The sequence below is a fragment of the Kribbella sp. VKM Ac-2571 genome, from assembly GCF_004362255.1.
Taxonomy (GTDB): domain Bacteria; phylum Actinomycetota; class Actinomycetes; order Propionibacteriales; family Kribbellaceae; genus Kribbella; species Kribbella pratensis.
Genome location: NZ_SNWS01000021.1, coordinates 56901 through 114122 on the forward strand (window position 1 = coordinate 56901; position 57222 = coordinate 114122).

The following is a 57222-nucleotide window of genomic DNA, read 5'->3' on the forward strand; positions in this document are numbered from 1 at the left end:
GCTCGTGGCGACGAAGTGCTCGACCTGCGGCAGCCTGACCGTCTACTACAACGGGAAGTCGGTCGGCATCGTCGATCTGAGCAACCCGTCGCTCGCGTACCAGGCAGTCGTACCGCTGCCGGTCCCGTCGACCTTCCTGACCGGATCGGTGCTCCTGACCACCAGAACAGCCGGCAAGGTCTACCAGATCGACGGCCTGGCAGTCCGCCGCACCTGACCAACCCGGCTACGCCCGGCGCTCCGGCGCCGGGCTTAGCGCTTCGGCTGCCGGCTCTCGAGCTCGCGGGTCAGGTCGGCGGCCAACGCCTCCAGCCTGGCCGGGGCGGGAGCACCGAGCGACTCCGACTGGTCAAGATCCAGTTCGAGGACGAGGTTCTCGACGCGGACCTGCACGGTGAGACCGATGGTGTCCTCGGAGTCGATCGTGCCGTCGTACGGCCGGCGGAAGGATTCGGTGCCGAGGGAGAGGTCGGTGACGGTCTTGCCGAGGTCGGTGGCCGATTCACGGTCCCGTTGCATCTCTCGTACGGCGCCGCGCTCGGTGTCGTACCGGATGAGCTCGACCTCGAACTCGGCGGCGTCCTTACCCTCGCTCTCGTCCGATCGTTTCCAGTCACAGTCGATGAAGTCACCGGAACTGTTGTTCTCGGGGTCGGGCGAGCTTCCCATGACCTGATTGATGCGATCCCCCGACAGGACGTCGAACGAGCAGACGTCCGGCGCGCTCTTGAAGTCGTCGAGCCGCCCGACGTACCCGGCGACCGCCTGTCCGGCGACGAAGAGTGGGGCGAGGAGGCCGGCGGTCACGGTGGCGATCAGCGCACCGCGCTTCGGTGGTCCGGCCGGCTTCAACGCGGGTACAGCGATCAGCGCGGCGCCGATCACCACGAAGCCCGCAACGCTCAGCACGCCGACGATGTAGTTGCCGTCGACAAGATCGTTCTGCTCGTTCAGCCACAGGAAGCCGCCCGCGACGACGCCACCGATCAGCAGTGCGGCGACCGCGATCCTGCGATGGAACGCGGTCACGCTGCCGAGCAGTTCAGCCGGTACGACGCGCTCCCGCAGCGACCGGCTCACGCGATGCCAGCCCGCGAAGAACACCAGGGCAACACCGGCGGAGACCACCGAGACGACCGACGACGACAGGATGGTGCCGGCGCCCGCGGCAAGCATCGACCCACCGGTCAACAGCGCCGCACCGATGAGTGTCAGGGGCAGGCCGAGCGATCGTCCGATGCGCGGCACCAGCCAGGCCCCGAGCCCGCCGCCAAGCGCGAAGGCCACGACGAGCCCGACGAAGATACCCAGCGGCATTCCATCGGTCAGTCCGTAGACGATGAGGCCGAGCAGCGCACCGCCCGCGCCGTTCAACGCCACGAGCAGCAGGACCAAGGCGCGCAGTACCCGGTTCTGCGGTACCGGGCCAGGCTCCTGCTCGAGGAGCTTCGTGGATCCGCCGAGCTGAACCGTCGGCTGGTTCGCGGGCACGACGACGGTCGGGGTCTCGAAGGTCGGGTATCCCCCGGCGATCGCGGCCATCCGCTGCCGCGCCGTCGCGGCGTCCAGGCGCCGAGCGGGATCGCGGTCCATCAGGCCGGCGATGACCGGGCCGAGCGGCCCGGCGTGCTTCGGCAGCTCGGGGTCGCGGGTCAGCACGGACGCCAGCATCGCGGGCAGGTCTTCGTGGTCGTGCGCGGGCCGCCCCCCGACGGCGAAATACAGCGTCGCGCCCAGCGACCACAGGTCCTGCAGCGGACCCGGCTCGGCGCCCGACAGGCGTTCGGGTGCGATGTAGCCGAGCGTACCGGTCACCATCCCGGTGCCGGTGAGCGTCCGTGTCTCACCGGCGACCGAGGCGATGCCGAAGTCGGTCAGCATCCAGTTGCCGTCGCTGCCCAGCATCACGTTCTGCGGTTTGACGTCGCGGTGCAAAACGCCTTTGGCATGCGCGGCGGTCAGTGCGTCGAGCAGCCGCACGCCGAGCTCGGCCGCACGGCGCGGACTCAACGGCCCGTCGGTCCCGACAGCCTGGTCGAGCGATCGGCCGGGCAGCAGCCGCATCACGATCCACGGGCGACCGCCCTCGTCCACGACATCGTGGATGGTGACGATGCCGGGGTGGTCGAGGCCGGCCGCGGCCCGGGCCTCCCGCAGTCCCCTGGCCCGCACCTTGTCGCGGTCGGCAAGGCTCAGGCCCTCGATGATGCGCAGTTCCTTCACCGCGACCTCGCGGTGCAGGACGGTGTCGAACGCCTTCCAGACCGTGCCCATGCCGCCGACGCCGATCGGCGGCTCGCTGAGGACGTATCGGCCACCGGCAAGGCTGCGTTCAGTCACGCGGAGACGATAGCGGCGCTCGGTTCCACCACGAGCCCGTTGCAGACACCGTCCGTACGCCGACAGCTACCGGCCACGTCCGCGGTCAGTGATGTGCGACACGGGACGTCACATTCTCGCCGGTTGCGGGGTCGTATGAGTGACCGAGGGAGGTCGAGCATGCAGCTTCCTACGAGCAATCTGCGAGCGAGAGTATTTCCCAACCACTGGTCGTTGTTGTTCGGGCAGGTGGCCTTCTACAGCTTCGTCGTGATCCTGCTCAGCGGCGTGGTCCTGATGCTGGACTACAAGCCGTCGGCAGAACACGTCGTGTACGACGGGCCGTACGGTCCGCTGCGCGGAACGGAGATGTCGCGGGCGCTGGACTCGACGCTGGCGATCACCTTCGAGACCCGCGGCGGGTTGCTGATCCGCCAGCTCCATCACTGGGCCACGCTGATCATGGTGGCGGCGATCCTGCTGCACCTGCTGCAGTTGTTCTTCACCGCCGGCTTCCGGCGGCCACGACGCCTGAACTGGCTGGTGGTTTTCGGCCTCCTCGTCATCACATTGGGCGCAGCCCTCACCGGCACCTCGCTTCCGGACGACATGGCGTCCGGGACGAGTCTCGCCGTACTCGACGGTGTCCTGCAGGCCACGCCGTTCGTCGGCTCCTCCCTGTCGTCGCTGCTGTTCGGCGGCGAGTTCCCCGGCGATGTGATCTCGCGGTTCTACCCGCTGCACATCGCCGTCCTGCCCGCCGTGATCGTCGTACTCTTCCTTGCCCTCAGGCGGAAGTCCGACCAGACCGTCGGAGGCCGCGCGGCGACCGTCGCCGTGATCAAGCGCGCCGGCTTGTTCTGCTTCGTCGTCGGGGTCTCACTGGTCATGGCCGCGACGGCGACCATCAACCCGGTGTGGCTGTACGGCCCGGCCGACCCGGCGGACACCTCGGCCGGTGTCGGACCGGCCTGGTACCTCGCCTTCCTGGACGGCTCGCTCCGGCTCGCACCGGGCTGGGAAGTCGTCTGGTGGGGAAGGACGATCAGCTTCGCCGTCCTGTTGCCGGTTGCGATCTGCACGCTGTTCCTCGCGCTCGTCGCGGTCTACCCGTTCATCGAGGAACGGCTGACGGGCGACCGGGAGGAACACCACGTGCTCGAGCGGCCGCGTGCCAACCCGATCCGGACCGGCATCGGCGTCGCGGGCATCGTCTTCTACGGCGTCCTGTGGGCGGCCGCCGGCGCCGACACGATCGCCGTACAGTTCCATCTCTCGTTCAACACGTTGCTGCGGGTGTTCCAGATCCTCCTGATCCTCGGCCCGCCTGCGGCGCTACACATCACCCGTCGCATCTGCCTGGGCCTGCAGCAACAAGACACCGAGATCGCGACGCACGGCATCGAGACCGGCCGGATCGTCCGGCGTCCCGACGGCGGGTACGTCGAGGACCACCGCCCGTCGACCCGTCAGCTCATGCCGAGGTGACGAGCTCGTTGGTGCCGCCGTGGATCCGCCCGGTGGTCGTCGACAGCGGGCGGGCACTCGCCGCGTTACGGGTCGCGATGATCTCGGCCGCGATCGAGATCGCCGTCTCCTCGGGCGTCCGGGCGCCGAGATCCAGCCCGGTCGGCGAGGTCAGCCGGGCCAGTCCGTCCTCGGTAAGGCCCGCGGATCGCAAGCGGGCCAGGCGATCGTCGTGGGTACGCCGCGAGCCCATCGCGCCGATGTAGCCGGCGTCCGTCCGCAGAGCCAGTTCAAGCAGCGGTACGTCGAACTTCGGATCGTGGGTCAGCACGCACAACGCCGTACGGCGATCGATCTGGTCGAGTGCACCGGCCAGGAAGCGATGCGGCCAGTCGACCACGACCTCGTCCGCCTCGGGGAACCGTGCCCGGGTGGCGAACACGGCGCGGGCGTCGCACACCGTCACGTGATAGCCGAGGAACTTGCCGACCCGCGCCACGGCCGCCGCGAAGTCGATCGCCCCGAACACGAACATCCGCGGCGGCGGGGTGAACGCCTGCACGAACACCGACACCTCGGTACGCCGGCATTCTCCGTGTGCGCCGTACTGCTTGATCGCGGTGGAACCGTTGCCGAGCATCGCCACCGCGTCCTCGACCACCGCCGCGTCCAGCCCCGGATCGCCCAGGCTGCCGGTGACCCGGTCGGGCTCGACGACCAGGCGCCGACCGAGACCCGCTGTGACCACGGTCGCGACCGCGATCGGCCGGCCGGACTCGATCGCGGCGGCCACCAGCTCGAACTCCGCGAACGATGCCCGATCGATTGGTTCCACCAACACCTCGATCACGCCACCGCACGTCAGGCCGATCGCGAACACGTCGTCGTCGGACACGCCGTACCGGCGGACCGTCGGTACGCCGGTCCGGATGACGTCCTGTGCCACGGCGTACACGTCGGCCTCGACGCACCCACCGGACACACTGCCGACCGCCACACCGTCGCCGGACACTGCCATCGATGCGCCGGGCTGGCGAGGGGCCGAGCGGAACGTGTCGATCACCGTGGCGAGTGCGAACCGCTCTCCGTACCAAGGGCGGACGTGCGCGAGGACGTCACGCACCCATGTCCTCCGCGCCCGCCTTGACCGCTTCGCGAATCCGCGTGTACGTGCCGCAGCGGCAGATGTTGCGCAGCTCGTCGAGGTCGGCGTCCGTGATGTCGCGGCCCTCCGCCCGGGCCTGTTTGACCTTGGCGACGGCCGCCATGATCTGGCCGGGCTGGCAGTACCCGCACTGCGCGACGTCGTACTTCAGCCAGGCTTCCTGCATCGGGTGCAGGTCCTTGCCGACCGTCGCCGGCAGCCCTTCGATAGTGGTGACCTCGTCGGCCGGGTCGATGTCCTTCACCTGCACCGAGCACGGGTTGAACGCCTTGCCGTTGATGTGCGAGGTGCACGACTTGCACACCTCCAGCGCGCACCCGTACTTCGGGCCGGTGACGCCGAGCAGGTCCCGGAGAACCCACAGGAGCCGGACGTTGTCCTCGGCCTCGACGCTGATCTGCTTGCCGTTGAGCTTGAAAGTGTGCGTAGGCATGGATTCCTCAGAACGTGTGGTCGAGGCCGTCGGTCGGCGACTGCGGGGTGGACGGCTGCACCGGCAACGGCTCGAAGCTCAGCTTGCCGTGGTTGATCGGGAAGTACGTCGGCATCGTGCCGGTCGCCCGCGCATAGGCACACGCGATCGCGGCGAACGCCGGCGCCACCGCCAGCTCACCGGCACCGCTCGGGCTCTCGCTCGTGTTCGGCATGATCACCACCTGCACGTCCAGCGGCGAGTTCCACTGCCGCGTGTAGAAGTAGTTGTCCCAGCTGCCTTCGAGCGGGATGCCGTTCTTGATGTGCAGGCTGGACGTCAGCGCCAGCGCGATCGCGTCCTGCAGACCGCCGAACATCTGGGCCTCCAGACCACGCGGGTTGATGCAGAACCCGGGGTCGACGACGATCACCGCCTTGGTCACCCGCGGACCGGTGACCCCTTCGCCCTCCACCGGGCGGTTCACCGTCTCCGGCCGGCAGTCGATCTCGACCAGCGTCGCGACGGCCGCCCGGTACTCCGAGTGCACACCGACGCCCTGCGCAGTACCCTTCGGCATCGCCTTGCCCCAGTCGCCGACCTCGGCCGCCTTGTTCAGGACCGCGAGCAACCGCTGGTCCTTGAGGAAGTTCCGGCGGAACCGGACCGGGTCCTGGCCCATCTTCGCGGCGAGCTGGTCGACCACCAACTCCTCCGCGCAGACCACGTTCGGCGAGTAGATGTTGCGCATGCTGCCGGTGTTGAACTTCAGCGGGATCTCGTTGAGCAGCTGCGTCGTGACGCCGAAGTTGTACGGCGACGACTGGGTGAGCGCGAAGATCGTCTCGGCGAACGACAGGTTGCCGCCGACCGGAATGTCCGCCGCGAACGCCGTGATCATCTCGCCGAGACCATGACCGAAGTCGGTTTCCACACTGGTATGGCGCTGCTCGTAGGTGAGTACGTTGCCGGCGAGGTAGTTCACCCGGACGCGGGACGTGCTCATCGGGTGCGTGCGACCCTGGCGGAAGTTGTCGGTGCGGGACCAGGACAGCTTGACCGGCTTGCCCATCTTCTGCGAGATCTCCGCCGCCTCGGCCGCCACGTCGTGGAACAGGTGCCGGCCGAACGAGCCGCCGCCCTGGATGACGTGCACCTTGACCGCGTCGATCGGCAGGCCCAGCTGCTTGGCGATGTCCTCCTGCGCCACGATCGGCACCTTCAGGCAGGACCAGATCTCGGCGCTGTCCGGGCGGACGTCCGCGATCGCGCAGTCCGGCTCGAGCGGGCTGTTGCTGGCGAACGCGAACACGAACTCGGCGTCGATCGTCTTCGTCAGCAGCGGCAGCGCCGGAGCGGCCATCGGCAACTGGGCCGCCCGCAGCTTCGCCAGCACGGTGGCGTCGGACTCGCCGTCCACCGTGCCCGGGCCCCAGGTCGCGTCGACCTTCTGGATCGCGTCGATGCACTGACCGAACGTCTCGCCCCTGATCGCGACACCGTGGGTGATTCCAACGACATCGGTGATCCCGGGCATCGCCCGCAGCGCCGCGAGGTTGTTGATCGACCGCAGCGTCCCGTTGATCGTCGGCGGCCGGGCCACCATCGTCGGCTTCGCACCGGGGACGTTCAGGTCCATCGCGAACTGCTTGCGCCCGGTGACGATGTCGTGGGCGTCGACGCGGTTCCGCGGCTTCCCGAGGACAGTGAACTCGGACGGTGACTTGAGCTCGGCGGACACCGTGATCGTCTTCGCGGTCGCCGCGAGCTCGGCCAGCGAGCCGTACGTCGCCGTGCGGCCGCTCGGACCGCTCAACACACCCTTGCGGGTCGTCACCTGGCCGGTCTCGACGCCCCAGTGCGCCGCGGCCGTCTCCACCAGGCGCTGCCGGGCGATCGCGGCGGCCGTCCGCACCGGGAGGTACATGCTGCGCATCGAGTTCGAGCCGCCGGTCAGCTGGTTCATCAGCAGCTCCGGCCGTGCGTCGGCGAGCGCGATCTCGACCTTGTTCATCGGGAGATCCAGCTCTTCGGCGACCATCATCGCGAACGCGGTGGTGATGCCTTGGCCGACCTCGGCCCGCGGTACGGCGAAGTACGCGGTGCCGTCGGACTTCAGCTGGACCGTGATCAGCCCGGACGTCGGCGCCGCCGCCAGGTTCTGCAGGTCGCCGAGGTCGAAGATGTCCGACGGCTGCGGCACCGAGGGAACCGCCGCATCGGCCGTGCGCGGGTCGGACTCGTTGGTCAGCCAACTCACGCCGACCGCGAGGGTCGGTGCGGCGATCAGGTACCCGAGGACCTTGCGCCGGCCCAGCAGACCGCGTCTGTCGGCCGGTTGATCGCTTGGTCGATCCAACGAACGACGATGTTCGGCCATCAAGGTTCCTCCGAGCTCTGAGCAATGCTGGGAACGCAGTCTGGCACCGTCATCGGCGCGGCGGCATGGCCACGATGCCCACGTTTTGCGCGGTCTTACTGTGCACAACGCACAGCCCGGCACTTCGGTCACGCAGAGGGTGTCGCAGGATCCTCAGACACCCTCCGGCGGCGGGAACAGCCTGAAAGCACGCAACGCAAGGCCAAGCTCCAGATGGAAGCCTTCGTCGCTGAGGTTACGGCCGGTGATCTGATGGACCCGGTGCAGGCGGTTGATGACCGTGTTGCGGTGACAGTGCGCGAGATCGGCGGTACGACGTACGGAACCCGCCGCGAGCACCCACTTGTCCAACGTGTCGAGCAACAGTTCGCGTTCGGCCACGGGTACCGTCATCAGCGGCAGCAGCCAGTGCTGCACGAGCTGCTCGGCCAACTCCGGTGCGCTGAGCAACAACGCCTCCGGCAGCCGTTCGGTCAGCGCCGCTACGTCGATCTGACCGGCCGGCAGCGTACGCCGGGCCAGCATCGCCTGCCGGTACGCGATATTCACCTCGGCCAGTCCGGAGACAACGCCGGACAGACCTGCCGGTGCGTGGACGACGTCACGCAGCGTGCGGAGCACCGTGACCTGGGATTCCGTGCCCACCGCAAGCAAACCGACCACGGTCTGCGGACGGACCTGCCAAGCGGAAGCGATCCGGAGGCCCGCAAAGCGCCGTACCAACAAGGATGTCGTGCACTCGTCGTCGATCAGGTTGTCGATGGCCACCACCGCGTAGCCGCCGTTCACGGGCACGTCGAGGACGGTGGCCGCCTCCTGAATGAAGGCCCGATCCTTCCGCGGGCCGTGCAGCAGGCCCTCCCAGAGCGTCGACCTGCGGCGCTCGTCGGCACGGACGAGTTGCCGTTCGGCGGCGTGATAGGCGGCCGCGACCTGCGAGGACGTTCGGTCGACGACCTCCCAGACCTTGCTCGCGACATCCAGCAACGCCTCGGAGTCGACCACGCCCTGCACACGGGCCTCGTCGATCAACGCCTCCCAGACCAGCCGCCCGCCGAGCCGGAACGACTTGAGTACGTCATCCAGCGGCATCCGCTGCTCTGCCCGGCGCCGCCCGGTCGCCTGCGCCGCGTCGAAGTGGTCGTCGTTGTCGGCAATCATCCGCACGACACGAGCAACGTTGTCATGACAGGACCGCCACAGATCCTGCTGCGGCACCGCACCCATCTCGCGGTATGCCGGGTTCTGCTCGTAGATCGTCTCGACCAACGCATCGGTCAACGCCGGCAGATGCAGCAACACACTCTCGGCCAACGCCTCAACCGTCAGCCCCACCACCGGCAACGCAACATCCCGCTCACCCATAGTCGGCACAGCATCGCACACAGTCGCTGCGCCGCCCAGACCTCGCGTCAAACGCTCGCTCACTCGCGCCGTGTGCAAGCTCGACAGGAGGTGTCGGGCGGTCGGCAGTGCACCTGAGCGTGGCAATGGTCGATGTGTACGGTGTCTCGGGGTGCTCTACCTGTCGAGAGTGCACATCCCGCACGCCAGAACACCGGCCAACCGTCCGGTTTCCCGACAGCTACCTCTGCAACTCCGCTCGGACCTTACGCAGAACGCCTTTCAGCTTCGTCTGGATCAGTTCATGGCGACGCTCGAGGTCGCGCTGATCCTTCGCCTGACTGAAGCGTGAACTGCTGTGTGCGCCGACTCGAAGTCGTCATCCAGACCGTCGCTGCCGCTCAGGTATCCCGCTTGGCCGATCGCCGATCGAGCCCTGGCCTCGCAGCGGTAAACCTCCTGCCGGAGCTCTTCCCGGATCGTCTCAGGCTGCCCTTGAATGCGAGCTCTCGCTCGACCGAAGTTCACCCGCGCATACTCGTACAACGCCTCGGTGCATTCGCCTAAGATCCGCACCTTGGCTTCGAGAATCTGCACGTCTCGAGCGCTCTTCCGCTGAAGTCGCTGGCTGAGCAAGATGCCGACGATCGACCCGACCAATGCGACCGCACCACCCACGAGTGTGCTGACCATCCGCCAACCTTACGGCCGGTGGACCTCTCACTCACGTCCCTAGACGGAGCGGGTGGCTACCAGGTCGCAGAGGGTGTCGAGGGCTTCTCGGCCGGGGCCTTCGGGGAGGGTGGTGAGGAGTTTGCGGGCGTCGGCCGCGCGGCGGCGTACGTCGTCTTCGGCTTGGCGGAAGGCGGCGTGCGAGCGGAGCAGGTCCAGGGTTTCCGCCAGGCGCTCGTCGTCGGAGAGGTCTGAGTCCAGGAGGTCCAGGAGGCGGGCGTCCGTGGGATCCGACGGGTCCGCCTGGGCGCGGAAGATCAGGACCGGGAGGGTCGGCACGCCCTCGCGGAGGTCGGTGCCGGGGGTCTTGCCGGACTGGCCGGACTCCGACGCGATGTCGAGCAGGTCGTCGGCGAGCTGGAAGGCCACACCGATCTCCTCGCCGAACGCCCGCAGCGACTCCTGGATCTCCTCGGACGCACCGGCGTACCGGGCGCCGAAGAGGGCGGACGTCGCGATCAGTGAGCCGGTCTTGTCGGCGACCACCGACAGGTAGTGCTTGAGCGGGTCCTGGCCTTCGCCGACGCCCATCGTCTCGCGGATCTGACCCTCGACCAGCCGGCCGAAGGTGCGTGCCTGGATCCGGACCGCTTCCGGCCCGAGATCCGCGACCAGGTCGGACGCCCGGGCGAACAGCCAGTCACCGGACAGGATCGCGACCGAGTTGTCCCACCGCGCGTTCGCGGTCGACGAGCCCCGCCGCAGCGCGGCCTCGTCCATCACGTCGTCGTGGTGCAGCGTCGCGACATGGGTGAGCTCGACGACGACCGCCGCCTTCACCACCTCATCGGACGCGACGTCGGCGCCGAACTCGGCCCCGAGCAGCACCAGCAACGGCCGGAACCGTTTGCCGCCGGCAACCATGACGTGCTGGGCGGCCGCGGTGACGAACGGCGCCTCCGACTGGGTCGCGTCGAGCAGGGCCTGCTCCACACGCTCCAGCCCAGCACGAACCCGGGACTCGAGGCCTGCGTCGGCGAACTCGAATCCCAGGCTCTCGGCCGGCAGCGGGGTCGGACTCAACGGATGAACTCACCAGCTCGGGCCGCCAGGTCGAGCACCGGTCCGGGAACCAGACCGAGAACCACCGTGGCGGCAAGACCCAGGGCGACCGCCGACGTGGTCTGCCAGCCCGGCAGCGCCACGTCCGGCGCGTCGGCCGGCAGGTCGGAGAAGAACATCAGCACGATCACGCGGACGTAGAAGAACGCGGCAACCAGGCTCGACAGGACAGCGACGACGACCAAAGGCCACGCGCCACCGGTCCACGCCGCGCTGAAGACCGCCCACTTGCCGGTGAAGCCCGCGGTCAGCGGGATCCCGGCGAAGGACAGCAGGAAGAACGCGAAGATCCCGGCCAGCAGCGGCGACTTCTTGCCCAGGCCCGCCCAGCGGGACAGGTGCGTCGCCTCACCGCCCGCGTCACGCACCAGCGTGACGACCGCGAACGCGCCGATGGTCGGGAAGCCGTACGAGACCAGGTAGAACAGCACCGCCTGCGTCGAGGTGATGCCGGTGTGGACACCGCTCCCGACCTGCGCGAGGCCGACGAACGCGGTCAGCAGGAAACCCGCGTGCGCGATCGACGAGTACGCCAGCATCCGCTTCACGTCGGTCTGGGTGATCGCGACGATCGAACCGACCACCATGGTGAGGATCGCGATGATCCACATCATCGGCGCCCAGTCCCAGCGCGAGCCGCCGAGCGCGACGTAGAAGACCCGCATCAGGCCGACGAACGCGGCGATCTTGGTGCAGGCCGCCATGAACCCGGTGACCGGCGTCGGCGCACCCTGGTACACGTCCGGCGTCCAGGAGTGGAACGGTACGCCGCCGACCTTGAACAGCAGGCCGACACCCAGCAGGCCGGTGCCGGCGAGCAGGATGGTGTCGCTGCCGAGGTCCGTGCTGAGCGCGTCCGCGATCCCGCCGAGCGACATCGTGCCCGCGTACCCGTAGAGCAGCGCGATCCCGAACAGCAGGAACGCCGACGAGAACGCACCGAGCAGGAAGTACTTCATCGCGGCTTCCTGCGAGATCAGCCGGCGACGGCGCGCCAGCCCGCACAGCAGGTACAGCGGCAGCGAGAACACCTCGAGCGCGACGAACAGCACCAGCAGGTCGTTCGACGCCGCGAACAGCATCATGCCGCCGACCGCGAACAGCGTCAGCGGGAAGATCTCGGTGTGCTCGATGCGCGCCGCCGTACCCTCGCGCTCGGCGTCGGAGCCCGGTACGGCAGCCGCCTGGCCGGCGAACGCGGACAGGCCGCCGTCGATCGAGCGCTCCGCGAACAGCAGCACGCTGATCAGGGACAGCGCCAGCAGGATCAGCCAGGTGAACAGCGCCGGGCCGTCGACCGAGATCGCACCCTGAGCGGCGAGCAGTTCCTTCTTGCCGTTCATCAGGATGCCGGTCAGCACACCGGAAACAACCACGGCGACCACCGTGATCGCCAGCTGCACCAGGTGCCGCAACGGCCGCGGCAGGAACGCCTCGACCAGGACGCCGACGCACGCCGCGCCGAACACGACGAGCAGCGGAGCCAGCTCGTTGTACTCGATCTTGGGCGCCGTGAAGTCCGCCAGCGGCAGCAACATCGCGCTCACTTCTGTCCCTCCGTCACGGGGATCTGCGGTGCCTTGTCGGTCACGCCGACCCGCTGCATGGTCTCGTCGACCGCGGGCTTGATGATGTCCACGATCGGCTTCGGGAAGATCCCGAGGCCGATGATCAGGACCACGAGCGGCGCGATCGCGAGGATCTCACGCCCGGTCAGGTCCTTCAGCTTCTCGATCCCGTCGCGGACCGGACCGGTCATCGTGCGCTGGTACATCAGCAGGATGTACAGCGCGGCCAGCACGATACCGACGACCGCGATCACCGCGATCACCTTGTGCCGGCTGAACGTCCCGGCCAGCACCATGAACTCGGAGATGAACGGCGACAGACCGGGCAGCGCCAGGCTGGACAGTCCGGCGAACAGGAACGTGCCGGCCAGCACCGGAGCGACCTTCTCCACTCCGCCGTAGTCGGCGATCCGCGCGGAGCCGCGCCGGGAGATCAGGTACCCGGCGACCAGGAACAGCGCCGCGGTGGACAGACCGTGGTTGAACATGTACAGCGTCGACCCGGTCAGGCCCTGCGACGTCAGCGCGAAGATACCCATCACGATGAAGCCGAAGTGCGAGATCGAGGTGTAGGCGATCAGGCGCTTGATGTCGGTCTGGCCGATCGCCAGGAGCGCGCCGTACAGCACCGAGATCAGCGCCAGCACCAGCACGACCGGGGTGGCCCACTCGGACGCGTTCGGGAACAGGCCCAGGCAGAACCGGATCATCCCGAAGGTGCCGATCTTGTCCAGGATGCCGACCAGCAGCACCGACGTACCCGGCGTCGCCTCACCGGCCGCGTCCGGCAGCCAGGTGTGGAACGGCACCATCGGCGCCTTCACCGCGAAGGCGAAGAAGAAGCCGAGGAACAGCCAGCGCTCGGTGTTCTGGCTGATGTCGAGCTTCATCATGTCCGACAGCAGGTACGACGGGGCGCCGTGCTTGGCCGAGACGACGTACAGGCCGACGACCGACGCCAGCATCAGCAGACCGCCGAGCAGCGAGTAGAGCAGGAACTTCACCGCGGCGTACGAACGCTGCGGGCCGCCGAAGCCGCCGATCAGGAAGTACATCGGGATCAGCGTGGCCTCGAACAGCACGTAGAAGAGGAACACGTCGGTCGCGGAGAACACGCCGATCGACAGCGCCTCGAGGCCGAGGATCCAGGCGAAGAAGGACTTCTCCGACCAGCGGCCGTGCTGCGCGTCGTTCCAGGACGCGATCATCACGATCGGCGTCAGCAGCGCCGTCAGCACCACCAGCACGATGCCGACACCGTCGAGGCCGAGCGCGTAGTGCGCGCCGAAGGCCTTGATCCAGGTGTGCGTCTCGGCGTAGTCCTCGCCGCCGTTGCGGTGGTAGCCGATCGCGACGATCGCGGTCAGCACCAGCGTCACGAGCGAGAACCCGAGCGCGACCTGCTTGGCCGGCAGCGCTTTCGCCTTCGGCACCAGCATCGTCGCGATGGCCCCGACGAACGGCAGGAGCAGTAACAGGGTCAGCCAACCGATGTTCACGACAACCTCACCGCGAGGAGGGCGACGACCACGAATGCGGCGCCGAAGACCATGCTGAGTGCGTACGAACGGACGAAGCCCGTCTGGAACCGGCGGAGCCGGCCGGACAGACCGCCGAAGAGTGCGGCCAGGCCGTTGACCAGGCCGTCGACGCCCCGGTTGTCGAGCCAGACCAGCGTCCGGGTCAGGTACTGCCCGGGCCGCATCAGGACCGCCTCGTTCAGCGCGTCGCCGTACAGGTCCCGGCGGGCGAAGACGGTGACCGGCGAACCGGCGGGCGCCTCCCGCGGGATGTCCCGGCGGTACTTGAGCACCGCGATGACGATGCCGACGGCAACCACCGCGAGGGTGATCAGCGTCATCACCAGGGCACTCACCGGCGGGTGCTCCTCCTCGTGACCGACGATCGGCTCCAGCCAGTCGACGATCCAGTGCCCCGCGAAGTACAGCGCGCCGCCGCCCAGCGACAGCGCCGCCAGGATGATCAGCGGCCAGGTCATCACGGCCGGCGACTCGTGCGGGTGCACGTCCTCGGCCCAGCGCTTCTTGCCGAAGAACGTCATCAGCATCACCCGCGTCATGTAGAACGCAGTGATACCGGCGCCGAGCAGCGCGCACAGACCGATCACCGTGTTGTCCGCGAACGCGGCCTCGATGATCTTGTCCTTGCTGAAGAAGCCGGCGAACGGCGGGATGCCGAGGATCGCCAGGTAGCCGAAGGCGAAGGTCACGAAGGTGACCTTCATCGACGTCCGCAGGGCGCCGTAGTGGCGCATGTTCACGTCGTCGTTCATGCCGTGCATGACCGAGCCGGCGCCGAGGAACATGTTGGCCTTGAAGAAGCCGTGGGTGAGCAGGTGGAAGATCGCGAACACGTACCCGGCCGGGCCGAGACCCGCGGCGAGCATCATGTAGCCGATCTGGCTCATCGTCGAACCGGCCAGCGCCTTCTTGATGTCGTCCTTGGCGCAACCGATGATCGCACCGGCGAGCGCGGTGACCGTTCCGACGATCACCACCGCGGTGGACGCGGCGTCGGTGACCTCGTAGATCGCGTGCGACCGGACCACCAGGTAGACGCCGGCCGTGACCATGGTCGCCGCGTGGATCAGCGCCGACACCGGGGTCGGGCCCTCCATCGCGTCCAGCAGCCAGGACTGCAGCGGCACCTGCGCGGACTTACCGCAGGCGGCCAGCAGCAGCATCAGACCGAGCAGCGTGGCCCAGGTCTTCGAGACATGCTCGGCGCCGGCGTTCACGGTCGAGAAGGCGGACGAGCCGAACAGCGCCCACATGCTCATCACCGCGAGCGAGAGGCCGATGTCACCGACCCGGTTGACCACGAACGCCTTCTTCGCGGCGACCGCGGCCGAGTTCTTGTGCTGCCAGAAACCGATCAGCAGGTACGACGCCAGACCGACGCCCTCCCAGCCGACGAAGACCAGCAGGTAGTCGGCCGCGAGCACCAGCAGCAGCATCGAGGCGATGAACAGGTTCAGGTAGCCGAAGAACCGCCGCCGGCGCGGGTCGTGCTCCATGTAGCCGATCGAGTAGATGTGGATCAGCGAACCCACACCGGTGATCAGCAGCACGAACAGGATCGACAGCGGGTCGATCAGCAGCGTGAAGTCGACCTTGATGTGGCCGACCGAGAACCACTCGAACAGCCGGACCGTCTCGGACCGCTCCTCGCTCGCCCGGCCCTGCATCTGGAAGAACAGCACGACGCCGAAGGCGAAGGAGATCACCGGCGCCAGCGTGCCCAGCAGGTGACCCCACGCGTTGGTGGCCTTGCCACCGAGCAGCAGGATCGCCGCGGACAAAGCCGGTACCGCGACCAGCAGCCACGTCAGCTCATGACTCATCGGTGCTTACCTCAGTACTTGAGCAGGTTGGCGTCGTCGACCGAGGCCGAGCGACGGGTGCGGAAGATGGCCATGATGATCGCCAGCCCGATCACGACCTCGGCCGCGGCCACCACCATCACAAAGAAGGCGGCGATCTGGCCGTCGAGGTTGCCGTGCTGGCGCGCGAAGCTCACGAACGCGAGGTTGGTCGCGTTCAGCATCAGCTCGACGCACATGAAGACGACGATCGCGTTCCGGCGTACCAGCACGCCGAGAGCGCCGATGCTGAACAGGATCGCCGCGAGCACGATGTACGGCTCGGTTGTCACCGCTTCTCTCCTCCTTCGGCAAACCCGGTCGTGTCGGTGCTCTCCGCCTCGGGCGGGTACAGCTCACCCGCGTCGAGCTTGCGGACCTCGTCGATGTCCGCGCGCTCCTCGGTTTCGGGGAACACGGTGCCACGTGCCTGGAGCACCCGCGAAACCGAGGTCGGTGCGATCGACCCGTCCGGCAGCAGGGCCGGGGTGTCGACGGCGTTGTGCCGGGCCAGAACACCGGGGGTCGGCAGCGGGCCGGGGTGGATGCCCTGTTCGGCGTACTTGCGGATCCGCTCCTCGGCGTGGTCGCGCTGCGTCTTCTTCTTGGTCAGCCGCTCGCGGTGCGCCAGCATCATGGCGCCCATCGCCGCGGTGATCAGCAGCGCCGACGTGACCTCGAAGGCGAACACGTACTTACCGAACAGCAGCTGCGCGAGGCCCTTGACGTTTCCGTCCGGCTGCGCGTCGGCCAGCCCGGTCGGGTGCCCGTAGATCGCGTTCCCGACCGCGGCGATCAGCAGAACGCCGAAGGCGAGGAAGGCGATTCCGGCGAGCAGCCGCTGACCGCGGATCGTCTCGACCAGCGAGTCGGACGCGTCGACACCGACCACCATCAGCACGAACAGGAACAGCATCAGGATCGCGCCGGTGTAGACGATGATCTGTACGGCGAACAGGAACGGCGCGTCCTGCGCGGCGTACTGCACCGCGAGGCAGATCATCACGGTCGCCAGCAGCATCGCCGAGTGCACCGCCTTACGGACCAGCACCATGCCGATCCCGGCCAGGATCATGACCGGGGCGAGCAGCCAGAACGCGACCTGCGGCCCGGTGACCAACCCGATCATTTGGCGTCACTCCCGTCGGCGTGCGAGGCCGCGCCGGTCAGACCGAGGTAGTAGTCCTTCTCGGTCTTGCCGAGCTGCATCTCGTGCGGCGGCTCCTGCATCCCCGGAAGCAGCGGCGCCAGCAGGTCCTTCTTCTCGTAGATGAGGGACGCGCGGCTGGAGTCGGCCAGCTCGTACTCGTTGGTCATGGTGAGCGCCCGGGTCGGGCAGGCCTCGATGCACAGACCGCACAGGATGCAGCGCAGGTAGTTGATCTGGTACACCCGGCCGTACCGCTCGCCGGGCGAGAACCGGTCGCCCTCGGAGTTGTCCGCGCCCTCGACGTAGATCGCGTCCGCGGGGCAGGCCCACGCGCACAGCTCGCAGCCGACGCACTTCTCCAGCCCGTCCGGCCAGCGGTTCAGCTGGTGCCGGCCGTGGAACCGCGGCGCGGTCGGCTTCTTCTCGAACGGGTACTGCTCGGTGAACACCTTCCGGAACATCGTCCGGAAGGTGACGCCGAACCCGGCTACCGGGTCCCAGAGGGACTCTTTGACACTAGCCACGGCTGCCTGCCTTCGATTTCGGCTCGGTCTGCTGACTGGGGAGCGGTGGTGGCACCGGGAACCCGCCGGCGAAGGCGTCGAACTCCGCGCCGTCGGCCACCTCGGCCGGCTCTTCCTTCGGCTTCCCCGGGACGAACATGCTGATCACCGCGATCACCAGCACGATCGCGGCCGCGACCAGCAGCGTCGTACGGCTGAAGTTGGTCTCGCGGCCGACCGCGCGGACGGTGGCGACCAGCAGGATCCAGGCCAGCGAGATCGGGATCAGGACCTTCCAGCCGAACTTCATGAACTGGTCGTAGCGCAGTCGCGGCAGCGTTCCGCGTAGCCAGATGTAGAAGAAGATGAAGCCCATCAGCTTGCCCATGAACCACAGCACCGGCCAGAAGCCGGAGTTCGCGCCGTCCCAGATCGAGATCGGCCACGGCGCCCGCCAGCCGCCCAGGAACAGCGTGGTGGCCAGCGCGGACACGGTCGCCATGTTGATGTACTCGGCCAGGAAGAACATCGCGTACTTGATCGAGGAGTACTCGGTCAGGAAGCCCGCGACCAGCTCACCCTCGGCCTCGGGAAGGTCGAACGGCGCCCGGTTCGTCTCGCCGACCATCGAGATCACGTAGATCACGAACGACGGGAAGAGCAGGAACGCGTACCACCCGGGCAGCGGGATGTCGGCCCCGAACCAGTGCACGGTCTGGTGCGACTGCGCCGCCACGATCTCCGAGGTGGACAGCGAGCCCGCGAACAGGAACACCGTCACCAGCGCCAGTCCCATCGCGACCTCGTACGAGATCATCTGCGCGCTGGACCGCAGGCCGCCCAGCAGCGAGTACGTCGAGTTCGACGACCAGCCGCCGAGCACGATGCCGTAGATGCCGATCGAGGCGATCGCCATCACGTACAGCACCGAGACCGGCAGGTCGGTCAGCTGCAGCCGGGTGTAGGTGTCGGTGAACGGGATCTTCACCGTCGGGCCGAACGGGATCACCGCGAAGGTGAGGAAGGCCGGTACGGCGACGATCGCCGGCGCCAGCACGAAGACCAGCCGGTCGACGCCCTTCGGCATCAGGTCTTCCTTGAGCATCAGCTTCACACCGTCGGCCAGCGACTGCAGCAGACCCTGCGGGCCGTGCACGTTCGGGCCGATCCGGTGCTGCATCCGCGCCACCACCCGGCGTTCCCACCAGATGTTGAAGAGCGTCAGCACCACCAGGAAGACGAAGATGAACAGCACCTTGATGAGGATCACCCACCACGGGTCGTGACCGACCCCGGCGTCAGGCACCGCTAGCGAGATCATGCGTTTCCTCCGGCGATCGTCACGATCGAGCCATGGTCTGCGTGCAACGACCGGCGGACGTGGGAGTCGGCCGAGTTGGTCGGCAGCCAGACCACGTTGTCGGTCATCGGGGTGATGACGACCGGCAGCCGGATGCTCCCGGCGTCGGTGCTCACCACCAGCTCGTCCCCGTCGGCGACGCCGATCCGGCGCGCGGTGGTGAGCGAGACGCGGGCGACCGGCGTCCGTGCGGTCGCGGTCAGGTGCGGCTCACCGTCGCAGGCGCGGCTGTCGTCGATCAGCATCCGCCAGGTCGCCAGCCGGGTGGAGTCGAACGCGCCGAGGGCCGGACCGGCCTGGTACGTCGGCTCCTGGGCCCGGTCGCCGTCCCAGCGGCCGAGCTCGTCGTACTCGCGCTTGGCGCCGTCGGTCGTGCTGAAGCCGAGCGGGTTGCCCATCTCCTGCGCCAGCGCGGCCAGCGCGCGGACGTCCGGCATCGCGGCCGGCACCTTGAGCACGACCGGGAACGGCCGCTCGCGGCCCTCCCAGTTCACGAAGGTGCCGGACTTCTCCACCGGCGGTACGACGGGGAAGACCACGTCGGCGTACTCGGTCACCTGCGAGTTGCGAACCTCGAAGCTGACCACGAACGGCACCGCCTTCAGTGCGGCGAGTGCCGCGGCCGGGTCGGGCAGGTCGTCGATCTCGACACCCGCGACGACCAGCGCCTGCAGGGATCCCGCGTTGGCGATGATCTCGGTCAGGTCCTTGCCCGGCTCGCCCGGCAGGTTGTCGACACCCCAGGCGGCCTGCAGGTCGACGCGCGCCTGCGGGTCGCTGACCAGCCGCCCACCGGGCAGCAGGCCCGGAAGACAACCGGCCTCGAGGGCGGCCCGGTCACCCGCACGCCGCGGGATCCAGGCCAGATCGGCGCCGGTGTCGAGCGCCAGCCGCAGCGCGTTCGAGTAGCCACCCGGTACGGCGGCCAGCCGCTCACCGACGACGATGATCGAGTCCGGACCGAGTGCGGCCCGGGCTGCTGCCCCGGCCTCACCGGCGTTACCGAGATCCGCGAGTACGGCGGCCTCGGTGCCCGGCGACGCGTGGACGACAACGCCGTTCAGCTTCTCCACACCGCGGGACGCGTACGACGCGATCGTGAACACCTTGGTGCCGTGCTTCTTCACGCCCTTGCGCACCCGGAGGAAGACCGACGGCGCCTCTTCCTCGGGCTCGAACCCGACGAACAGGATGGTGCCGGCCTTCTCCAGGTCGGAGAACGTCGTCCCCAGGCCGGTGCCGGCCACCGCGGCGGCGAGGAAGTCCGCCTCCTCCGCGGAGTGCGGGCGGGCCCGGAAGTCGATGTCGTTGCTGCCCAGCGCGACCCGGGCGAACTTCGAGTACGCGTAGGCGTCCTCGACCGTCAGCCGGCCACCGGTCAGCACCGCCGCATTGCCACGGGCCGCGGTCAGCTTCTCGGCCGCGAAGGTCAGCGCCTCCGGCCAGGACGCCGGCCGCAGCTCGCCGTCCTCGCGGATCAGCGGGTGGGTCAGCCGGTCACCGGTGTTCGCGTACTGGAACGCGAACCGGTCCTTGTCGGAGATCCACTCCTCGTTGACCTGCGGGTCGTCCCCGGCCAGCCGGCGCATCACCTTGCCGCGCCGGTAGTCGACGCGGATCGCCGCACCGGACGAGTCGTGCTCGGCCACCGACGGCACCGACACCAGGTCGAACGGCCGCGAGCGGAAGCGGTACGCCGCACTCGTCAGCGCACCGACCGGGCAGATCTGGATCGTGTTGCCGGAGAAGTAGCTCTCGAAGGGTTCCTTCTCGTAGATGCCGACCTGCTGCAGCGCGCCGCGCTCGATCAGCGCGATGAACGGGTCACCGGCGATCTGCTCGGAGAAGCGGGTGCAGCGCGCGCAGAGGATGCAGCGCTCACGGTCCAGCAGCACCTCGGCCGAGATGCTGATCGGCTTGGGGTAGGTCCGCTTGATCTCGTGGAAGCGGGTCTCGCCCGCGCCGTTCGACATCGCCTGGTTCTGCAGGGGGCACTCGCCGCCCTTGTCGCAGACCGGGCAGTCCAGCGGGTGGTTGATCAGCAGGAATTCCATCTGCCCGTGCTGAGCCTTGTCCGCCACCGGCGAGCTCACCTGGGTGCGGACCACCATGCCGTCGGCAACGGTGATCGTGCAGGAAGCCTGCGGCTTGGGCATCCCGCGGCCGTTCCCGGCATCGGTGATCTCGACCAGGCACTGCCGGCAGGCGCCGACCGGGTCGAGCAGCGGGTGGTCGCAGAACCGCGGGATCTGGATCCCGATCTGCTCCGCGGCCCGGATCAGCAGGGTGTTCTTGGGAACCTTGACCTCGATGTCGTCGATGGTGACCGTCACCAGATCGGTGCGCTCCACCTCGGACCCGGCCGGCGGGTTCGCTTGGATCGTCATGCGGTTGCTCCAGCAGTCGCGAAGACAGTGCTTGCCATCGGGTCGAACGGGCAGCCGCCGTTCTCGAAGTGCGCCAGGTACTCGTCCTTGAAGTGCGCGATCGAGCTGGTGATCGGTGCGGTCGCACCGTCGGCGAGCGCGCAGAACGACCGGCCGAGGATGTTCTCGGACAGGTCGAGCAGGACGTCCAGGTCCTGGTCGGACCCCTGGCCCTTCTCCAGCCGCTCGAGAATCTGCACCAGCCACCACGTGCCTTCGCGGCAGGGCGTGCACTTGCCGCAGGACTCGTGCTTGTAGAACTCGGTCCAGCGCAGTACGGCGCGGACGACGCACACCGAGTCGTCGAAGATCTGCAGCGCCTTGGTACCGAGCATCGAGCCGACCGCGCCGACGCCCTCGTAGTCCAGCGGTACGTCGAGGTGCTCGGACGTCAGCAGCGGCGTCGACGAGCCGCCCGGCGTCCAGAACTTCAGCTCGTGACCCTCGCGGACCCCGCCGGCCAGGTCGAGCAGCTCCCGCAGCGTGATGCCCAGCGGGGCCTCGTACTGACCCGGGCGGGTGACGTGCCCGGACAGCGAGTACAGCGTCATGCCCTTGGACTTCTCGGTGCCCATCGAGGAGAACCAGTCCGCCCCGTTCTTGATGATGGCGGGAACGGAAGCGATCGACTCGACGTTGTTGATGACAGTCGGGCAGCCGTACAGACCGGCCACGGCCGGGAAGGGAGGACGCAGCCGAGGTTGACCGCGACGTCCTTCCAGCGAGTCGAGCAGCGCCGTCTCCTCGCCGCAGATGTAGGCGCCGGCGCCGGCGTGCACGACCACGTCGAGGTCGTAGCCGCTGCCGAGGATGTTCGTGCCGATGTAGCCCGCGTCCTTGGCCTCCTGGACCGCCTGCTGCAGCCGGCGGATCACGTGCAGCACCTCACCGCGGACGTAGATGAACGCCACGGACGCGCGGATCGCGTAGGACGCGATGACGACGCCCTCGACCAGCGTGTGCGGCGAGGCCATCATCAGCGGGATGTCTTTGCAGGTGCCCGGCTCCGACTCGTCGGCGTTCACCACGAGGTACTTCGGGTTCGGGTTGTCCTGCGGGATGAACTGCCACTTCATGCCGGTCGGGAAGCCCGCGCCGCCACGGCCGCGCAGCCCGGAGTCCTTGACCGTGGCTACGACATCGGCCGGCTGCATCGCGAGCGCCTTGCGCAGCCCGTCGTACCCGCCGGACCGCTGGTACGACGACAGCTGCCAGGACCTGATCTGGTCCCAGTTGTCGGACAGCACCGGAGTCAACGTGTCAGCCATGGTCAGTCCTCCTTCTGGGTGTCGGCGTTGGAGGAACCACCGGGCGCGGTCCAGCCGCGCTCGCGGGCCAGGCGGAGGCCGGCCAGCGTGGCCTTGCCACCGGTCGGGCCCTCGTCGGCCCGGCCGTCGGGGTACCCGGCCAGCACCCGCTCGGCCTCGCGCCAGGTGCAGACCGTCGCACCGCGCGGCGACTTCACCTCGGTGCCGTCCCGCAGGTCGTCGACCAGTTGGGTGGCCGACTCCGGCGTCATGTCGTCGAAGAACTCCCAGTTGACCATCATCACCGGCGCGTAGTCGCAGGCGGCGTTGCACTCGAGGTGCTCGAGGGTGATCTTGCCGTCCTCGGTGGTCTCGTCGTTGCCGACGTCCAGGTGCTGCTTCAGCCGGTCGAAGATCAGGTCGCCGCCCATCACCGCGCACAGCGTGTTGGTGCAGACGCCGACGTGGTAGTCGCCGACCGGGCGGCGCTTGTACATCGTGTAGAAGGTGGCCACCGCCGACACCTCGGCGCCGGTCAGCCCGAGCACGTCGGCGCAGGCCTCGATGCCCTCCGGGGTGACCCGGCCCTCGACCGACTGCACCAGGTGCAGCATCGGCAGCAGCGCGGACCGGGCGACCGGGTACCGCGCCGCGATCTCGCGCATCTCCGCGATCGTGGCGTCGGTGATCTTCGAGTCGCCGGTGCTGTACGGCACCGTCTTGTCGGTAGCAGTCGTGTGGTTCTCGGCCATTTAGCGGTCCACTCCACCCATCACCGGGTCAAGGCTGGCGACGGCGACGATCACGTCGGCGACCTGGCCGCCCTCGCACATGATCGGCATCGCCTGCAGGTTTGCGAACGACGGGTCACGGAAGTGCACCCGGTACGGCTTGGTGCCGCCGTCGGAAACGACGTGGCAGCCCATCTCGCCGCGCGGTGACTCGAGCGCGACGTACGCCTGGCCGGCCGGGACCCGGAAGCCCTCGGTGACCAGCTTGAAGTGATGGATCAGCGCTTCCATCGACTCGCCCATGATGTGCTTGATGTGGTCGAGCGAGTTGCCCATCCCGTCGGCGCCGACGGCCAGCTGGGCCGGCCAGCCGATCTTCTTGTCGGCCACCATCACGGGCTGGCCGTCCATCTTCTCCAGCCGGTCGGCGCACTGCTCGACGATCTTCAGCGACTCGTGCATCTCCTGCAGCCGCACCCGGAACCGTCCGTACGCGTCCGAGGAGTCCCAGGTCGGTACGTCGAAGTCGTAGGTCTCGTACCCGCAGTACGGCTGGCTCTTGCGCAGGTCCAGCGCGTAGCCGGTGGAGCGCACCGTCGGGCCGGAGATGCCGAGCGCCATGCAGCCGGCCAGGTCCAGGTAGCCGACGTTCTGCAGCCGCGCCTTGAAGATCGGGTTGGCGTTGCAGAGCTCGGCGTACTCCTTGAGGTGCCGGTTCATCCACGTGATGTACTCGCGGATCTTGTCCAGCGCACCCGCCGGGAGGTCCTGGGCGACACCGCCCGGCCGGATGAACGCGTGGTTCATCCGCAGGCCGGTGATCAGCTCGAACAGGTCCAGGGTCTTCTCACGCTCGCGGAAGCCGATCGTCATCACGGTCAGCGCGCCGATCTCCATACCGCCGGTGGCGATGCAGACCAGGTGGCTGCTGATCCGGTTGAGCTCCATCAGGAGCACCCGCATCACGTTCGCCTTGTCCGGGATCTGGTCCTCGATCCCGAGCAGCCGCTCGACCGCGAGGCAGTACGCCGCCTCGTTGTAGAACGGCGACAGGTAGTCCATCCGGGTGCAGAACGTGACGCCCTGCGTCCAGGAGCGGAACTCCATGTTCTTCTCGATACCGGTGTGCAGGTAGCCGATGCCGCAGCGGGCCTCGGTCACGTTCTCACCGTCGAGCTCGAGGATCAGCCGGAGCACGCCGTGCGTGGACGGGTGCTGCGGTCCCATGTTGACGACGACGCGCTCTTCGGGCTCCTCGCCGAGACCGGAGACGACCGAGTCCCAGTCCTGGCCGGTGACGGTGAAGACCTTGCCCTCGGTGGTGTCCCGAGTGGTCGCGTACGGGTCTGTAGTGGTCATCAGTTGTACGACCTCCGCGTGTCGGGCGGTGGGATGACAGCGCCCTTGTACTCGACGTCGATACCGCCGAGCGGGTAGTCCTTGCGCTGCGGGTGCCCCGGCCAGTCGTCGGGCATCTGGATCCGGGTCAGGGCCGGGTGCCCGTCGAAGACGATGCCGAAGAAGTCCCAGGTCTCCCGCTCGTGCCAGTCGTTGGCCGGGTAGACCGAGACGATCGACGGGATGTGCGGGTCGCTGTCGGGCGCCGACACCTCCAGCCGGATCCGGCGGTTGTGGGTGATCGACAGGAAGTGGTAGACGGCGTGCAGCTCGCTGCCCGTCTCGTTCGGGTAGTGCACGCCGCTGACACCGGAGCAGAACTCGAACCGCAGCGCCTCGTCGTCGCGCAGGTGCTGGCAGACCTCGACCAGGTTCTCGCGCTTGATGTGCAGCGTCAGCTCACCGCGGTCGACGACGACCTTCTCGATCGCACCGTCGGCAACCAGGCCTTCCAGCCGGTCCACCGCGCCGTCGAACCAGGAGCCGTACGGTCTCGGCGTACTGCCCGGCAGCGCGACCTGGCGGCGCAGGCCGCCGAAGCCGGAGGTGTCACCGGTACCGCGGACACCGAACATGCCCTCGCGCTGGTCGATCACCTCGGCCTGCGGCGTCTGCGCGTCACTGGCCGCAGAGGTCGCCGGCAAGTTCTCGGGTTGCGTGTCGCTCATTTGCTCCCTCGCTTCGCTCGTCCACAAATGAGCGGAACGCTGCTCTGCTTTTGGGTGCCCTCGCTTCGCTCGGTCACCGGAGCAAGCCCTTCATCTCGATCGTCGGGGCGGCGGTCAGGGCCGCGGCCTCCTGCTCGGTCTGCAGCGCCTTCTTGTGCGCGCCGAGCTTCATGTGCTGGATCTGGTCGTGGATCTTCAGGAACGCGTCCAGCAGCATCTCCGGCCGCGGCGGGCAGCCGGGCAGGTACATGTCGACCGGTACGACGTGGTCCACGCCCTGCACGATCGCGTAGTTGTTGAACATGCCGCCCGACGACGCGCACACGCCCATCGCCAGCACCCACTTCGGGCCGGGCATCTGGTCGTAGATCTGGCGCAGTACCGGAGCCATCTTCTGGCTCACCCGGCCGGCCACGATCATCAGGTCGGCCTGTCGCGGCGAGGCCCGGAAGACCTCCATGCCGAACCGCGCGGCGTCGTACCGCGGGGCGCCGGTGGTCATCATCTCGATGGCGCAGCAGGCCAGCCCGAAGGTTGCCGGCCACAACGAGGCCTTGCGCATGTAGCCGAGCAGTCCTTCGACGGTGCTCAGCAGGACGCCGGCCGGAAGCTGTTCCTCAAGACCCATGTCAGTCCCACTCCAGTCCGCCGCGGCGCCACACGTAGGCGTACGCGACGAAGACGGTGACGATGAAGATGACCATCTCGACCAGCCCGAACAGTGCCATCTGGTCGAAGGCCACCGCCCACGGGTAGAGGAAGATGATCTCGATGTCGAAAACGATGAACAGCATCGCGGTGATGTAGTACTTCACCGGGAAGCGCCCACCACCGACCGGCTGCGGAGTGGGCTCGATGCCGCACTCGTAGGAGTCCAGCCGGGCCCGGTTGTAGCGCTTCGGGCCGACCAGGGCGCTAATGGTGATGCTGCCTGCGACGAAGAGCGCCGCGAGCACACCGAGAGCGAGAATCGGTGTATAGGGGTGCATCGCTGCGTGCTCCCTCCTTCAGCCGGTGGTCTGTGTGTTTCTCTGGATATCAGTACGCGTGTGGCTCAACTCACCCGCCCCGCCGGTCAGGCGGCGGGGGCGAGCTTCGTGAGGCCGTTGATGATCTTGTCCATCACGTCCCCGTCGCGCGGGTCGGTGAGGTTGGCGAGCAACTTCAAGGTGAACTTCATCAAGGTGGTGCGCGGCAGACCGTACTTCGTGCAGAGCCGCATCACCTCCGGATTTCCGATCAGCTTCACGAAGATCCGGCCGAGCGTGTAGTAACCGCCGTACTCCTGCTTCAGCGCCTTCGGGTACGCCGACAGTGCGCGTTCCCGCTGGTTCGGCTGCCGGCGCAGCGCCTGGGCGGCGACCTCGGCGGCGAACGCCCCGGACTCCATCGCGTACGGGATGCCCTCGCCGTTGAACGGGTTGACCATGCCGCCGGCGTCGCCGAGCAGCATCAGGCCGCGGGTGTAGTGCGGCTGCCGGTTGAAGCCCATCGGCAGCGCGGCGCCCCGGATCGGGATGGTCTGGAACTCGTCGCGGAACTGCCACTCCTCGGGGGTGACCTTGAGCCACTGCTTCAGCAGGTCGGCGTAGTCGACCTTGCCGAACGCGTCCGAGGTGTTCAGGATGCCGAGGCCGACGTTGACGGTGCCGTCACCCATCCCGAAGATCCAGCCGTAGCCGGGCAGCAGCACGCGGCCACCGGGCTGCTTCGGGTCGTCGGCCCACAGCTCCAGCCAGGACTCGAGGTAGTCGTCGTCGGTCCGCGGGCTGGTGAAGTACGTCCGTACGGCGACACCCATCGGGCGGTCGTCGCGCTTGTGCAGGCCCATCGCGATGCTCAGCCGGGACGAGTTGCCGTCGGCCGCCATCACCAGTGGCGCCCGGAACTCGACGTCGGCGCCGGCCCGGCGGCCGTTGTCATCGACCGGCTTCGCGGTGACCCCGACGATGTCACCCTTGGCGTCCAGGATCGGGCCGGTCACGTTGGTCCGCTCCCGCAGCCGCGCCCCGGCCTTCTCGGCCTGCCGGGCGAGCATCTCGTCGAAGTCCATCCGGTTCCGGGTCAGGCCGTAGTTCGGGTGGCTGGCCAGGTCCGGCCAGTCGAGCTGCAGGACGTGCCCGGCGCCCTGGATGCGGAGTCCGTAGTTCCGGATCCAGCCGGCCTCTTCGGAGATGTCGATACCCATGTTGATGAGCTGCTTGGTGCCGCGCGGGGTGAGCCCGTCGCCGCACACCTTCTCCCGCGGGAACGCGGTCTTCTCCAGCAGCAGGACGTCCAGCCCGGCGTTCGCCAAGTGGTATGCCGCCGCCGATCCGGCGGGTCCGGCACCGACGACGATCACATCGGCGGTCTCCGCCTGCTGCCCGCTCGGCACGCTCTGGCTCATCTCTCCGGCCTGGATGTTCTTGGGGGCGTGTGCGCTCGTGAACGACTTCACGAGCCCTCTTCACTCGACAGTCTAGGACTGCCTGACTCGGACACGAAACTCGCCCCAACCGCCTTGCAGGCAAGCCAATTACGCTTAATTTCCGTTGCGTAATTAACTGGCCTTCACGGCCCGGTGGATGGCCACCAGGCCGCCGGTCAGGTTGCGCCACTGGACGCGGGTCCACCCGGCACCCTCGATCGCACGGGCCAGCGGCTCCTGCGGCAGCCAGGCCCGCGTCGACTCGGCCAGGTACTCGTACGCCTCGGGGTTGGTCGACACCACCTTCGCCACCGCCGGCACCGCCCGCATCATGTACTCCAGGTAGACGACCCGGAACGGCTTCCACGTCGGATGCGACTGCTCGAGTACGACGAGCCGTCCGCCGGGGCGGGTCACCCGCAGCATCTCCTGCAGCGCGGCCCCGACGTCGTTCACGTTCCGCAGCGCCCAGGAGATCGTCACCACGTCGAACGTCTCGTCGGCGAACGGCAGCCGCAGGGCGTCGCCCGCGACCAGATCCAGCTCGGGGTGCCGGCGCTTGCCGACCCGGAGCATGCCGACCGAGAAGTCGCAGGACACCACCTCGGCGCCGGCCTCACGCAGGTTGATGCTGGATGCGCCGGTCCCGGCCGCCAGGTCGAGGATCTTCATCCCCTTCCGCGGCGCGATCTCGGCCAGCGTCGCGGGCCGCCAGTACAGCTTCTCCAGCCCCATCGTCGCGACCGCGTTGGTCCGGTCGTACCCCTCGGCCACGTTGTCGAACATGGCCGCCACGTCGTGTGGTTGTTTGGTCAGGTCTGCGCGGGTCACTTGTCTAGTTGATCACGCGAGGGGGAGTCCGCCGGACAGGAGGCATACGCTTGCATCTCGTGAGTGCATCTCCAGGGAGCCGTGCGGCCCTCGCGACCCGAGGCCCCGCACCGCAGTTGGTGGTTCGCAGTCAGTCGGTGGACGGGGTCTCGGCGCAACTGCTGGACCATCTGCCGGCCGACGGCGGACTCGCGTGGGTACGGCGGGGCGACGGGCACGTCGGCTGGGGCGTGGCCGCCCGGCTGGACGTTGCCGGTGGCAACCGCTTCCAGGAGGCCATGACCTGGTGGCAGGAGCTGACGTCGGCCGCGGTGATCCGCGACGAGGTCGGCGTACCGGGCTCCGGGCTGGTCTGCTTCGGCTCCTTCGGCTTCACCGATCAGGACCCGGGTGAGCTGGTGGTCCCCGACGTGATCGTCGGCCGCCGCGGCGACACCGCCTGGGTCACCACGATCTCGCCGGCCAGCTCGCTGGGCGCACCGCCCGAGCTCGTCGTCCACGAGCCGTCGCCGGTGTACGACGTGGCGTTCGCGGACGGCGCCCGGACCGGGACGGACTGGTCGGCCATCGTCGCCGACGCGGTCCGCCGGATCACCGTCGGCGAGCTCGAGAAGGTGGTGCTGGCCCGCGACCTGATCGCGATCGCCGCGCAGCCGATCGATCTGCGCTGGCCGCTGCATCGGCTCGCAACGGCGTACCCGAACTGCTGGACGTTCTCCGTCGACGGCCTGATCGGCGCCACCCCGGAGCTGCTGGTACGCCGGGAGAAGGGCCTGATCACGTCCCGCGTGCTGGCCGGGACCATCCGCCGTACCGGCGACGACGCGCACGACCTGGCGCTGGCCGCGTCGCTGGCCCGGTCGTCGAAGGATCTCGAGGAGCACGAGTTCGCGGTCCGCTCGGTCGCCGAGGCGCTGGAGCCGCACTGTACGTCGATGAACGTGCCGGAGACCCCGTTCGTGCTGCATCTGCCGAACGTGATGCACCTGGCGACCGATGTGGCCGGCGTCGCGAACAATGGCGCGTCCGCGCTCGGCCTCGCTGCCGCGCTGCACCCGTCCGCGGCTGTCTGCGGTACGCCGACACCGGTCGCGCGGGACCTGATCGGTGAGATCGAAGGCATGCGGCGCGGCCGGTTCAGCGGACCGGTCGGATGGATGGACGCGTCCGGCGACGGCGAGTGGTGCATCGCACTGCGCTGCGGCCAGGCCGACCCGGAGGAGCCGCGCCGGATGCGGCTGTTCGCGGGCGCCGGCATCGTGGCGGGCTCCGACCCGGACGCCGAACTGGCCGAGACGAACGCCAAGCTGGTGCCGATGAGAGACGCGTTGGGAGACTGACTGTGAAGCTGACGAAGTTCGCGCACGCCTGTGTCCGGCTGGAGAAGGACGGGAAGATCTTGCTGATCGACCCGGGCACGTTCGCCGAGGACGCGGCCTTCGAGAAGGCGGACGCGGTGCTGATCACGCACGAGCACCCCGACCACGTCGACGTCGAGCGGATGCGCGGGTTGCAGGTGCCGGTCTTCACCACCGCCGGTGTCGCGGCCGAACTGAACGACGAGCGGGTCACGGTCGTCTCGGACGGTCAGTCGTTCGACGCGGCCGGTTTCGCGGTCCGTGCCTACGGCAAGGATCACGCGGTGATCCTGCCCGAGCTCGGCGTACCGTGCGAGAACATCGGCTACCTGGTCGACGACGCGGTCTACCACCCGGGCGACTCGTTCACCCAGCCCGACCGCGAGGTGCACACCAACCTGGTGCCGATCTCCGGCCCGTGGTTCTCGGTGGCGCCGGCGGTCGAGTACGCGCGCTCGGTCAAGGCCGAGCAGACGGTCGGCATCCACAACGCCCTGCTCAGCGACATCGGCCTCGGCATGATGCAACGCTGGATCGGCGAGGCCGGCGGCCGCCCGTACCACGGCCTGACCCCCGGTCAGTCCCTCGAGATCAACTGAACCCAGCCTCGACGAAGTCGGCCACCGGCCGGTATCCCGCCTGGCGGTAGATCTTGTTGGACGTCGGGTTCGCCAGGCCCCTCCTGTTGCGTGAGGCGCGAGCCGGTGCCGGATGCCTGCCGGACCGGACCGGCAGCCATCCCCGCCCATGCATGCGTCACCAGAACCGGATTTACACTGCGGGCATGTCCACCACGCGGTTGTTGCTGCTCGGCGTCGTGCGGATCTTTCAGCCGGCGTACGGGTACCAACTGCGGCGTGAGTTGCTGACGTGGAACGTGGAGGCGTGGGCGAACGTCAACCCCGGCTCGATCTACACGGGGCTGCGCACGCTCGCGAAGCACGGGTACCTCCAGGAACTCGAGCAGGACGGCGCGCATCGCCCCGGGCGTACGTCGTACAAGCTGACCGCCGACGGCGAGACGGAGTACTTCTCGTTGCTGCGCGGCATGCTGTGGACCGTCGACGGGTTCCACCCCGACAAGATGCAGGCCACGATCAGCTTCCTGTGGTCGCTGCGCCGCGACGAGGTGATCGCCGCCCTCGAGGCCCGGATCGCCCAGCACGAGTCCTGGCTCAAGTCCGAGCCGTTCGCCGAACGCCAGATCCAGGAAGACCCCGGTACGCCGAACCACGTCGTCGAGATGTTCCGCATCACGAAGGCGCGCGACGCCGGCGAACTCCAGTGGACCCGCGAGTTCCTGGACCGGATCCGCGACGGCGCGTACGCCTTCGCCGGCGAACCGGCCGACTGGGAGCCCTACCCCGGCATGGTCACCCACTGGGGCGAAATCCCCGACGCGCCCACCTTCTAACCCCCACCCCGCCCGGCGCTCCCCCGCTCCCGCGCCCAACTTTGAGAAGCCACCAACCATTTTCGCGGCCCCGAAACGGTCGGTGGCTTCTCAAAGTTGGGGTTGGTGGGCCGATAATCAAGATTGACTAGTCAAAGTTGATTAGTCACACTGGCCCGCATGATGATCGAAGCGCGCGGGCTGGTGCGGACGTTCAAGACGAAGCGAGGACCTGTACAGGCGGTACAGGGGGTTGACCTCGAGGTGGCCGACGGGGAGATCGTCGGTTTTCTGGGGCCCAACGGGGCCGGTAAGACCACGACGATGCGGATGCTGGCGACGCTGATCCAGCCGACGGCGGGGACTGCGACGGTCGCCGGATGTGACCTCGCGAAGGACCCGGTGGGCGTCCGCCGCCGGATCGGGTACGTCCCACAGAGCGGATCCACCTTGCCCGAGGCGATCGCCGGCGACGAGGTCGTCGATCACGCCCGGCTGTACGGCGTACCTAAGGCCAAGGCGATCGCGGAGGGACAGCGTCTGTTCGAGGAGCTCGACCTCCCCGGCCTCTGGCGCCGCCAGTGCAAGACGCTCTCCGGCGGGCAGCGACGGCGCCTCGACATCGTGATGGGCCTGATCCACGACCCGAAGCTGATCTTCCTGGACGAGCCGACCACTGGCCTCGACCCGCAGGCGCGCGCCAACCTCTGGGAGCACATCCGCGGCCTCCGCGACCGCGGCGCGACGATCTTCCTGACCACGCACTACCTGGACGAGGCGGACGCGCTCTGCGACCGGATCCTGGTCATCGACCACGGCAAGATCGTCGCCTCGGGTACGCCGGAGAACCTCAAGCAGCAGGTCTCCGGGGACGCCGTCCGGCTGACGATCGCGGACACCTCGCAAGCCCCGGCGGTGATGAAGATCGTCCGCGAACTCGAGGGTGCGGTCGAGGTCGGGACCGAGGACGACGTGGTCGGTTTCCGGATCCCCCGCGGCGGTTCGGTGCTGCCCGCACTGCTCCGCTCGATCGATGCCCAGGGCATCGAGTTGCACGGCGTCGAGGTCCATCGGCCGACGCTCGACGACGTGTTCCTGACCATGACCGGCCGCTCCCTCCGCGACGAGGACGCCACCGGAACCGACGAGAAGAAGGAGACCGCGGCGTGATCGTCCTGCGCGAAACCTGGATCGTTTTCCATCGCCAGATGCGGCTGTCGCTGCGGAACCCGATGTGGTCGATCCTGATGCTGAGCCAGCCGCTGATGTACCTGTTCCTGTTCGGCCCGCTGCTCAAGCCGATCACCGCGCAGATCAGCCAGGGCGCAACCACGAACGCCTACCAGGTCTTCATTCCCGGCCTGATCGTGCAGCTCGGCATGTTCGGCGCGATGTTCGTGGGCTTCGGCCTGATCGCGGAGTACCGGGCCGGCGTGATCGAGGCCGACCGCGTCACCCCGGCCTCCCGGATCGCGCTGATGGCAGGGCGAGTGCTGCGGGACGTCGTCGTACTCGTGGTCCAGTCGGTCCTCCTGCTGCTCGCAGCACTGCCGCTGGGTCTGCGTGCCCCGTGGGCCGGCGTACTGCTCTCGCTGGTGATCGTCGCGCTCCTCGGCGCCACGTTCGCCTCCCTGTCGTACTCCGTCGCGCTCATCACGAAGAGCGAGGACGCACTGGCCCCGCTGCTGAACGGCATCGCCATGCCGCTCCTTCTTTTGTCCGGGATCCTCCTGCCGATGCGGATCGGTCCGACGTGGCTGCAGCGGCTGTCCGACATCAGCCCGCTGAAGCACGTGGTGAACGGCGTCCGCGCCCTGTTCCGCGGCGACATCAGCAGCTCGTCGTCGCTCTGGGGCCTGTTCTGGGTGGTCCTGCTGACCGTCATCGGACTGGCTGTCGGAGCAAGAACGTTCCGCAAGGAATCCGCTTGATGTTCATCGACGGGTCGCATGGTCGGGCTACGGTCCGGCCATGCGCTCGCCGATGGTCCGTGGGGTCGTCGGCGCTGTTGTAGTCGCGCTGGCGAGCCTCGTGACGTCGGTGGTGCCGGCGTCCTCCTGGGTCGCCGCCATCCCGCTACGCCATTCCCTGCTCGGCCGGATGGTCGGGCTGACGTTCATGGTTGCTGGGCTCGGGCTGATGGCCTGGGCCTGGCTGACCGTGGGCAGGCGCGTCATGGCCCGCGAACGCCTCCCACTGCTTCGTATGGCGGTGTGCTGGAGCGCACCGCTCCTGCTGGCCCTGCCACTGTTCAGCCGCGACGCCTGGAGCTACGCGGCCCAGGGCGCACTCGTCGCCGAGGGCTACAACCCGTACGACGTGGGTCCCGGCGTACTGTCCGGCCACATCATCGAGGCCGTCGACCCGATGTGGATGCAGACGCCCGCGCCGTACGGTCCCCTGCCACTCGCGTACGGCGGTCTGGTCGCCCACCTCACCATGGACCCGTATGTGCTGATGCTGGCGCACCGCCTCCTCGCCGTACTGGGCATGGTCCTCATCGCCTGGGCAGTACCGCGCTTGGCGATCGCATGTCGCGTCGACCCGGCTTTCGCCACCTGGCTGGTCGTACTGAACCCCATGCTGATCACCCACGGCATCGGCGCGGCTCACAACGACGTACTGATGCTCGGGCTGGCCAGCAGCGCGTTCGCGCTGGCACTGACTGGTCGCTGGGGTACGGCGGCAGTCGTGGCCGGTGCGGCTGCTGCAGTGAAGCTCCCGGGCGGACTGGTGGTGATCGCGATCGCCGCAGTGATGAGCCCACTGGCCGGACGGCTGCATCGGTTCGCCAGTCTGGTGATTGCGGGCGCCGTGTCTGTACTGACGCTCGTCACCATCGGTGCAATGACCGGTGTGGGCTCCGGGTGGCTCGGTGCGCTCGACGTACCCGGGCTGGTCCGTTCACCCTTCTCCATCGCCAACCTGATCGGTATGGCGGCTTCCGGCGTACTGGGCTGGCTGGGACAGGACACTGCGGCCGCACAAGCGCTACAGATCGTCCGCCTGGTCGGCATGGTCGCCGCACTCGCTCTGATCGCGTGGCTCAGCCTCCGGTCGTCGATCCACTACGCAGCAAGGGCTGTCGGAGTCGCACTGCTCGCGGTCGTCGTACTCGGGCCGAGCGCGCACGACTGGTACTTCCTCTGGTGCCTGCCGTTCCTGGCCGTCGCACGCCCCGGACGGCGGCTGACCACGATCATGACCGCGGTCAGCCTGATCTTCACGATCGCCGCTCCGCTCAACTCGTCGCTGCGCGGCGCGACAGTCCCGATCCTCACGACGACCGCACTGGTGATCGCGATGGCAGTGCCGTTGCTCAGCCACTTGCGGACGCTGCAGCCGGCGCGGAAGGTTCCCGTTACAGCTGCTTGAACGCCATACAGCTGTTTGAGCGTCTTACTGCTTGAGCGCCGCGACCATCGCCGCGCCGAGCGGCCGGTGATCATCCCGGGAGATCCGCACCTCGACGACATCCAGGCCGGCGACCGCGGGCGTCAGCGCGGCCCGCAGCTCGTCGACGGTCTGCACCAGCGTGTGCGCCGTACCGCTGGCCGCGCACAGTGCGCCGATGTCCACGTTGTGCGGCGTACCGAAGACGCGCTCGAAGTGCGTCGCGTGCGTCGGATCGCCCTGTTCGAGCGTGGAGAAGATCCCGCCGCCGTTGTCGTTCACGACCACGATCCGCAGGTCGGGGCGGGCCTCGTCCGGCCCGATGACGAGCCCGTTGCTGTCGTGCAGGAAGGCGAGATCGCCGATCAGCGCATGTGTCGGGCCGGCGTTCGCGAGGGCGGCGCCGATCGCGGTCGAGATCGTGCCGTCGATACCGGCCAGGCCGCGGTTCGCGATCGTGCGGATCGGGACGATCGGGGCGAGGTCGAGGTCGCGGATCGGGTTCGACGAGGCGACGACGAGCATGCCGTCCGCGCCGACGGCCTCACCGACGAGGGCAGCGACCCGCGGTCCGCTCAGGCCGTCCGCGAGGACCTTGTCGATCTCCGGGCGGGCGAGCTGGTCGGCCTCCTGCCATCTGGCGAGCCAGTCGGTCCGGTCGGCTCCGGTGACCTCGAGCGCGGTGAGGACTGAGGCTGCGCGCCGGGCCGGGTCCGGCCACAGTCCGATCGGCGAGACCACGACAACCTCGACGTCGGGCCGGGCGAGCAGCTTCGAAATCGGGCGGGACAGCGTCGGATGCCCGAACACCAGCACCCGCTCGATCTCGCCCGCCAACGTGTTTGCCTGCAGCAACAACCGGTACGCCGAGATGACCGAGGGACCGGTCCGTGCCCGACTGGACGGCTCCGCGAACAACGGCCACTGTCCGGCCTCCGCCGCCAAACGCGCGGACTGTGACGCACCGTCGCCCGCGACGACCACGGTCTTCGGTCCGGGCGACACAGCGGCCGGACGGCCCGCTGCTGCGTGAATAGAGGTCCATGGGCCGGTGCTGCGTCCGCTCAGTGGCTCAGGCCACTCTGGTCCCTCCGTCGGAGTCAGGGGCTCCGAGAACGGACAGTTGAGCTGCACCGGACCCGGGTCGGCGGTGCGGGCACCTACTGCGGTCGCCACGGCTCGGGCCACCTGCGAGCGCCAGTACGCGACCTGACCGATCTCACGGACCGGCGTACCCATTTCGTGGAACAGGCGGACCGCAGAGCCGAAGACCTTGATCTGGTCGGTGGTCTGGTTCGCACCGCTGCCTCTCAGGGCAGGTGGCCGGTCCGCGCTCAGCACGATCAGCGGGAGCCCGCTGTGCGATGCCTCGAGTACAGCCGGGTGCAGGTTCGCTACCGCAGTACCTGACGTAGTCACCACGGGTACTGGTAGGCCGCTCCCCCGCATCAGGCCGATGGCCAGGAATCCCGCCGTACGCTCGTCGATGCGCACATGCAGTCGGAGCCGCCCGTCACGGTCGGCGGCTGCGAGTGCCAGGGCGAGGGGGGCGCTGCGGGAGCCAGGCGACACCACGGCCTCGCGTATACCGCAGCGGATCAGTTCGTCGACCACTACAGTCGCAAAAGCCGTGGACGGGTTCATCCGGCACTCCTTACTCGGGACAGGCGTTCTTCCCACACCTTTGTCCGGTCCGCGTCAGCACGTGCAGCTTCCAGCAGTTGGGGATCCGGTACGACGCTTCGGACCGGCAGGAACCCGTTGATGGGCAGCAGCGGCTCGGCAACCACCTCTTGGCTGAACATCGAGACCGTGGCGAGACCGCAGGCGTAGGGCAGCTCCGGAAGCGCAGCAGCGAGTGCGACGCCGGCAGCGATGCCTACTGAGGTCTCTAGTGCAGACGACACCACTACGGGCAGTCCGATCTGCTCAGCGATCTCCAGACACGCGCGAACGCCTCCGATCGGCTGCACCTTCAGCACGGCGATGTCCGCGGCGTCGAGCTTCTTGACCCGCAGCGGGTCCTCAGCCCGGCGGATCGACTCGTCAGCAGCAACAGGTACGTCGGTACGTCGCCGTACGTCGGCCAGCTCCTCCACGGTCGCGCACGGCTGCTCGACGTACTCCAGGTCGAACCGCTGCAACTGTTTGAGGTTCTGCACGGCCTGGTCAACCGACCACAGCCCGTTGGCGTCGATGCGCACCTGTCCGCCGCCGATCGCGTCCCGCACCGCTTCGACACGCTCCAGGTCGTCGGCGAGCGTCTGACCCGGCTCAGCCACCTTCACCTTCGCCGTACTGCAGCCGGACGCTCTGACGATCTCCGCAGCTTTCTCGGGTCCAACGGCCGGCACTGTGCAGTTGACGGGCACGCGGTCGCGCACTGGTGCCGGCCAGCCGTCCTCGGCCGCCTCCCGGGCCGCCCGCAGCCAGGACACACAGGTGGCGTCGTCGTAGTCCAGGAACGGGCTCCACTCCGCCCAGCCCGCAGCGCCTTCGTACAGCATTCCCTCGCGCACTGTGATGCCACGGAACTTGTTCCTGAGGCCGATCGAGTACGTGATCACCGCACGCCCTCCAGCAACCGCTGCCGGTCTACCTTGCCCGAGGCAAGCATCGGCAACGCCTGCAGCTGTACGACGTCCCGGGGGGCCCACGTCCGCGGCAAGGTTTGACTGACCCAGTCCCTTAGCTCCTCGCGCGTCGGCTCGCCTACTACGAACGCGACCACCCGCGTGCCCCACTCAGCGTCCGGAACCCCAAGTACTACGGCGTCCGCGAGCTTCGGATGCTCGAGCAGCCGCGCCTGCACGGTCGTCAGCGTGACGTTCACTCCGCCGGAGATCACCACGTCGTCCACGCGACCGATCACGCGCAGCCGCCCGTCCACCAGCTCACCGCGATCCTGCGTACGGAACCATCCGTCCTGCAGTACTTCGGCGGTGAGGTCCGGCCGTAGCCTGTACCCATCGAACAGCGTGCTCCCCTTGATGAGGATGCGTCCGTCGTCCAGGTCGATCGACGTACCGTCCAGCGGCACCCCCGCATAAACACACCCGCTGCCGGTCTCGGTCATCCCGTACGCCGGGATCGCGTTGACGCCGGCCTCCGCTGCCTTGGCCTTCAACGGCTCGGGTGTGGACGCGCCGCCGATGATGATCGCGTCGAACGACCGCAGCGCGTCCAGATCCGTCTCGAGATAACGGGCCAGCTGCGTCGGCACCATCGCGGTGTACCGGCGTACACCGGTCATCTGACGCGCGGCCGCGGTGAAGCTGTCGTTGAGCAGCACCGGTGTGGTACCGGCGACCAGCGAGCGCGTGAGGATCTGCAGGCCGCCGACGAAGTACGGCTTCATCGGGAGCAGCCACTGCCCCGGCCCGCCGAGTCGGTCGTGTGTGGCGGTCGCCGACGCGATCAGCGCCTCCCGCGACAGCAGCACGCCCTTCGGCTCACCAGAGGACCCGGAGGTGGTCAGCACCACCGCACAACCGTCCTCGACCGGCTCATCCGGCTTGGCCGCGTCGTGTACCCGTGCAGCCGAGGCCGGGTCGCTCGGCACCGGTGCGAACGGCGTACCGCTGCCGTCCAGCACCCCGGCGAGCGCCGCCAACACCCCGTCCGGCGTCCCCGGAACCAGTCGCAACCTAGACATGACACACCGAGCGTACGGCCCGCCTCCGGACGACCGGATCCCGGCTGACACAATCGATGGTCATGGCCACCCCTGCCCAGTGGATCGAAGGCGCCCGCCCCCGAACCCTGCCCGCCGCGATCTCCCCCGTTCTGGTCGGAACCGGCGCGGCCGCATACCTGGACGGCTTCGTCTGGTGGAAGGCGCTGCTCGCCCTGGGCGTCGCGCTGGCCCTGCAGATCGGCGTCAACTACGCCAACGACTACAGCGACGGCATCCGCGGCACCGACGAGAACCGGATCGGCCCGCTCCGCCTGGTCGGCTCGAAGGTCGCCACTCCGCGGGCCGTCAAGACCGCAGCCTTCACCTGCCTCGGCATCGGCGCGGCGCTGGGCATCGTGCTGTGCGCAACGACCACCTGGTGGCTTCTTGTCGCCGGGGCCGCGTCGTTGCTCGGTGCTTGGTTCTACACGGGCGGCAAGAAGCCGTACGGCTACCGGGCGCTCGGTGAAGTCAGCGTGTTCCTCTTCTTCGGTCTGGTCGCCGTCCTCGGTACGACGTACGCCCAAGCGGAAACGCTGCACTGGTCGGCCGTCGCCGGCGCTGTCTCGGTCGGTGCGATCGCCTGCGCTCTCCTGGTCGCCAACAACCTCCGCGACATCCCGACCGACTCGGTCACCGGCAAGCGCACGCTGGCTGTGGTGCTGGGCGCCGCCCTCTCCCGCCGCTTCTACGCCACCCTGATCGCCCTGGCCTTCGCCCTCGCGGCAATCTCGGTCATCGCCACCCCGTGGACCCTCCTGGCCTTCATCGCCCTCCCCCTGGCCGTGAAGTCCACCCGAATCATCCTCAGCGACGCAGTAGGCCCCGCCCTCATCCCCGTCCTCAAACTCACCGGCCTAACCGAACTCCTCTACGCCATAGGCCTCGCCGCAGGCCTAACGCTAGGCAGCTGAGCCGCACTCCACCAACACCAGCACGGCACCGAACCAGGCTGCACACCAGCCGACCCGAGTGCCGCCGCTTGCGGCCTGTGCACCTCGTTCGGCTCCTCCACGACATGGTCGAACCGCGATCACAGTGTATCGACACGAAATACCGGAACCATCGCGTATCGCAGCAGTGCACCCTGGCCTGCCGCCTCAACCCCAGTTAGCGTGGCGCTGTATAACCTCTCAATCGAGCGAGGAGACGACACATGGGTGCACAGTTGGGCCACAAGGTCTCCGAGAGCAAGGCTGAGAAATGGGCGAAGGCCCTCAGCTCCTGTTTGTTGCCGGGCGAAGAAATTTTAGCGCTGCTGAAATGCAACAACCTCCGACCACAGACAGAAGCGATCGCTGTCACGAACTTCCGACTCGGCGGGTTCGCCAGCGCTGGTTGGAGCGTCGAATTTCCGTACAGCCACGCGTTCACAATGGAGCCGGACGCGAAAAAAGAGACCGTGCTGGTGACAGTTGCCAGTCCGGACTCGCTGCCGCAGGGGAGCAACACGCGTCGGTCCGACATGCTCTTCAAGATGGTACAGAGGGAGGATCATGAGTTGCTTGCGACAACTGTCTCGCAAGCGCAGGCTGCATTCGACCCAAGCCTGTATCAGGTGGCTGACACCCGGGCTGCCGTCGTCGTCTCGGCCGCCGCGACGCGAATGGACGCCGCCGCGCGTGGTGAGTGGCCCGCAGGAACCAGGCTGGTCGGTTCGACTGTTTCCAAGAAGGCCGCACTAGCCATCGTCCGACAGTGCCATGCCCCGGAGGACGCACCCTGGTTGATCCTTGGAGCGGGTACGGCAGGCGTCCTCGCAGCCTGGCAGGACCGGCTCGCAATTATCAAGACGGGTGCGATGACCGGTCTGATGGCCGGCAGCCTGGGAGGGGAGCGGTCGGCGACGTTCCACTTCGTGGATATCACTGGCATTGAATACAACTCTGGACTGCTGAACGGCGTCCTGGAGGTGCTTACCCCCAGCTACGCCGGCGGCAGGACGAAGGACTTCTGGGGGCAGGGCGAGAACGACCCGTGGAAGCAGTCGAACTGCCTGCCGTTGACAAAGGCCGAATTCAACCTGGTCAACTCCGACATCAACGAGCTGAGATCGCGCATCGCAGCGTCGAAACGGCCGACGGTGGCAACGCAGATGCCGGCTCCCACGAGCACGCCACCCGTGAACGGAGCCACGGCCGGCGGTACAGCTTCAACCGTTGCCGCATCAGCGGGCGGCATCGTGGCGCAACTGAAGGAATTGGCCTTGCTGCACGAGGCCGGGGTCTTGACCGACGAAGAGTTCACAGCAGCGAAGCACCGAATCATTTCCGAAGCTTGATGAAGCGCGCTGCATCAGACCCACCGAGGAGCACTATCTGCGGTTTGCCAGGTCGTCGATGACAGCGGCGAGGTCGACGACGGGCTGCCGAGCGTCCAGTTCGAGGGTTGCGCCCGCGCGGAGGAGGGGCTCGACCGATTGGGCGTAGTAGGCGATTTCGGCTTGTTGTTCGGGGGTTCGGCCGTACGGGTTGTTCGTACGGCGGGTCACGCGCTCGATGAGGACGCCGAGCGGTGCGGTGAGGAGTACGACGTGCTCGAAGCGGTTGTAGAACTTGCCCTGGTTCTCGACCGTGCCTGAGACGATCACGTCGCTGTGCCCGGCAAGCAGGTCGCTCATGCGTTGCTCGTGCCAGGTGCCGTCGGGTTGGGTCCAGCCGTCGTAGTCGGTGTCGACGGTGTGGTGGCCTCGGCGGGCGAGTTCGTCTAGGAGTGTGGTCTTGCCGGTGCCGGACATGCCGGTGATCAGGATGCGGGTCATGACGCGAGGGTTTGCCAGGCGGCCATGGCGCAGGTGATGACGGTCTCGAGTTCGGCGCGGGTGGCGCCGTCGCGGGCTTGGATCGAGAGGCCTTGTACGACGGTGGCGTAGTACCTGGCCATTGCGTCCAGGCCGACCGGTGGCGCGAGCAGATCGCCGTCGGTCACGCCACGGGACAGGCGGTCCCTGATCTCGGCGTACTGACCTTGGCGGCCGGCAGCCAGAAACTCTCGTACTGCGTGATTTTCCGTAGCTCCCGTCGGGGCGGCGAGGATCAGCATGCAGTAGTGCGGGTGCTCGGGATGGGTGATCTGGTCGGCGGTCGCTTGCAGCATGGCGTGGATCGCCTCGCGGGCGGTCGGTCCTTCGCGGAGGACGCGGCGGGGCGGTTCGCCGGCTGTTGCGCCGTACAGGGCCATGACCTGCCGGAACAGGCTTTCCTTACTGCCGAAGCAGGCGTAGATGCTGGCGGACTTGATTCCCATGGCCTGGGCCAGGTCGTTCAGGGAGGTGCCTTCGTAGCCGCGTTCCCAGAAGACGTCGAGGGCCTGGCGCAGGGCGACGTCCGGGTCGAACGTTCGCGGTCTGCCACGCGTGGCCATGCGGGTCCCTCCGGAGATTTCTTGGTCGATCGATCAAGTTTATCTTGACCACTAGGTCCAGTGGTGTCACTATTTGTTGATCATTCGACAAACAAATAGGAGCGACCGCGATGCGTGCGCTGCAGCAAACGTCCTTGAACGGACCCTCCGACCTTCGGCTGGTCACCGATGCACCGGTCCCGGTCCCCGGCCCGGGCGAGGTGCTGATCCGGGTCGTTGCTGCCGGCATCAACTTCGTCGATATCTCGCAGGCTCGCGGAACGTTCGCAGGCGGGCCCCAACCGCCGTACATCGCGGGCATCGAAGCCGCCGGTGAAGTGACGGCAGTCGGCGAAGGAGTGGAGCTGGAACTCGGCACTCACCTGGTCGGCGTCAGCATCCGGGGCGGGGCATTTGCGGAGTACTTGGTGCTGCCGGCAGTCGCGGCCCTTCCGGTGCCGGCTGGTTGGGACGACGAGCAGGCGCTAGGCCTCGTGGTGAGCTGGCCGACTGCCTCGGCCGCGCTCCGGCTCGGCGGGCTGGTCGCCGGACAGACCGTACTGATCCACGCCGCGGCCGGCGGGACCGGGCAGGCCGCAGTGAAGATGGCGAAGCACTACGGTGCGACGGTGATCGCGACCGCCTCCCGGAGAAGCACGAGGTGGTGCGCCGACTGGGCGCCGAGCACATCCTGAGCTCTCGCAGCGCCGATCTCGCCGCCGAAGTACTGCGCCTGACCGACGGCGTCGGCGTCGACCTGACGCTCGAGTCGGTCGGTGGCCCGACCCTCGACGCGAGCCTGGCCGCCACAAGACGCGTCACCGGCCGAGTAGTCGTCTTCGGCCTACCCGCCGGCGAGGCCGCACTCAGCAACTGGGACCTCGTCTACAAGCACCAGGTCCAGCTCATCGGCCTCAACATCGGCATCCTGATCCAGACCACGCCACAGCTGTACGGCGAGATCATGGGCGAACTGTTCCGCCTGATCGCGACCGGAGTACTCGGCCCCGCCGAGCCCACGACGTACGAGCTCGCCGACGGCCCGAACGCACTCACAGAACTCGAATCCCGAGCCACCGTCGGCAAACTCGCCCTACGACCCTGAAGCGCACGGCGGCGGACCGACGGCCAACCCCCAGGAAAGTGTGGGCGTGAACAGCAAATGACCTGTCCAACCCCACCACCACGCCGGCTACCGCACCAGAACATTCACCCAACAGCACGACCCAGGCCCCGGCGAAGCCGGCAACAAATCAGCCGCGCCGAAGGCGTGTCCTTCAAACACAACCGCACCTGGTCGTGCGGAAACCTACTCCGGTTCGGTCCAGTGGCCGGTGGCGGCGAAGGTTTCGAGGGTGGTGGTGTAGGGGGTGATGTCGATGCCGCTGGTGCGGAGCCAGGCGTCGTCGTAGTAGGTGTTGCCGTAGCGTTCGCCGCTGTCGCACAGGAGGGTGACGATGCTGCCGCGGGCGCCCGTACGGCGCATTTCGGCGGCCAGGCGTAGTGAGCCCCAGAGGTTGGTGCCGGTGGAGCCGCCGACGAGGCGGCCGGTGACGCGGGAGCAGAAGCGCATCGCGGCGATCGAGGCGGCGTCGGGGACCGAGATCATCCGGTCGACGACGCCGAGCACGAACGACGGCTCGACGCGCGGGCGGCCGATGCCTTCGATGCGGGACGGGCGGCCGGTGGAGAACTCGTGGTCGCCGGCTTCGAAGGCCGGGAAGAACGCCGAGTTCTCCGGGTCCACCACGGCGACCGACGTGTCGTACCGCTGGTAGCGGACATAGCGCCCGATGGTGGCCGACGTACCGCCGGTCCCCGCGCCGACCACGACCCAGGTCGGGATCGGGTGCTGTTCCAGCGAGAGCTGCCCGAAGATCGACTCGGCGATGTTGTTGTTGCCGCGCCAGTCCGTCGCGCGTTCGGCGTACGTGAACTGGTCCATGTAGTGGCCGCCGGTCTCGTCGGCCAGGCGCTTGGCCTCGCCGTAGATCTGGCCGGAGCGCTCGACGAAGTGGCAGCGGCCGCCGTAGAACTCGATCAGCTCGATCTTCTCCGGGCTGGTCGACGCCGGCATCACCGCGATGAACGGCAGGCCGAGCAGGCGGGCGAAGTACGCCTCGCTGACCGCGGTGGAGCCGCTGGACGCCTCGATGACCGTGGTGCCCTCGTGGATCCAGCCGTTGCACAGGGCGTACAGGAACAGGGACCGGGCGAGCCGGTGCTTGAGCGAGCCGGTGGGGTGCACGGACTCGTCCTTGAGGTACAGGTCCACACCGGAACCCTCCGGCATCGGGAACACGTGCAGATGCGTGTCCGCGCTCCGGTTCGCGTCGGCGTCCACGATCCGGATCGCCTCGGACACCCAGGCGCGCGCCTTCTCGTCCCGGCGATCGACCTCACGGCATACCCCGTCAACCTCACTCATGCGGGCCAGGCTAGGACGTCAAGCCCGATTTGAGTATTCCTACGCTCTGCAACCACCTCCTCGGGCGGCGAGGATCGCAGGCATGATCCCGCTCGGCGCCATCCACTTCTCACCCGAGGAGGTCGCGCTGATCCTCGCGATCCTCGCCTTCGGGTCGATCGCACTGGCACTGCCGGCCACCCTCACCCTCGCCTGGGTCGGCTACCGCCGCGGCACGACACGACCGGCCGCGAACGCCCTCGGCTACTGGCTCGGCGGTACGGCGCTCTCCGTCGCAACGACCGCACTGGCGGCAGGACAGGGCCTCGGCTGGTGGTCAGTGCCCATCGGGTGGGTCCCCACCTTGTTGCTGGCGGCAGCGCTCAATCGCTCGCCAAGGTAAACCACCTGCCTCGGTGCTCATTCGTCACGTTCCGGAGGCTGGTCGATGTTCTGCTCGCGTTTGCGCTGCTCAGCTCGCAGGCGCTCCACCTCCTCCACCAGATCCAGCAGAGCGAGTTCCTGAGACTTTCCCTTGTATCGCCCGATCCCAATGCCGAAGCAATTACGTTCGTATTCGATTGCGTCGGCCGTCTGCTGCAGATAGAAGCTCCGCTCTCTGAATTTGAAGTAGCCGGTGAAGCCGGCAGCGAGCCCGACAGCGAAAGTCGTCCCGACACTGGCCCAGCGCAAGGACTCTTCGGACAGCGCCAAACTCGTCATCGAGGTCGCGGCCAGCGATCCGACAATGATCACCGCCTGCAAGAAGTTGTTGATGCGTCGATAGCGGACGGCGCCCCGGCGAAGCGTCTCCAGATCCGACGCGATCTCCTCATGGTAGGCGTACTGGCGGAGCTTCAATTGAGGCTCCTGCTGTGAGAGCAGGTAAGCCTTTCGCTCACGCTGGACCACGATCTGCAACTCGAGGTCGCCGGGGCCCTCGACGTCGCCTTCGAATCTCTGGGCTCCGTAGACCAACAGGCCGATCGCGAGCAGCGCTATGGCGATACCGAGCGGCGTACCTATCAGCTTCTTTCCGACACCGAAGTCCGGAGATACGTACAGCGCATAGGCGCAGAACGCGAGGAAGGGCAAACCAACGAGCGCCGAACGCACCGACCGTCGTACAACACGGGCTGTGTGCAGGCGCCGGTCAAGCTCCAGCAGGGTGCGGTTGATCTCCAGCAGTTCCTCGGCACGGTTCGCCACGTTCTCCTCCGACTCGCCACCGATCCGTTGACGCGTCACGGTAACCGCCCAACCGCTCGACAGCATCTCGGGGCAAGCGCTCCGCCCCTTGGGCGAGCTAGGTTGGGAACCCATGACGAACGGGTTGGGGGAACGATGACCGAGAACAGTGATCGGCCGACGCGGCAGCGGGTGACGTTGACCGATATCAGCTCGCGGGCGTGGGAACACCCCGCTGACCGTGGTGCTCTGGTGGCACTGCGGCAGCTGAAGGGGTTCGACTACGTCCTGCGGAAGATGTCGGGACTGATCAACGAGCGCGCGTTCCGGCTGCAGTACCTCGGCTCGGCGATCCGGGTCGACGAGCGGCAGTTCCCGACCGTGAACCGGCTGTTCACCGAGGCGGGCTCGACCCTCGACGTCCGCCAGCTCCCGGAGTTGTACGTCACCAACAGCCCGATCTGGAACGCGGTCACGATCGGCATGGACAAGCCGTTCATCGTGGTGAACAGCGCCCTGCTGCAGGGTCTGGACGAGGAGGAGCTGCGCTTCGTCCTCGGTCACGAGCTCGGTCACGCGCAGAGCGGGCACGCGCTGTACCAGTCGCTCCTGCTCTGGCTGATGCGCCTCACCGGCGCGATCGGCTGGATGCCGATCGGAGCGCTCGGGCTGCGCGCGATCATCGCCGCCTTGCACGAGTGGTCCCGCAAGGCGGAGCTGTCCGGTGACCGGGCCGGCCTGCTCGCGGTCCAGGACCCGGCGGTCGCGCTGCGCGTCCAGATGAAGCTCGCCAGCGGCGGTCAGCTGAACGAACTCGACACCACCGCGTTCCTTGCGCAAGGCACGGAGTACGAGAGCGCCGGCGACCTGCGCGACAGCGTTCTGAAGCTGCTGCTGCTCGAGGCGCAGTCGCACCCGCTGGCCGTGATCCGCGCGCACGAGCTGCGCCGCTGGGTCGACGAGGGCGAGTACACGACGATCGTCTCCGGTGATTACCCGAAGCGCCAGGAAGACGGCGACGCGTCGATCTCGCAGGAGGCGAAGAACGCCGCCAAGTCGTACTCCGACGCGTTCAACCGCTCGCAGGACCCGCTGGCCAAGTTCCTCCGCGACCTCGGCGACGGCCTCGGCGGCGTCCGCGACTGGGTGTCGTCGAAGTTCCCGCCCCGGTGACGGTGGGATGCTGAAGACCGCCCGCCTGGAGGCGTTCAGTGACGGTGTCTTCGCGATCGCGATCACGCTTCTGGTCATCGAGATCAAGGTCCCCGAGGACACCGCACACCTCGCGGAGCAGTTGCGCCACCTGTGGCCGTCGTACCTCGGGTATGTCATCAGCTTCCTGGTGATCGGTCTGATCTGGGCGAACCACCACGCCATGTTCGACCACATCGCGAGCGCCGACCGGATGCTGCTGTTCCTCAACACCCTGTTGCTGCTCCTGGTCGCGCTCATCCCGTTCACCGCGGGCGTACTCGCCTCCGCCTTGCGCAACCACGAGGGCGAGCGGACCGCGGTCGTCCTGTACGGCGCCGTACTCGTCGCCGGCGGTCTGCCGTTCAACGCGATCTGGGAGTACGCGCGCCGCGGGCACCGGCTGCTCGGTGACACCATCAGCCCGGCTGAGGCACGCGCGATCAGTCGCCGCTTCCTCCTCGGACCGGTCCTGTACGGCGCGGGCACCGCGCTGGGGGCGGTCCTCCCGGTCCTCGGCATCATCGCGTTCGCACTGCTCATCCCGTTCTACTGGCTGCCGCCGCAGATGTCCCGCCTGACAGCGAAATCGGCCTGACGGCAACCGTCCGCACAGGAGATGCTGTGCACATGATCGAACTGCAACAGATCGGGCCGGACGACTGGAAAGCCTGGCGGGAGCTGCGGCTGGCGGCACTGGAGGAAGCGCCGTTCGCCTTCGGGTCGCAGCTCGCGGACTGGGTCGACGCTCCTGAGGAACGCTGGCGGGAACGGCTCTCCGTACCCGACGCCTATCAGGTGATCGCCTCGATCGACGGTACGCCGGTAGGAATGGCCGGAGGCTTCCTCAATGAGCACAGCACCGGCGAGGACCCGCGGATCGCCGAGCTCGTCTCGATGTGGGTCGCACCCGCCGGCCGCGGCAAGGGCGTCGGCAACGCCCTGATGACCGCGATCGAGGACTGGGCCCGCGGCATCGGCGCCGGCACGCTGCAGCTGTCAGTTGTCCCGGACAACGACCCGGCGCACAACCTGTACCTGCGCCACGGGTACGTCGACACCGACGAGCCCGGCGACCTCATGCCAGACGGCGTACGCCGCGAACTTGTGATGCGCAAACAGCTGTAGAACGAACGAAGGGCCCGCTTCCCCCCTCCCGGGGAAGCGGGCCCTTCGAGTACTGCGGCGATCAGCCCATGTGGACGGGCTGGCCGTCGTTGGCCAGGTCCTTGTGCTTGATCGACAGGCCGACCAGCGTGATCAGGGCCGCGCCCAGCGCCAGGAACGCCGACCAGATGAACGCCCGGGTGAACCCGTGCGTCGTGGCGAGCGCCGTGAACTGCCCCTGCAGCTGCTTGATCTGCTCCGGTGACTGCCCGGACTCGGCCGCCTTCTGCAGGCCCGGAGCCAGCTCGGCGAACTTGTCCTTGATCGCGTTGGCGGAGATCGTGCCGAGCAGCGCCAGGCCGACCGCACCACCGATCTGCTGCACCGTGTTCAGTACGGCGGATCCGACGCCGGAGTCCTCGTCCCCGACCCCACTGACCGCGGTCAGCGTGAGCGGCACGAAGATCAGGCCCATCCCGAACGCCAGCACGAGGATGTACGGCAGCAGGTGGGTCCAGTACGTCGAGTCCACCTCGAGCCGGCTGAACCCGAACATGCCGGCCGACACCAGCACGCCGCCGGCGCCGGAGATCCAGCGCGGATCCATCCGCGCCACCAGCGTCGACGCGACCTGTGCGGCGGCCACGATGCCGAAGCTGAACGGCAGGAACGACAGACCGGTCTTGATCGCGCTGTAGCCCATGATGCTCTGCACGTAGATGCCGAGGAAGTAGAACATCGAGAACATCGCCGCGCCCACGATCAGCATCACGAAGAAGCTGACGCCACGGGTCCGGTTCGCGAGGATCCGGAACGGCATCAGCGCGTGCCGCGACCGGGCCTCGATGACGAGGAAGATCGCGATCAGCGCGAGCCCGCCGAAGATGAAGGCCAGCGTCGCCGCGTCACCCCAACCGTTCGAGCCCGCATGCGTCAGGCCGTAGACCAGCGAGGTCAGACCCACCGTGCCGGTGATGGCACCCGGAAGGTCGAACTTGCCGGTCTGCCGGGGCGACTCGCCCAGGAACCGGAACGCCAGCACTGCCACGATCAGGCCGATCGGCGTGTTGATGAAGAAGGTCCAGCGCCAGGACGCCTCGGTCAGCGCGCCACCGAGGATCAGCCCGACCGCCGCGCCGGCCCCGGACATGGCGGCGTACACACCCATCGCGCGGTTGCGCTCCTTCCCGGCCGGGAAGGTGGTGGTGATCAGAGCGAGCGCGTTCGGCGAGGCCGCCGCGGCCGCGAGGCCCTGCAGGATCCGGCTGGCCAGCAGCACGCCCTCACTCTGGGCGATACCGCCGACGAGCGACGCCAGGCCGAACAGCACGACGCCGAAGACGAACACCTTGCGGCGGCCGAGGATGTCCCCGATCCGGCCGCCCAGCAGCAGCAGGCCTCCGAACGCCAGCGCGTAGGCGTTGACCACCCACGGCAGCGACGCGTTGCTGAAGCCGAGCGCGTCCTTGATGTGCGGCAGCGCGATGTTCACGATGGTGCCGTCCAGCACCACCATCAGCTGCGCCATGCAGATCAGCGCGAGCGCGATACCGAGATTGCGGTGGCCGTGCGCGCCGGCCACGGTCTCAGCGTCGACCGGCCGGCCCTCCGGCGGATCGGCGTTGATGACTTCTTCGGACATGGATTATTTCCCCTCTTGGGCAGACTTGCCTGGTTGAATCGCGGACCGGCCCCTCACCGGTCAGCTCACCTGCGACCCCCGCGCCGCAGGCAGGATCACGTTGTCGATCACTCGGAGGATCAGTTCGTCGGTCGGCTCGATGCCGAGGACATAGGCGTGGTGGACGATGACCGCGGGCAGCGTCGTCGAGAGCAGATCGACGTCGACGTCGGCGCCGATCTCACCGCGCTCGACCGCCCGTTCGAACACCTTGCGGGTCAGCTCCAGCCGCGGCGCGAGGAACCGCTCACGGAAAGCCTTCTGCAGATCGGCGTCGCGGTGCAGGGCGGTGATCAGGCCGGCGATCACCGACATCGGCATCTCGTCGGTGAAACCGCCGTCGCCGCAGGACATCGAGATCAGGTCGCCGCGGAGGCTGCCGGTGTCGACCTCTTCCGGCATCGGGCAGCCCTTGGCCCGGCTGATCGCGTCCACGACCAGCTCGGCCTTGGTGGACCAGCGCCGGTACAGCGTGGCCTTGCTGGCCTTCGCCGCCGTCGCCACCGCGTCCATGGTCAGCCGGTCGTAGCCGAGCTCGGCCACCACCGCCACGGTCGCGTCGAGGATCTCGTCCTCACGCCCGCCTTCGACCCGCGGCCGCTGCCGCACGCCTGCTGCCTCCACGATCATCACCCTGAGTAGCTAATACACCACGGATAGAACGAAACGGTTCCGTTTCATCCACCACGGTACGACTCATGTGAAGGAGTGCACAAATGATTTTGCGAGGAATTCGCTGATGGCATAGATCACTCTCCGTACCAGTCGACTACTGGTACGGCGGGATCAAGCAGGACTTACTCGTCGTCCTCGGCGGAGCGGGCCTGCTCGAGGCGGGTGGAGATCTTGGCGGCGCGGGTCTCGATCTTGCCGGCCAGGCGGTCGCGGGCGGCACGGAGGACGAAGATCGACAGGATGGACGAGACGATCAGGGCCAGCAGGGCGATCGGCCAGATCGACAGCCACGTACGCAGGGCGATCCAGAGCACCGCCAGGCAGACGGCGAACAGGGCCGCCCGCAGGCCGGTGTAGATCCCGAACTCCTTCATGTCAGACCCCGGCGTAGGAGTGCAGGCCGGAGACCAGCAGGTTCACCCCGACGAAGTTGAAGATGAAGACGAACCAGCCGACGATCGCGATCTTCGCGGCTCCGCTCCCCCGCCAGCCGGCGGTCGCGCGGGCGTGCAGGTAGGCGGCGTACACCACCCAGGTCACCAGCGACCAGACCTCCTTGGGGTCCCAGCCCCAGTACCGGCCCCAGGCGTGCTCGGCCCAGATCGGCCCGGCCACCAGCACCCCGAACGTCCACAGCGGGAACGCGAACGCCAGCACCTTGTACGCCGTACCGTCCATCGCCTCGGCGCTCGGAAGCCGGCGCAGCGATGCCGCCATCGTGCCGCCGGCCAGGGCACGGCGTTCGGCGCGGGCCTTGACCAGGTACAGCACGGAGAGCAGGCCGCCGACGGTGAACGCACCGCCGGAGATCGCGGCCGCGGACACGTGGATCACCAGCCAGTACGAGTGCAGCGCCGGAACCAGCGGACCGGCCGGCGTGTAGAGCGCGAGCGTCGCCAGACCGAGGACCGCGGCGACCACGAACGTCACACCGAGCCCGAGGTACTGCAGCTTGTAGCGCTGCACGAAGATCAGGTACACGATCGCCACCGCGAGTGACGCCGTGATGGAGAACTCGTACATGTTCCCCCACGGCACGCGCCCGGCCGCGAGTCCACGCGTCACCACACCGCCCAGGTGCAGCACGAAGGCCAACCAGGTCAGCAGCAGCCCGATCCGGCTCGCCGCATCAAGCCGCTCACTCGACGCCGGCTCCGCAGCAGCTGGCTCCTCAACAGCGGGAACATCAGGTACGTCGCCAACGCCGCCGGAGACTGCTGCGCCGTCAGACGCGACCAGCACCTCCTCCTTCACCGCAACGGTCTTCGCGACCGCGGCACGACCGAGGGCCCACTCCATCGCGTGGGAAACCATGGCGAGGGCGTAGATCACCGTCGCCGTCGGAATCAGCAAGTTGGAGACTTGCGCGTACGTCTCCGGGCTCATGGCTGCTCCTGGGTGCTCGAGCTGGCGGGTTTCAAAGCTGTGGTGATGGCCTGGATCTCGTCACCGAGGCCGCGCTCGGGGCCGCGGTCCAGACCGGCGACCTCGACAACGGTACGCCCGTCCTCTTCCCCGACCCGCACCCAGGTACGGCGCGGATGCACGAACAGCGAACCCATCAGGCCGAGGATCGCCAGCGAGATGCCCGCCAGCGCGAGACCCGTCCCCGGGGTGTGGCTGATCTGCAGCTTCACCCAGCGGCTGTAGCCGTCGAACGTGATCGACCCGGCCTTGTCCGGCAGCTGGGCGCTCTGCCCCGGCGCGAGCTGGAGCCGCCACTTGTCGCCGTTCGTCTGCTGGAACTGCGTCAGCTTCGACTTGTCCAGCTGGTACACCGACTCCGGCTTCCCGGTCTCCGGCTGCGGCCGGCCGTAGTACCCGGTCATCACCAGCTCCGGGTTCAGGTCGTCGGGAAACACCGAAACGGGCCCGTTCGGACCGATGTACGCGGTCGGCAGGAAGAAGCCTTCGAACCCGAGCGTCTCCGGTCGCGCGTCCGGCGCCTTGATCACCCCGAACGACGAGAAGTTGCTGTCCTGCGGCAGGAACGGCGCCGGGCCGGAAAACGCGACATTTCCCTGTCCGTCCTTCACGGTGACCCGCGGTGCGTACCCGTGGCCGAGCAGGTAGACGCTGCTCCCGTCCAGCTTCAGCGGGTGGTTGACCTCGAGCAGGTACGACTTCTCCGGCGCGTCCGGCGTCTGCTGGTAATCCAGCTGCGCCTTGAACTCCCGCGCCGCGCCCTTCTGCGGACCGTCCTCCTGGAACTTCGCCTCGAAGTCCTTCACGGTCAGCGAGAACGGCGGCAGGTCGTCGTCCCCGCTGAACGCGCGTCCCGGCGTGAAGTCGTCGTACTGCGCGACGGAGTTGGCGAACCCGTTGCCCACGACAACCAGTACGGTGCCGCGGTAGCCGAACAGCGAACCCCAGGCGACCCCGACGAGCGCCAGGATCAGCGAGAAGTGGAAGAGCAGGTTGCCGGCCTCGCGCAGGTATCCACGCTCCGCGCCGACCGCTCCGTCGTACGACTGCACCCGGAAGCGGCGTCTCCGGAGCTCGCGGGTCGCGACCTCGATGACGTCGCCGGCTTCGGCGAGCTCGAAGCGCTGGTACCCGGGCAGCCGGTTCAGGTTCCGCGGCGGCTTCGGCGGCCTGGCCCGCAAGCCCTTCACGTACACGGACAGCCGCGGTACGACGCAGCCGATCAGCGAGATGAACAGCAACAGGTAGATCGCCGAGAACCACGCGGACTTGTAGACGTCGAACAGCCCGAGCTTGTCGTAGAGCGGCCCGAGCGTCTTGTGCGCGGCGAGGAAGTCCGAGACCTTGATCGGGTCGATCGGCGTCTGCGGGACGAGCGACCCCGGCACCGCGCCGAGCGCGAGCAGGAACAGCAGCACCAGCGCGGTCTTCATCGACGTCAGCTGCCGCCAGGTCCAGCGCAGCCAGCCGACCAGGCCGAGCGCGGGCGGTCCGGACGGTTCCTCCGGGCCCGACGCGGCGGCGATCCGGTCCTTGATTTCAGTCATCAGACCGCCGATCCGAAGTTGGCGACCCACTGCCGCAGGTCCGCGGTCATCGCATCCCACACTCCCGTCAGCAGCAGCAGTCCCACCGCGATCATCAGTACGCCGCCGATCCTGATCACCAGCAGCTGGTGCTTGCGGACCCACGCCACCGCGGACAGCATCCGCCGGAACGCCAGCGCTGCCACGATGAACGGAATCCCCAACCCGAGGCTGAACACCAGTGCGAGCGTCGCCCCGCGCCCGGTGCTGCCCTCGGTGGTGGCCAGCGTCATCACGGTCCCGAGCGTCGGCCCGATACACGGCGTCCACCCGAATCCGAACAGTACGCCGAGCAGCGGCGCGGCCGCGATCCCGACCGCCGGGACCCGGTGCACCCGCAGATCCTTCTGCAGGAACCCGAACCCGCCGAGGAAGACGAGACCCAGTACGACGGTCAGGCCGCCGAGGACCCGCGTGATCGTCGTCTGGTGGTCGATGAGCAGGTCGCCCGCCTTGCCGAACACGACGCCGGTGAGGATGAACACCGCCGAGAACCCGGCGACGAACAACGCCGTACCGGCGAGCATCCGGCCGCGCTTGTCCGAGCCGAGCTCAGCCGCGGACAGACCGGTGACGTAGGACAGGTAGCCGGGCAGCAGCGGTACGACGCACGGCGAGAAGAACGAGATCGCACCGGCCAGCACCGCGATCGGCAGTGCGACCAGCATCGAACCCGTCATCGAGTCGGCGAACCACTGTCCCATTAGCTCAACCGGCGCCAGTTATCGAGCATCAGCGACCATTCCGAGCAGCGTCTGCTTCGTGACTTCGCCGACGACGCGTCCCGCGACCTTGCCGTCCTTGTCGATCACCAGCGTGGTCGGGATGGCCTTCGGGGAGATCTGGCCGCGGAACCGCAGCAGCGCCTTGCCGTTCGGGTCGTAGATGCTCGGGAACGGGACGTCGAACTCCTGCACGAACTTCTTCGCCTGCGCCGGGTCGAGGTCGCGGGTGTTCAGTCCGATGAACTGCACCCCGGACCCGAGTTCCTTCGACGCCGCGACCAGCTCGGGTGCTTCCTTGCGGCACGGCGGGCACCACGAACCCCACACGTTCAGTACGACGACCTTGCCGGTCTGCTCGGACAGCGTCCAGGTCTTGCCGTCGAGCGTTTTCCCGGTGAGCTCCGGCGCCGCCTTCCGATCGCCGGCCGCGAACGTCGACACGTTGCCGTTGCCGCTGACGAATCCCGACTGGCCCTGGCGGTTCTGCGCCGCCTGCTGACCGGAGCTGCACCCCGCGACGAGGAGCACTCCGGCGACCAGCAACGCTGTACGACGCATCACGCCCCTCCGACGAACTTCTTCGGGTTTTTCACGGGAAGTAGGTCTTTCGCCGGCTCCGAGTACCCAACGGACACGATCTGCTCACCGTGGAAGGTGAACGAGGTCAGGCTGGCCAGGCTGCACTGGCGCTTGCGCGGGTCGTGGAACATCCGGCGGCCCTCGATCGCGGACCGGACGATCCAGATCGGCAGCTGGTGCGACACGATCAGCGCCTCGTGCCCGGCGGCCTTCTGCCGGGCGGTCTCGATCGCGTCCCGCATCCGGCGTACCAGCTGCTGGTACGGCTCACCCCAGGACGGCTTCCACGGGTTCCGCAGCAGCCACCAGGCGCTCGGGTTCCGCAGCGCGCCGTCGCCGACGCCGAACTTCTTGCCCTCGAACAGGTTCGCCGCCTCGATCACCCGCTCGTCGATGTCCGGCGTGAGGCCGAACACGTTGGCGATCGGCTCTATCGTCTCCTGGGCCCGCTCCAGCGGGGAGCTGACCAGGTGCACGATGTCGCGGCCCTTGACGTGCTCGGCCACCCGATCGGCCATCGCGCGGCCGAGCTCGGACAGGTGGAAGTCGGGGATCCGGCCGTAGAGCACGCCGGTCGGGTTGTGCACCTCGCCGTGACGCATCAGGTGCACGACCGTCGTTTCGGTCACCACTGTCCCTTCAGTTCTCTACGGCCGCCGCCGCCCGAGCGGCGGGTGCCAGGGCGGACTCGAGCTCGGCCAGCGCGTCGTCGTCGATCGCCGCGCTGACGAACCAGGCCTCGAACGCGCTCGGTGGCAGGTAGACACCGGCGTCCAGCATGGCATGGAAGAACGCCGTGAACCGGGGCAGCACCTGGGCGTTGGCTCCGGCGAAGTCCCGGATCTCGGCAGGTCCCTCCGAGGACTCCACGAAGAAGACGCTGAAGAGGTTCCCGGCCGCGGAGATGACGTGCGGCACACCTTCCTTGTCCAGCGCGGTCGACACCAGGCGCTGGATGGTGAGCGAGGTCTCGTCGAGCTTGGCGTAGACCTCGTCGGTCGCCAGCCGCAGCGTGGTCAGACCGGCGGTCGTGGCGATCGGGTTCCCGGACAGCGTGCCGGCCTGGTAGACCGAGCCCTCCGGCGCGAGGTGGGACATGACATCGGCGCGGCCGCCGAACGCCGCGGCCGGGAAGCCGCCGCCCATCACCTTGCCGAACGTCATCAGGTCCGGCCGGACGCCGTCGACGCCGTACCAGCCCGAGCGGGTGATCCGGAAGCCGGTCATGACCTCGTCGGAAATGAAAAGTGCACCGTTTTCCGTGCAGATCCGGGCGAGGAACGCGTTGAAGTCGTCCCGCGGCGGAACGACGCCCATGTTGCCGGGCGACGCCTCGGTGATCACGGCCGCGATCTGGTCGCCGTACTGCGCGAACGCGGCGGCGACCGCGGCCTGGTCGTTGTACGGCAGCACGATCGTGTCCGCGGTGGTGGCCTCGGTGACTCCCGGCGTACCGGGAATGCCCAGCGTGAGGACGCCGGAACCGGCCTGGGCCAGCAGTGCGTCCACATGGCCGTGGTAGCAGCCGGCGAACTTCACGATCTTGGCGCGCCCGGTGAACCCGCGGGCGAGTCGGAGCGCGGACATCGTCGCCTCGGTCCCGGACGACACCAGCCGGACCTTGTCCACCGGTGTTCGCGCGACGATCTCCTCGCCGAGCAGGACCTCGGTCTCGGTCGGCGTGCCGTACGACGTACCCCGGGCGACCGCGGCCTGGACGGCGGCGATCACCTCCGGGTGAGCGTGTCCGAGCAGCAGCGGGCCCCAGGAGGAGACCAGGTCGAGATAGCGGTTGCCGTCGACGTCGGTCATGTGACATCCGTCACCGGAGGCCATGAAACGCGGTACGCCGCCGACGGCGCGGAACGCGCGGACCGGAGAGTTGACCCCACCCGGGGTCACCGTGGAGGCTCGGGCGAAGAGTTCGGCGGAGTGTTCAGTGTGTGCGGGCACGACGGCCATTCTCCCCTGCCGGTTCGGCGCCCTGATCGGCAGGGAGGGCGAATTTCAGGTCCTGATCGACCCCAAGGGGTTCACAGGCGCTTTGTTACGCGCCAGTATGGATACCCGGTGACCGCACGTACACGGTCTGCGTCCGACGCGTAACCCACGCAACGGGGCGGACGTTAGACCTATTACGACGGCAACCGAGAAAGACACAAAGACTGTCCGCTGCGTGGGGCCGGACCGGTCGATGAGTCACGGAGGGGAATCATCGATGGCGAAGGGCAAGCGCCGCGCCACGGGTAGCGGCTGGCGTCAGGTGGCGCCGCTGATCCCGCTGGCGCTGTTCGCGAGCGCGTTCACCGTCAGTGCCACGGACGACCCCGCGATCGCCACGGCGTCGCTGGACAACGGTCTGTCCGGAGGCAACCCGGTCGTCGTACCGAAGCAGCCGATCGCCTTCCCGGCCAATGTGCCGGTGCCGGGTGTCGTCGGCCACGGAGTCGACCCTGGTGAGCAACCGACGCAAGTGGTCTCCGGACTGTCCCGCAACGGCATCCCGAACGCCGCGCTGAAGGCGTACTCCCGGGCCCAGCAGGTGCTGGCTCAGGCAGACCCGACGTGCCACTTGCCGTGGACCCTGGTGGCCGCGATCGGCCGGGTCGAGTCCAACCACGGCCGCTTCGGCGGCAACTCGCTGAACTCGCAGGGCGTCGCGGTGCCGGGCATCTTCGGCCCGCGGCTGGACGGTTCGTCCGGGACGGCCCGGATCTCCGACTCGGACGCGGGTTCGTTCGACGGTGACGGCGCGTTCGACCGCGCGGTCGGCCCGATGCAGTTCATCCCCGGCACCTGGCGAGCCATGGGAGTGGACGGCGACGGCGACGGCGTGCGGAACCCGCAGGACATCGACGACGCGGCGATGTCGACCGGGGTCTATCTCTGCTCGGGCACGACCGACCTGTCCAAGGCCGGTGACCTGAACGCCGCGGTCCTG

The 57222-nt window shown here is 68.1% G+C and carries 56 protein-coding genes (2 of these 56 running past the window's edge); 17 read left to right on the plus strand and 39 right to left on the minus strand.

Features of this window, described 5'->3' with window-relative positions; genetic code table 11:
- Window positions 1-217, plus strand: the 3' end of a protein-coding gene (locus tag EV651_RS35150) for a PD40 domain-containing protein (RefSeq protein ID WP_133789575.1). 1886 nt of this gene lie to the left of the window's left edge; 217 of the gene's 2103 nt are visible here — the last part of the coding sequence; its start codon lies off the left edge, out of view; its stop codon occupies window positions 215-217.
- 35 nt (window positions 218-252) lie between these two features.
- Here the strand turns inward: EV651_RS35150 and EV651_RS35155 are convergent, their stop codons facing one another.
- Window positions 253-2340, minus strand: a complete 2088-nt coding sequence (locus EV651_RS35155) for a bifunctional serine/threonine protein kinase/MFS transporter (protein WP_133789576.1) — start codon at window positions 2338-2340, stop codon at window positions 253-255.
- Between the two features lie 159 nt (window positions 2341-2499).
- On the opposite strand from EV651_RS35155, the gene EV651_RS35160 reads away from it, so the two are divergent.
- Window positions 2500-3807 carry a cytochrome bc complex cytochrome b subunit gene (locus EV651_RS35160; protein WP_133789577.1) on the plus strand — a complete coding sequence of 436 codons (1308 nt, stop codon included), beginning with the start codon at window positions 2500-2502 and terminating at the stop codon, window positions 3805-3807.
- On the opposite strand, the gene EV651_RS35165 is transcribed toward EV651_RS35160, so the two are convergent.
- The 22 genes from EV651_RS35165 to EV651_RS35270 all read right to left on the minus strand — a co-directional run bounded on the left by EV651_RS35165 (window position 3794) and on the right by EV651_RS35270 (window position 28555).
- Window positions 3794-4909, minus strand: coding sequence for an XdhC/CoxI family protein (locus tag EV651_RS35165; protein ID WP_133789578.1), 1116 nt, complete (start codon window positions 4907-4909; stop codon window positions 3794-3796). The genes EV651_RS35160 and EV651_RS35165 overlap by 14 nt on opposite strands.
- Window positions 4902-5384: a (2Fe-2S)-binding protein gene (locus tag EV651_RS35170; protein ID WP_133789579.1), complete on the minus strand. Its 483-nt coding sequence runs from the start codon at window positions 5382-5384 to the stop codon at window positions 4902-4904. Before EV651_RS35170 ends, EV651_RS35165 begins: the two co-directional genes overlap by 8 nt.
- A gap of 7 nt (window positions 5385-5391) precedes the next feature.
- Window positions 5392-7722, minus strand: coding sequence for a molybdopterin cofactor-binding domain-containing protein (locus EV651_RS35175; RefSeq protein WP_238157396.1), 2331 nt, complete (start codon window positions 7720-7722; stop codon window positions 5392-5394).
- Between the two features lie 174 nt (window positions 7723-7896).
- The gene (locus EV651_RS35180; protein ID WP_133789581.1) at window positions 7897-9108 is read right to left on the minus strand and encodes a CdaR family transcriptional regulator; all 1212 of its coding nucleotides are present in this window, start codon (window positions 9106-9108) and stop codon (window positions 7897-7899) included.
- A gap of 276 nt (window positions 9109-9384) precedes the next feature.
- Window positions 9385-9780, minus strand: coding sequence for a hypothetical protein (locus EV651_RS35185; protein ID WP_133789582.1), 396 nt, complete (start codon window positions 9778-9780; stop codon window positions 9385-9387).
- A 39-nt stretch (window positions 9781-9819) separates the two neighbouring features.
- Window positions 9820-10842, minus strand: coding sequence for a polyprenyl synthetase family protein (locus EV651_RS35190; protein WP_133789583.1), 1023 nt, complete (start codon window positions 10840-10842; stop codon window positions 9820-9822).
- On the minus strand, window positions 10839-12419 hold the full coding sequence (nuoN, locus tag EV651_RS35195; RefSeq protein WP_133789683.1) for an NADH-quinone oxidoreductase subunit NuoN: 1581 nt from the start codon (window positions 12417-12419) through the stop codon (window positions 10839-10841). The genes EV651_RS35190 and nuoN overlap by 4 nt, the downstream gene beginning before the upstream one ends.
- 5 nt (window positions 12420-12424) lie before the next feature.
- Window positions 12425-13948 (minus strand): NADH-quinone oxidoreductase subunit M, encoded by a 1524-nt coding sequence (locus EV651_RS35200; protein WP_133789584.1) that lies wholly within the window; start codon window positions 13946-13948, stop codon window positions 12425-12427.
- Window positions 13945-15813, minus strand: a complete 1869-nt coding sequence (nuoL, locus tag EV651_RS35205) for an NADH-quinone oxidoreductase subunit L (RefSeq protein ID WP_133789585.1) — start codon at window positions 15811-15813, stop codon at window positions 13945-13947. Before nuoL ends, EV651_RS35200 begins: the two co-directional genes overlap by 4 nt.
- Before the next feature lie 11 nt (window positions 15814-15824).
- A complete protein-coding gene (nuoK, locus tag EV651_RS35210; protein WP_130384807.1) occupies window positions 15825-16124 on the minus strand; it encodes an NADH-quinone oxidoreductase subunit NuoK in 300 nt (99 codons plus the stop codon).
- Window positions 16121-16960 carry an NADH-quinone oxidoreductase subunit J gene (locus tag EV651_RS35215; protein WP_133789586.1) on the minus strand — a complete coding sequence of 280 codons (840 nt, stop codon included), beginning with the start codon at window positions 16958-16960 and terminating at the stop codon, window positions 16121-16123. Before EV651_RS35215 ends, nuoK begins: the two co-directional genes overlap by 4 nt.
- Window positions 16957-17505 carry an NADH-quinone oxidoreductase subunit NuoI gene (nuoI, locus tag EV651_RS35220; protein ID WP_133789587.1) on the minus strand — a complete coding sequence of 183 codons (549 nt, stop codon included), beginning with the start codon at window positions 17503-17505 and terminating at the stop codon, window positions 16957-16959. The genes EV651_RS35215 and nuoI overlap by 4 nt, the downstream gene beginning before the upstream one ends.
- Window positions 17498-18805, minus strand: a complete 1308-nt coding sequence (gene nuoH, locus EV651_RS35225) for an NADH-quinone oxidoreductase subunit NuoH (protein ID WP_133789588.1) — start codon at window positions 18803-18805, stop codon at window positions 17498-17500. Before nuoH ends, nuoI begins: the two co-directional genes overlap by 8 nt.
- Window positions 18802-21231: an NADH-quinone oxidoreductase subunit G gene (locus tag EV651_RS35230; RefSeq protein WP_133789589.1), complete on the minus strand. Its 2430-nt coding sequence runs from the start codon at window positions 21229-21231 to the stop codon at window positions 18802-18804. The genes nuoH and EV651_RS35230 overlap by 4 nt, the downstream gene beginning before the upstream one ends.
- Complete coding sequence (gene nuoF / locus EV651_RS35235; protein ID WP_133789590.1) at window positions 21228-22538, minus strand: NADH-quinone oxidoreductase subunit NuoF; 1311 nt, start codon at window positions 22536-22538, stop codon at window positions 21228-21230. The genes EV651_RS35230 and nuoF overlap by 4 nt, the downstream gene beginning before the upstream one ends.
- A 2-nt stretch (window positions 22539-22540) precedes the next feature.
- Window positions 22541-23269 carry an NADH-quinone oxidoreductase subunit NuoE gene (gene nuoE, locus EV651_RS35240; protein ID WP_166658895.1) on the minus strand — a complete coding sequence of 243 codons (729 nt, stop codon included), beginning with the start codon at window positions 23267-23269 and terminating at the stop codon, window positions 22541-22543.
- A complete protein-coding gene (locus EV651_RS35245) occupies window positions 23270-24607 on the minus strand; it encodes an NADH-quinone oxidoreductase subunit D (RefSeq protein WP_133789591.1) in 1338 nt (445 codons plus the stop codon).
- A complete protein-coding gene (locus tag EV651_RS35250; RefSeq protein WP_133789592.1) occupies window positions 24607-25314 on the minus strand; it encodes an NADH-quinone oxidoreductase subunit C in 708 nt (235 codons plus the stop codon). Before EV651_RS35250 ends, EV651_RS35245 begins: the two co-directional genes overlap by 1 nt.
- 73 nt (window positions 25315-25387) lie before the next feature.
- Entirely contained in the window at window positions 25388-25942 is a 555-nt protein-coding gene (locus EV651_RS35255) for an NADH-quinone oxidoreductase subunit B family protein (protein ID WP_131286677.1), read from the minus strand.
- 1 nt (window position 25943) lies between these two features.
- A complete protein-coding gene (locus tag EV651_RS35260; RefSeq protein ID WP_133789593.1) occupies window positions 25944-26303 on the minus strand; it encodes an NADH-quinone oxidoreductase subunit A in 360 nt (119 codons plus the stop codon).
- Window positions 26304-26389: 86 nt separating this feature from the next.
- Window positions 26390-27703 carry a geranylgeranyl reductase family protein gene (locus EV651_RS35265; protein ID WP_133789685.1) on the minus strand — a complete coding sequence of 438 codons (1314 nt, stop codon included), beginning with the start codon at window positions 27701-27703 and terminating at the stop codon, window positions 26390-26392.
- A gap of 153 nt (window positions 27704-27856) precedes the next feature.
- Window positions 27857-28555, minus strand: coding sequence for a demethylmenaquinone methyltransferase (locus tag EV651_RS35270; RefSeq protein ID WP_133789594.1), 699 nt, complete (start codon window positions 28553-28555; stop codon window positions 27857-27859).
- A 59-nt stretch (window positions 28556-28614) separates the two neighbouring features.
- On the opposite strand from EV651_RS35270, the gene EV651_RS35275 reads away from it, so the two are divergent.
- The 6 genes from EV651_RS35275 (at window position 28615) to mptB (ending at window position 34681) form a co-directional block, all read left to right on the plus strand.
- Window positions 28615-29895 carry an isochorismate synthase MenF gene (locus EV651_RS35275; protein WP_133789595.1) on the plus strand — a complete coding sequence of 427 codons (1281 nt, stop codon included), beginning with the start codon at window positions 28615-28617 and terminating at the stop codon, window positions 29893-29895.
- Between the two features lie 2 nt (window positions 29896-29897).
- Entirely contained in the window at window positions 29898-30512 is a 615-nt protein-coding gene (locus EV651_RS35280) for an MBL fold metallo-hydrolase (protein ID WP_133789596.1), read from the plus strand.
- A 185-nt stretch (window positions 30513-30697) separates the two neighbouring features.
- Complete coding sequence (locus EV651_RS35285; protein ID WP_133789597.1) at window positions 30698-31327, plus strand: PadR family transcriptional regulator; 630 nt, start codon at window positions 30698-30700, stop codon at window positions 31325-31327.
- A gap of 159 nt (window positions 31328-31486) precedes the next feature.
- Entirely contained in the window at window positions 31487-32476 is a 990-nt protein-coding gene (locus EV651_RS35290) for an ATP-binding cassette domain-containing protein (RefSeq protein WP_202870655.1), read from the plus strand.
- Complete coding sequence (locus EV651_RS35295) at window positions 32473-33237, plus strand: ABC transporter permease (protein ID WP_133789598.1); 765 nt, start codon at window positions 32473-32475, stop codon at window positions 33235-33237. The genes EV651_RS35290 and EV651_RS35295 overlap by 4 nt, the downstream gene beginning before the upstream one ends.
- 40 nt (window positions 33238-33277) lie before the next feature.
- Window positions 33278-34681: a polyprenol phosphomannose-dependent alpha 1,6 mannosyltransferase MptB gene (mptB, locus tag EV651_RS35300; RefSeq protein ID WP_133789599.1), complete on the plus strand. Its 1404-nt coding sequence runs from the start codon at window positions 33278-33280 to the stop codon at window positions 34679-34681.
- 24 nt (window positions 34682-34705) lie between these two features.
- Here the strand turns inward: mptB and menD are convergent, their stop codons facing one another.
- Genes menD through menE form a run of 3 tightly spaced genes read right to left on the minus strand, consistent with a single transcriptional unit; the run spans window position 34706 to window position 38354 of the window.
- Complete coding sequence (menD, locus tag EV651_RS35305) at window positions 34706-36343, minus strand: 2-succinyl-5-enolpyruvyl-6-hydroxy-3-cyclohexene-1-carboxylic-acid synthase (RefSeq protein WP_133789600.1); 1638 nt, start codon at window positions 36341-36343, stop codon at window positions 34706-34708.
- Window positions 36340-37266, minus strand: coding sequence for an o-succinylbenzoate synthase (locus tag EV651_RS35310; RefSeq protein ID WP_133789601.1), 927 nt, complete (start codon window positions 37264-37266; stop codon window positions 36340-36342). The genes menD and EV651_RS35310 overlap by 4 nt, the downstream gene beginning before the upstream one ends.
- The gene (gene menE / locus EV651_RS35315; protein ID WP_133789602.1) at window positions 37263-38354 is read right to left on the minus strand and encodes an o-succinylbenzoate--CoA ligase; all 1092 of its coding nucleotides are present in this window, start codon (window positions 38352-38354) and stop codon (window positions 37263-37265) included. Before menE ends, EV651_RS35310 begins: the two co-directional genes overlap by 4 nt.
- Window positions 38355-38416: 62 nt before the next feature.
- Here menE and EV651_RS35320 point away from each other — a divergent pair, with 62 nt between their 5' ends.
- Window positions 38417-39289, plus strand: a complete 873-nt coding sequence (locus EV651_RS35320) for a 1,4-dihydroxy-2-naphthoate polyprenyltransferase (protein ID WP_133789603.1) — start codon at window positions 38417-38419, stop codon at window positions 39287-39289.
- A gap of 242 nt (window positions 39290-39531) precedes the next feature.
- Window positions 39532-40656 carry an SHOCT domain-containing protein gene (locus EV651_RS35325; RefSeq protein ID WP_133789604.1) on the plus strand — a complete coding sequence of 375 codons (1125 nt, stop codon included), beginning with the start codon at window positions 39532-39534 and terminating at the stop codon, window positions 40654-40656.
- 33 nt (window positions 40657-40689) lie between these two features.
- Here the strand turns inward: EV651_RS35325 and EV651_RS35330 are convergent, their stop codons facing one another.
- Window positions 40690-41136, minus strand: coding sequence for an AAA family ATPase (locus EV651_RS35330; protein WP_133789605.1), 447 nt, complete (start codon window positions 41134-41136; stop codon window positions 40690-40692).
- Window positions 41133-41738: a TetR/AcrR family transcriptional regulator gene (locus EV651_RS35335; protein ID WP_133789606.1), complete on the minus strand. Its 606-nt coding sequence runs from the start codon at window positions 41736-41738 to the stop codon at window positions 41133-41135. Before EV651_RS35335 ends, EV651_RS35330 begins: the two co-directional genes overlap by 4 nt.
- Window positions 41739-41848: 110 nt before the next feature.
- Here EV651_RS35335 and EV651_RS42730 point away from each other — a divergent pair, with 110 nt between their 5' ends.
- The gene (locus EV651_RS42730) at window positions 41849-42412 is read left to right on the plus strand and encodes an alcohol dehydrogenase catalytic domain-containing protein (RefSeq protein ID WP_238157397.1); all 564 of its coding nucleotides are present in this window, start codon (window positions 41849-41851) and stop codon (window positions 42410-42412) included.
- A complete protein-coding gene (locus EV651_RS42735) occupies window positions 42379-42822 on the plus strand; it encodes a zinc-binding dehydrogenase (RefSeq protein ID WP_238157398.1) in 444 nt (147 codons plus the stop codon). The genes EV651_RS42730 and EV651_RS42735 overlap by 34 nt, the downstream gene beginning before the upstream one ends.
- Before the next feature lie 204 nt (window positions 42823-43026).
- On the opposite strand, the gene EV651_RS35345 is transcribed toward EV651_RS42735, so the two are convergent.
- Entirely contained in the window at window positions 43027-44145 is a 1119-nt protein-coding gene (locus EV651_RS35345) for a PLP-dependent cysteine synthase family protein (protein WP_133789607.1), read from the minus strand.
- Between the two features lie 82 nt (window positions 44146-44227).
- On the opposite strand from EV651_RS35345, the gene EV651_RS35350 reads away from it, so the two are divergent.
- Window positions 44228-44527: a hypothetical protein gene (locus EV651_RS35350; protein ID WP_133789608.1), complete on the plus strand. Its 300-nt coding sequence runs from the start codon at window positions 44228-44230 to the stop codon at window positions 44525-44527.
- A gap of 17 nt (window positions 44528-44544) precedes the next feature.
- On the opposite strand, the gene EV651_RS35355 is transcribed toward EV651_RS35350, so the two are convergent.
- Entirely contained in the window at window positions 44545-45333 is a 789-nt protein-coding gene (locus EV651_RS35355) for an SLATT domain-containing protein (protein WP_202870656.1), read from the minus strand.
- A gap of 135 nt (window positions 45334-45468) precedes the next feature.
- On the opposite strand from EV651_RS35355, the gene EV651_RS35360 reads away from it, so the two are divergent.
- From EV651_RS35360 to EV651_RS35370, 3 genes are read left to right on the plus strand one after another with little or no spacing between them, the layout of a single operon-like run.
- The gene (locus EV651_RS35360) at window positions 45469-46485 is read left to right on the plus strand and encodes a M48 family metallopeptidase (RefSeq protein WP_133789610.1); all 1017 of its coding nucleotides are present in this window, start codon (window positions 45469-45471) and stop codon (window positions 46483-46485) included.
- A gap of 7 nt (window positions 46486-46492) precedes the next feature.
- A complete protein-coding gene (locus tag EV651_RS35365; protein WP_133789611.1) occupies window positions 46493-47101 on the plus strand; it encodes a TMEM175 family protein in 609 nt (202 codons plus the stop codon).
- 32 nt (window positions 47102-47133) lie between these two features.
- Window positions 47134-47631 carry a GNAT family N-acetyltransferase gene (locus EV651_RS35370; protein ID WP_133789612.1) on the plus strand — a complete coding sequence of 166 codons (498 nt, stop codon included), beginning with the start codon at window positions 47134-47136 and terminating at the stop codon, window positions 47629-47631.
- 61 nt (window positions 47632-47692) lie between these two features.
- Here EV651_RS35370 and EV651_RS35375 read toward each other — a convergent pair whose 3' ends face one another.
- The 9 genes from EV651_RS35375 to hemL form a co-directional block, all read right to left on the minus strand.
- The gene (locus EV651_RS35375; RefSeq protein ID WP_133789613.1) at window positions 47693-49252 is read right to left on the minus strand and encodes an MFS transporter; all 1560 of its coding nucleotides are present in this window, start codon (window positions 49250-49252) and stop codon (window positions 47693-47695) included.
- A 60-nt stretch (window positions 49253-49312) separates the two neighbouring features.
- Entirely contained in the window at window positions 49313-49915 is a 603-nt protein-coding gene (locus tag EV651_RS35380) for a TetR-like C-terminal domain-containing protein (protein WP_238157399.1), read from the minus strand.
- 173 nt (window positions 49916-50088) lie between these two features.
- Window positions 50089-50340 (minus strand): DUF4229 domain-containing protein, encoded by a 252-nt coding sequence (locus EV651_RS35385; protein WP_133789614.1) that lies wholly within the window; start codon window positions 50338-50340, stop codon window positions 50089-50091.
- Between the two features lies 1 nt (window position 50341).
- On the minus strand, window positions 50342-51352 hold the full coding sequence (ccsB, locus tag EV651_RS35390; protein WP_133789615.1) for a c-type cytochrome biogenesis protein CcsB: 1011 nt from the start codon (window positions 51350-51352) through the stop codon (window positions 50342-50344).
- Window positions 51349-52950, minus strand: a complete 1602-nt coding sequence (locus tag EV651_RS35395; RefSeq protein WP_370353918.1) for a cytochrome c biogenesis protein ResB — start codon at window positions 52948-52950, stop codon at window positions 51349-51351. Before EV651_RS35395 ends, ccsB begins: the two co-directional genes overlap by 4 nt.
- Window positions 52938-53681 carry a cytochrome c biogenesis CcdA family protein gene (locus tag EV651_RS35400; RefSeq protein ID WP_133789617.1) on the minus strand — a complete coding sequence of 248 codons (744 nt, stop codon included), beginning with the start codon at window positions 53679-53681 and terminating at the stop codon, window positions 52938-52940. Before EV651_RS35400 ends, EV651_RS35395 begins: the two co-directional genes overlap by 13 nt.
- Window positions 53682-53699: 18 nt before the next feature.
- Window positions 53700-54260 (minus strand): TlpA disulfide reductase family protein, encoded by a 561-nt coding sequence (locus EV651_RS35405; protein ID WP_133789618.1) that lies wholly within the window; start codon window positions 54258-54260, stop codon window positions 53700-53702.
- The gene (locus tag EV651_RS35410) at window positions 54260-54883 is read right to left on the minus strand and encodes a histidine phosphatase family protein (protein ID WP_238157408.1); all 624 of its coding nucleotides are present in this window, start codon (window positions 54881-54883) and stop codon (window positions 54260-54262) included. The genes EV651_RS35405 and EV651_RS35410 overlap by 1 nt, the downstream gene beginning before the upstream one ends.
- A gap of 37 nt (window positions 54884-54920) precedes the next feature.
- Complete coding sequence (gene hemL / locus EV651_RS35415; protein WP_133789620.1) at window positions 54921-56243, minus strand: glutamate-1-semialdehyde 2,1-aminomutase; 1323 nt, start codon at window positions 56241-56243, stop codon at window positions 54921-54923.
- A 256-nt stretch (window positions 56244-56499) separates the two neighbouring features.
- On the opposite strand from hemL, the gene EV651_RS35420 reads away from it, so the two are divergent.
- Window positions 56500-57222 carry the 5' portion of a lytic murein transglycosylase gene (locus EV651_RS35420; RefSeq protein WP_133789621.1) on the plus strand. It continues 648 nt past the right edge of the window, so only the first 723 of its 1371 coding nucleotides appear in the window; its start codon is at window positions 56500-56502; its stop codon lies beyond the right edge, outside the window.

Coding starts and splice junctions, on each gene's coding strand:
- EV651_RS35160 (WP_133789577.1), top strand. CDS start 2,500: ATGCAGCTTCCTACGAGCAATCTGCGAGCGAGAGTATTTCCCAACCAC.
- EV651_RS35170 (WP_133789579.1), bottom strand. CDS start 5,384: ATGCCTACGCACACTTTCAAGCTCAACGGCAAGCAGATCAGCGTCGAG.
- EV651_RS35180 (WP_133789581.1), bottom strand. CDS start 9,108: ATGGGTGAGCGGGATGTTGCGTTGCCGGTGGTGGGGCTGACGGTTGAG.
- EV651_RS35185 (WP_133789582.1), bottom strand. CDS start 9,780: ATGGTCAGCACACTCGTGGGTGGTGCGGTCGCATTGGTCGGGTCGATC.
- nuoN (WP_133789683.1), bottom strand. CDS start 12,419: ATGTTGCTGCCGCTGGCGGACTTCACGGCGCCCAAGATCGAGTACAAC.
- nuoL (WP_133789585.1), bottom strand. CDS start 15,813: ATGAGTCATGAGCTGACGTGGCTGCTGGTCGCGGTACCGGCTTTGTCC.
- EV651_RS35215 (WP_133789586.1), bottom strand. CDS start 16,960: ATGATCGGGTTGGTCACCGGGCCGCAGGTCGCGTTCTGGCTGCTCGCC.
- nuoH (WP_133789588.1), bottom strand. CDS start 18,805: ATGATCTCGCTAGCGGTGCCTGACGCCGGGGTCGGTCACGACCCGTGG.
- EV651_RS35230 (WP_133789589.1), bottom strand. CDS start 21,231: ATGACGATCCAAGCGAACCCGCCGGCCGGGTCCGAGGTGGAGCGCACC.
- nuoF (WP_133789590.1), bottom strand. CDS start 22,538: ATGGCTGACACGTTGACTCCGGTGCTGTCCGACAACTGGGACCAGATC.
- nuoE (WP_166658895.1), bottom strand. CDS start 23,269: ATGGCCGAGAACCACACGACTGCTACCGACAAGACGGTGCCGTACAGC.
- EV651_RS35245 (WP_133789591.1), bottom strand. CDS start 24,607: ATGACCACTACAGACCCGTACGCGACCACTCGGGACACCACCGAGGGC.
- EV651_RS35250 (WP_133789592.1), bottom strand. CDS start 25,314: ATGAGCGACACGCAACCCGAGAACTTGCCGGCGACCTCTGCGGCCAGT.
- EV651_RS35255 (WP_131286677.1), bottom strand. CDS start 25,942: ATGGGTCTTGAGGAACAGCTTCCGGCCGGCGTCCTGCTGAGCACCGTC.
- EV651_RS35260 (WP_133789593.1), bottom strand. CDS start 26,303: ATGCACCCCTATACACCGATTCTCGCTCTCGGTGTGCTCGCGGCGCTC.
- EV651_RS35265 (WP_133789685.1), bottom strand. CDS start 27,703: ATGAGCCAGAGCGTGCCGAGCGGGCAGCAGGCGGAGACCGCCGATGTG.
- EV651_RS35285 (WP_133789597.1), top strand. CDS start 30,698: ATGTCCACCACGCGGTTGTTGCTGCTCGGCGTCGTGCGGATCTTTCAG.
- EV651_RS35290 (WP_202870655.1), top strand. CDS start 31,487: ATGATGATCGAAGCGCGCGGGCTGGTGCGGACGTTCAAGACGAAGCGA.
- mptB (WP_133789599.1), top strand. CDS start 33,278: ATGCGCTCGCCGATGGTCCGTGGGGTCGTCGGCGCTGTTGTAGTCGCG.
- menD (WP_133789600.1), bottom strand. CDS start 36,343: ATGAACCCGTCCACGGCTTTTGCGACTGTAGTGGTCGACGAACTGATC.
- menE (WP_133789602.1), bottom strand. CDS start 38,354: ATGTCTAGGTTGCGACTGGTTCCGGGGACGCCGGACGGGGTGTTGGCG.
- EV651_RS35320 (WP_133789603.1), top strand. CDS start 38,417: ATGGCCACCCCTGCCCAGTGGATCGAAGGCGCCCGCCCCCGAACCCTG.
- EV651_RS35325 (WP_133789604.1), top strand. CDS start 39,532: ATGGGTGCACAGTTGGGCCACAAGGTCTCCGAGAGCAAGGCTGAGAAA.
- EV651_RS35330 (WP_133789605.1), bottom strand. CDS start 41,136: ATGACCCGCATCCTGATCACCGGCATGTCCGGCACCGGCAAGACCACA.
- EV651_RS35335 (WP_133789606.1), bottom strand. CDS start 41,738: ATGGCCACGCGTGGCAGACCGCGAACGTTCGACCCGGACGTCGCCCTG.
- EV651_RS42730 (WP_238157397.1), top strand. CDS start 41,849: ATGCGTGCGCTGCAGCAAACGTCCTTGAACGGACCCTCCGACCTTCGG.
- EV651_RS35345 (WP_133789607.1), bottom strand. CDS start 44,145: ATGAGTGAGGTTGACGGGGTATGCCGTGAGGTCGATCGCCGGGACGAG.
- EV651_RS35350 (WP_133789608.1), top strand. CDS start 44,228: ATGATCCCGCTCGGCGCCATCCACTTCTCACCCGAGGAGGTCGCGCTG.
- EV651_RS35360 (WP_133789610.1), top strand. CDS start 45,469: ATGACCGAGAACAGTGATCGGCCGACGCGGCAGCGGGTGACGTTGACC.
- EV651_RS35365 (WP_133789611.1), top strand. CDS start 46,493: ATGCTGAAGACCGCCCGCCTGGAGGCGTTCAGTGACGGTGTCTTCGCG.
- EV651_RS35370 (WP_133789612.1), top strand. CDS start 47,134: ATGATCGAACTGCAACAGATCGGGCCGGACGACTGGAAAGCCTGGCGG.
- EV651_RS35375 (WP_133789613.1), bottom strand. CDS start 49,252: ATGTCCGAAGAAGTCATCAACGCCGATCCGCCGGAGGGCCGGCCGGTC.
- EV651_RS35385 (WP_133789614.1), bottom strand. CDS start 50,340: ATGAAGGAGTTCGGGATCTACACCGGCCTGCGGGCGGCCCTGTTCGCC.
- ccsB (WP_133789615.1), bottom strand. CDS start 51,352: ATGAGCCCGGAGACGTACGCGCAAGTCTCCAACTTGCTGATTCCGACG.
- EV651_RS35400 (WP_133789617.1), bottom strand. CDS start 53,681: ATGGGACAGTGGTTCGCCGACTCGATGACGGGTTCGATGCTGGTCGCA.
- EV651_RS35405 (WP_133789618.1), bottom strand. CDS start 54,260: ATGCGTCGTACAGCGTTGCTGGTCGCCGGAGTGCTCCTCGTCGCGGGG.
- EV651_RS35410 (WP_238157408.1), bottom strand. CDS start 54,883: ATGCGTCACGGCGAGGTGCACAACCCGACCGGCGTGCTCTACGGCCGG.
- hemL (WP_133789620.1), bottom strand. CDS start 56,243: ATGGCCGTCGTGCCCGCACACACTGAACACTCCGCCGAACTCTTCGCC.